General features: G+C 64.8%; 66 protein-coding genes and 1 pseudogene (2 of these 67 cut by a window edge). 53 read left to right on the top strand and 14 right to left on the bottom strand.

Annotation, left to right across the window (positions count from 1 at the left end; all coding sequences use genetic code 11):
• A protein-coding gene (locus LZ016_RS08815; RefSeq protein ID WP_241447008.1) for a protein-disulfide reductase DsbD family protein crosses the window boundary here: on the top strand, positions 1-1,544 show its 3' portion. 433 nt of this gene lie to the left of the window's left edge; 1,544 of the gene's 1,977 nt are visible here — the last part of the coding sequence; its start codon lies beyond the left edge, outside the window; it ends in the stop codon at positions 1,542-1,544.
• Here LZ016_RS08815 and LZ016_RS08810 read toward each other — a convergent pair.
• Positions 1,516-3,186, bottom strand: a complete 1,671-nt coding sequence (locus LZ016_RS08810) for an amidohydrolase (RefSeq protein ID WP_241447007.1) — start codon at positions 3,184-3,186, stop codon at positions 1,516-1,518. The genes LZ016_RS08815 and LZ016_RS08810 overlap by 29 nt on opposite strands.
• A gap of 50 nt (positions 3,187-3,236) precedes the next feature.
• Here LZ016_RS08810 and LZ016_RS08805 point away from each other — a divergent pair, with 50 nt between their 5' ends.
• Entirely contained in the window at positions 3,237-4,469 is a 1,233-nt protein-coding gene (locus LZ016_RS08805) for a threonine ammonia-lyase (RefSeq protein WP_241447006.1), read from the top strand.
• Between the two features lie 132 nt (positions 4,470-4,601).
• Positions 4,602-5,417: an arginyltransferase gene (locus LZ016_RS08800; protein WP_241447005.1), complete on the top strand. Its 816-nt coding sequence runs from the start codon at positions 4,602-4,604 to the stop codon at positions 5,415-5,417.
• Positions 5,418-5,429: 12 nt separating this feature from the next.
• Here LZ016_RS08800 and LZ016_RS08795 read toward each other — a convergent pair whose 3' ends face one another.
• On the bottom strand, positions 5,430-6,272 hold the full coding sequence (locus LZ016_RS08795) for a porin family protein (protein WP_241447004.1): 843 nt from the start codon (positions 6,270-6,272) through the stop codon (positions 5,430-5,432).
• 196 nt (positions 6,273-6,468) lie between these two features.
• A complete protein-coding gene (ctrA, locus tag LZ016_RS08790; RefSeq protein WP_241447003.1) occupies positions 6,469-7,182 on the bottom strand; it encodes a response regulator transcription factor CtrA in 714 nt (237 codons plus the stop codon).
• Positions 7,183-7,278: 96 nt separating this feature from the next.
• On the opposite strand from ctrA, the gene LZ016_RS08785 reads away from it, so the two are divergent.
• Genes LZ016_RS08785 through LZ016_RS08775 form a run of 3 tightly spaced genes read left to right on the top strand, consistent with a single transcriptional unit; the run spans position 7,279 to position 8,871 of the window.
• Positions 7,279-7,992, top strand: coding sequence for an RluA family pseudouridine synthase (locus LZ016_RS08785; RefSeq protein ID WP_241447002.1), 714 nt, complete (start codon positions 7,279-7,281; stop codon positions 7,990-7,992).
• Positions 7,982-8,392 carry an alternative ribosome rescue aminoacyl-tRNA hydrolase ArfB gene (arfB, locus tag LZ016_RS08780; RefSeq protein ID WP_241447001.1) on the top strand — a complete coding sequence of 137 codons (411 nt, stop codon included), beginning with the start codon at positions 7,982-7,984 and terminating at the stop codon, positions 8,390-8,392. Before LZ016_RS08785 ends, arfB begins: the two co-directional genes overlap by 11 nt.
• Positions 8,392-8,871 carry a GAF domain-containing protein gene (locus tag LZ016_RS08775; protein WP_241447000.1) on the top strand — a complete coding sequence of 160 codons (480 nt, stop codon included), beginning with the start codon at positions 8,392-8,394 and terminating at the stop codon, positions 8,869-8,871. The genes arfB and LZ016_RS08775 overlap by 1 nt, the downstream gene beginning before the upstream one ends.
• 3 nt (positions 8,872-8,874) lie before the next feature.
• Here the strand turns inward: LZ016_RS08775 and LZ016_RS08770 are convergent, their stop codons facing one another.
• Together LZ016_RS08770 and LZ016_RS08765 are read right to left on the bottom strand one after the other, a co-directional pair.
• Positions 8,875-9,474 carry a hypothetical protein gene (locus LZ016_RS08770; protein WP_241446999.1) on the bottom strand — a complete coding sequence of 200 codons (600 nt, stop codon included), beginning with the start codon at positions 9,472-9,474 and terminating at the stop codon, positions 8,875-8,877.
• Positions 9,475-9,590: 116 nt separating this feature from the next.
• On the bottom strand, positions 9,591-10,064 hold the full coding sequence (locus tag LZ016_RS08765; protein WP_241447498.1) for a universal stress protein: 474 nt from the start codon (positions 10,062-10,064) through the stop codon (positions 9,591-9,593).
• 125 nt (positions 10,065-10,189) lie between these two features.
• Here LZ016_RS08765 and LZ016_RS08760 point away from each other — a divergent pair, with 125 nt between their 5' ends.
• The 10 genes from LZ016_RS08760 to LZ016_RS08715 all read left to right on the top strand — a co-directional run bounded on the left by LZ016_RS08760 (position 10,190) and on the right by LZ016_RS08715 (position 18,354).
• Positions 10,190-11,506, top strand: coding sequence for a pyruvate dehydrogenase complex dihydrolipoamide acetyltransferase (locus tag LZ016_RS08760; RefSeq protein WP_241447497.1), 1,317 nt, complete (start codon positions 10,190-10,192; stop codon positions 11,504-11,506).
• Positions 11,507-11,719 carry a hypothetical protein gene (locus LZ016_RS08755; RefSeq protein ID WP_241446998.1) on the top strand — a complete coding sequence of 71 codons (213 nt, stop codon included), beginning with the start codon at positions 11,507-11,509 and terminating at the stop codon, positions 11,717-11,719.
• Positions 11,720-12,078: 359 nt separating this feature from the next.
• Positions 12,079-12,462 carry an acyl-CoA thioesterase gene (locus tag LZ016_RS08750; RefSeq protein WP_241446997.1) on the top strand — a complete coding sequence of 128 codons (384 nt, stop codon included), beginning with the start codon at positions 12,079-12,081 and terminating at the stop codon, positions 12,460-12,462.
• Positions 12,455-13,870 carry a dihydrolipoyl dehydrogenase gene (gene lpdA, locus LZ016_RS08745; RefSeq protein WP_241446996.1) on the top strand — a complete coding sequence of 472 codons (1,416 nt, stop codon included), beginning with the start codon at positions 12,455-12,457 and terminating at the stop codon, positions 13,868-13,870. Before LZ016_RS08750 ends, lpdA begins: the two co-directional genes overlap by 8 nt.
• A gap of 24 nt (positions 13,871-13,894) precedes the next feature.
• The gene (locus tag LZ016_RS08740) at positions 13,895-15,175 is read left to right on the top strand and encodes a Xaa-Pro dipeptidase (RefSeq protein WP_241446995.1); all 1,281 of its coding nucleotides are present in this window, start codon (positions 13,895-13,897) and stop codon (positions 15,173-15,175) included.
• Between the two features lie 67 nt (positions 15,176-15,242).
• Complete coding sequence (locus tag LZ016_RS08735; RefSeq protein ID WP_241446994.1) at positions 15,243-15,440, top strand: hypothetical protein; 198 nt, start codon at positions 15,243-15,245, stop codon at positions 15,438-15,440.
• Positions 15,441-15,493: 53 nt separating this feature from the next.
• On the top strand, positions 15,494-15,832 hold the full coding sequence (locus LZ016_RS08730) for a DUF3140 domain-containing protein (RefSeq protein WP_366512895.1): 339 nt from the start codon (positions 15,494-15,496) through the stop codon (positions 15,830-15,832).
• A gap of 71 nt (positions 15,833-15,903) precedes the next feature.
• Entirely contained in the window at positions 15,904-16,308 is a 405-nt protein-coding gene (locus LZ016_RS08725; protein ID WP_241446992.1) for a cupin domain-containing protein, read from the top strand.
• A gap of 171 nt (positions 16,309-16,479) precedes the next feature.
• On the top strand, positions 16,480-17,091 hold the full coding sequence (locus tag LZ016_RS08720) for a PEPxxWA-CTERM sorting domain-containing protein (RefSeq protein ID WP_241446991.1): 612 nt from the start codon (positions 16,480-16,482) through the stop codon (positions 17,089-17,091).
• Positions 17,092-17,175: 84 nt separating this feature from the next.
• On the top strand, positions 17,176-18,354 hold the full coding sequence (locus tag LZ016_RS08715; RefSeq protein WP_241446990.1) for a PDZ domain-containing protein: 1,179 nt from the start codon (positions 17,176-17,178) through the stop codon (positions 18,352-18,354).
• A 5-nt stretch (positions 18,355-18,359) separates the two neighbouring features.
• Here LZ016_RS08715 and LZ016_RS08710 read toward each other — a convergent pair whose 3' ends face one another.
• Both LZ016_RS08710 and LZ016_RS08705 read right to left on the bottom strand, forming a co-directional pair.
• Positions 18,360-18,881 carry a YbhB/YbcL family Raf kinase inhibitor-like protein gene (locus LZ016_RS08710; RefSeq protein WP_241446989.1) on the bottom strand — a complete coding sequence of 174 codons (522 nt, stop codon included), beginning with the start codon at positions 18,879-18,881 and terminating at the stop codon, positions 18,360-18,362.
• A gap of 78 nt (positions 18,882-18,959) precedes the next feature.
• Positions 18,960-19,196: a hypothetical protein gene (locus LZ016_RS08705; protein ID WP_241446988.1), complete on the bottom strand. Its 237-nt coding sequence runs from the start codon at positions 19,194-19,196 to the stop codon at positions 18,960-18,962.
• A gap of 239 nt (positions 19,197-19,435) precedes the next feature.
• On the opposite strand from LZ016_RS08705, the gene LZ016_RS08700 reads away from it, so the two are divergent.
• From LZ016_RS08700 to LZ016_RS08555, 30 genes and pseudogenes are all read left to right on the top strand, one after another.
• Positions 19,436-19,750: a hypothetical protein gene (locus LZ016_RS08700; protein WP_241446987.1), complete on the top strand. Its 315-nt coding sequence runs from the start codon at positions 19,436-19,438 to the stop codon at positions 19,748-19,750.
• Between the two features lie 205 nt (positions 19,751-19,955).
• Positions 19,956-20,327 (top strand): 30S ribosomal protein S12, encoded by a 372-nt coding sequence (gene rpsL / locus LZ016_RS08695; protein ID WP_147044308.1) that lies wholly within the window; start codon positions 19,956-19,958, stop codon positions 20,325-20,327.
• Between the two features lie 59 nt (positions 20,328-20,386).
• Entirely contained in the window at positions 20,387-20,857 is a 471-nt protein-coding gene (gene rpsG, locus LZ016_RS08690; RefSeq protein WP_241446986.1) for a 30S ribosomal protein S7, read from the top strand.
• Between the two features lie 100 nt (positions 20,858-20,957).
• The gene (gene fusA / locus LZ016_RS08685; RefSeq protein ID WP_241446985.1) at positions 20,958-23,051 is read left to right on the top strand and encodes an elongation factor G; all 2,094 of its coding nucleotides are present in this window, start codon (positions 20,958-20,960) and stop codon (positions 23,049-23,051) included.
• 74 nt (positions 23,052-23,125) lie between these two features.
• Complete coding sequence (tuf, locus tag LZ016_RS08680; RefSeq protein WP_241446984.1) at positions 23,126-24,316, top strand: elongation factor Tu; 1,191 nt, start codon at positions 23,126-23,128, stop codon at positions 24,314-24,316.
• Positions 24,317-24,483: 167 nt separating this feature from the next.
• On the top strand, positions 24,484-24,795 hold the full coding sequence (gene rpsJ, locus LZ016_RS08675; protein ID WP_044450118.1) for a 30S ribosomal protein S10: 312 nt from the start codon (positions 24,484-24,486) through the stop codon (positions 24,793-24,795).
• A gap of 201 nt (positions 24,796-24,996) precedes the next feature.
• Entirely contained in the window at positions 24,997-25,893 is an 897-nt protein-coding gene (gene rplC / locus LZ016_RS08670; RefSeq protein ID WP_241446983.1) for a 50S ribosomal protein L3, read from the top strand.
• Positions 25,894-25,896: 3 nt separating this feature from the next.
• Complete coding sequence (gene rplD / locus LZ016_RS08665) at positions 25,897-26,523, top strand: 50S ribosomal protein L4 (protein WP_241446982.1); 627 nt, start codon at positions 25,897-25,899, stop codon at positions 26,521-26,523.
• Positions 26,516-26,842: a 50S ribosomal protein L23 gene (locus tag LZ016_RS08660; RefSeq protein WP_241446981.1), complete on the top strand. Its 327-nt coding sequence runs from the start codon at positions 26,516-26,518 to the stop codon at positions 26,840-26,842. Before rplD ends, LZ016_RS08660 begins: the two co-directional genes overlap by 8 nt.
• Positions 26,842-27,678, top strand: a complete 837-nt coding sequence (gene rplB, locus LZ016_RS08655) for a 50S ribosomal protein L2 (RefSeq protein ID WP_241446980.1) — start codon at positions 26,842-26,844, stop codon at positions 27,676-27,678. The genes LZ016_RS08660 and rplB overlap by 1 nt, the downstream gene beginning before the upstream one ends.
• Before the next feature lie 3 nt (positions 27,679-27,681).
• On the top strand, positions 27,682-27,957 hold the full coding sequence (rpsS, locus tag LZ016_RS08650) for a 30S ribosomal protein S19 (RefSeq protein WP_187707966.1): 276 nt from the start codon (positions 27,682-27,684) through the stop codon (positions 27,955-27,957).
• Positions 27,957-28,334, top strand: a complete 378-nt coding sequence (gene rplV, locus LZ016_RS08645) for a 50S ribosomal protein L22 (protein WP_241446979.1) — start codon at positions 27,957-27,959, stop codon at positions 28,332-28,334. Before rpsS ends, rplV begins: the two co-directional genes overlap by 1 nt.
• Before the next feature lie 2 nt (positions 28,335-28,336).
• Complete coding sequence (rpsC, locus tag LZ016_RS08640; protein WP_241446978.1) at positions 28,337-29,047, top strand: 30S ribosomal protein S3; 711 nt, start codon at positions 28,337-28,339, stop codon at positions 29,045-29,047.
• A gap of 22 nt (positions 29,048-29,069) precedes the next feature.
• Positions 29,070-29,504 carry a 50S ribosomal protein L16 gene (gene rplP, locus LZ016_RS08635; RefSeq protein ID WP_241446977.1) on the top strand — a complete coding sequence of 145 codons (435 nt, stop codon included), beginning with the start codon at positions 29,070-29,072 and terminating at the stop codon, positions 29,502-29,504.
• 1 nt (position 29,505) lies between these two features.
• Positions 29,506-29,724 (top strand): 50S ribosomal protein L29, encoded by a 219-nt coding sequence (rpmC, locus tag LZ016_RS08630; RefSeq protein ID WP_241446976.1) that lies wholly within the window; start codon positions 29,506-29,508, stop codon positions 29,722-29,724.
• A gap of 12 nt (positions 29,725-29,736) precedes the next feature.
• Positions 29,737-29,982: pseudogene (gene rpsQ / locus LZ016_RS08625) on the top strand (30S ribosomal protein S17); the annotation flags it as partial.
• A 167-nt stretch (positions 29,983-30,149) separates the two neighbouring features.
• Entirely contained in the window at positions 30,150-30,518 is a 369-nt protein-coding gene (gene rplN / locus LZ016_RS08620; RefSeq protein ID WP_166093301.1) for a 50S ribosomal protein L14, read from the top strand.
• Positions 30,519-30,520: 2 nt separating this feature from the next.
• Positions 30,521-30,841: a 50S ribosomal protein L24 gene (rplX, locus tag LZ016_RS08615; protein ID WP_241446975.1), complete on the top strand. Its 321-nt coding sequence runs from the start codon at positions 30,521-30,523 to the stop codon at positions 30,839-30,841.
• Complete coding sequence (rplE, locus tag LZ016_RS08610; RefSeq protein WP_277622531.1) at positions 30,834-31,505, top strand: 50S ribosomal protein L5; 672 nt, start codon at positions 30,834-30,836, stop codon at positions 31,503-31,505. Before rplX ends, rplE begins: the two co-directional genes overlap by 8 nt.
• A 39-nt stretch (positions 31,506-31,544) precedes the next feature.
• The gene (rpsN, locus tag LZ016_RS08605; protein WP_241446974.1) at positions 31,545-31,850 is read left to right on the top strand and encodes a 30S ribosomal protein S14; all 306 of its coding nucleotides are present in this window, start codon (positions 31,545-31,547) and stop codon (positions 31,848-31,850) included.
• A gap of 10 nt (positions 31,851-31,860) precedes the next feature.
• On the top strand, positions 31,861-32,256 hold the full coding sequence (rpsH, locus tag LZ016_RS08600) for a 30S ribosomal protein S8 (RefSeq protein ID WP_241446973.1): 396 nt from the start codon (positions 31,861-31,863) through the stop codon (positions 32,254-32,256).
• A gap of 1 nt (position 32,257) precedes the next feature.
• Positions 32,258-32,794 carry a 50S ribosomal protein L6 gene (rplF, locus tag LZ016_RS08595; protein ID WP_241446972.1) on the top strand — a complete coding sequence of 179 codons (537 nt, stop codon included), beginning with the start codon at positions 32,258-32,260 and terminating at the stop codon, positions 32,792-32,794.
• A 3-nt stretch (positions 32,795-32,797) separates the two neighbouring features.
• Entirely contained in the window at positions 32,798-33,151 is a 354-nt protein-coding gene (rplR, locus tag LZ016_RS08590) for a 50S ribosomal protein L18 (RefSeq protein WP_241446971.1), read from the top strand.
• On the top strand, positions 33,152-33,892 hold the full coding sequence (gene rpsE, locus LZ016_RS08585) for a 30S ribosomal protein S5 (RefSeq protein ID WP_241446970.1): 741 nt from the start codon (positions 33,152-33,154) through the stop codon (positions 33,890-33,892).
• A gap of 5 nt (positions 33,893-33,897) precedes the next feature.
• A complete protein-coding gene (gene rpmD, locus LZ016_RS08580; RefSeq protein WP_241446969.1) occupies positions 33,898-34,077 on the top strand; it encodes a 50S ribosomal protein L30 in 180 nt (59 codons plus the stop codon).
• A gap of 67 nt (positions 34,078-34,144) precedes the next feature.
• Positions 34,145-34,672, top strand: coding sequence for a 50S ribosomal protein L15 (gene rplO, locus LZ016_RS08575; protein ID WP_241446968.1), 528 nt, complete (start codon positions 34,145-34,147; stop codon positions 34,670-34,672).
• A gap of 106 nt (positions 34,673-34,778) precedes the next feature.
• Entirely contained in the window at positions 34,779-36,140 is a 1,362-nt protein-coding gene (gene secY, locus LZ016_RS08570; RefSeq protein ID WP_241446967.1) for a preprotein translocase subunit SecY, read from the top strand.
• Between the two features lie 34 nt (positions 36,141-36,174).
• A complete protein-coding gene (locus LZ016_RS08565) occupies positions 36,175-36,819 on the top strand; it encodes an adenylate kinase (RefSeq protein WP_241446966.1) in 645 nt (214 codons plus the stop codon).
• Positions 36,820-36,857: 38 nt separating this feature from the next.
• Positions 36,858-37,397 (top strand): SRPBCC family protein, encoded by a 540-nt coding sequence (locus LZ016_RS08560; protein ID WP_241446965.1) that lies wholly within the window; start codon positions 36,858-36,860, stop codon positions 37,395-37,397.
• Positions 37,398-37,473: 76 nt separating this feature from the next.
• Positions 37,474-37,758, top strand: coding sequence for a hypothetical protein (locus LZ016_RS08555; protein ID WP_241446964.1), 285 nt, complete (start codon positions 37,474-37,476; stop codon positions 37,756-37,758).
• Here the strand turns inward: LZ016_RS08555 and LZ016_RS08550 are convergent, their stop codons facing one another.
• Positions 37,759-38,259, bottom strand: a complete 501-nt coding sequence (locus tag LZ016_RS08550) for a dihydrofolate reductase (RefSeq protein WP_241446963.1) — start codon at positions 38,257-38,259, stop codon at positions 37,759-37,761.
• 42 nt (positions 38,260-38,301) lie between these two features.
• Here LZ016_RS08550 and LZ016_RS08545 point away from each other — a divergent pair, with 42 nt between their 5' ends.
• Entirely contained in the window at positions 38,302-39,717 is a 1,416-nt protein-coding gene (locus LZ016_RS08545) for an FAD-binding oxidoreductase (protein WP_241446962.1), read from the top strand.
• On the opposite strand, the gene LZ016_RS08540 is transcribed toward LZ016_RS08545, so the two are convergent.
• Entirely contained in the window at positions 39,714-40,235 is a 522-nt protein-coding gene (locus LZ016_RS08540; RefSeq protein ID WP_241446961.1) for a hypothetical protein, read from the bottom strand. The two genes, LZ016_RS08545 and LZ016_RS08540, sit on opposite strands and share 4 nt — an antisense overlap.
• A gap of 87 nt (positions 40,236-40,322) precedes the next feature.
• Positions 40,323-41,819 (bottom strand): CoA-acylating methylmalonate-semialdehyde dehydrogenase, encoded by a 1,497-nt coding sequence (locus tag LZ016_RS08535; protein WP_241447495.1) that lies wholly within the window; start codon positions 41,817-41,819, stop codon positions 40,323-40,325.
• Positions 41,820-41,918: 99 nt separating this feature from the next.
• Between LZ016_RS08535 and LZ016_RS08530 the strand changes: the two genes are divergently transcribed.
• The 5 genes from LZ016_RS08530 (at position 41,919) to LZ016_RS08510 (ending at position 47,498) form a co-directional block, all read left to right on the top strand.
• Positions 41,919-43,313 carry a M20/M25/M40 family metallo-hydrolase gene (locus LZ016_RS08530; RefSeq protein WP_241446960.1) on the top strand — a complete coding sequence of 465 codons (1,395 nt, stop codon included), beginning with the start codon at positions 41,919-41,921 and terminating at the stop codon, positions 43,311-43,313.
• Positions 43,314-43,353: 40 nt separating this feature from the next.
• Entirely contained in the window at positions 43,354-43,617 is a 264-nt protein-coding gene (locus LZ016_RS08525) for a DksA/TraR family C4-type zinc finger protein (RefSeq protein ID WP_241446959.1), read from the top strand.
• Positions 43,618-43,636: 19 nt separating this feature from the next.
• Positions 43,637-45,919 carry a ribonuclease R family protein gene (locus tag LZ016_RS08520; protein ID WP_241446958.1) on the top strand — a complete coding sequence of 761 codons (2,283 nt, stop codon included), beginning with the start codon at positions 43,637-43,639 and terminating at the stop codon, positions 45,917-45,919.
• A gap of 39 nt (positions 45,920-45,958) precedes the next feature.
• Positions 45,959-46,816, top strand: a complete 858-nt coding sequence (locus tag LZ016_RS08515; protein WP_241446957.1) for a c-type cytochrome — start codon at positions 45,959-45,961, stop codon at positions 46,814-46,816.
• Positions 46,817-46,880: 64 nt separating this feature from the next.
• Positions 46,881-47,498 carry an NADPH-dependent FMN reductase gene (locus LZ016_RS08510; protein ID WP_277622530.1) on the top strand — a complete coding sequence of 206 codons (618 nt, stop codon included), beginning with the start codon at positions 46,881-46,883 and terminating at the stop codon, positions 47,496-47,498.
• Here the strand turns inward: LZ016_RS08510 and kynU are convergent.
• The 3 genes from kynU to LZ016_RS08495 are packed head-to-tail and all read right to left on the bottom strand — an operon-like array spanning position 47,495 to position 49,966.
• Complete coding sequence (gene kynU, locus LZ016_RS08505) at positions 47,495-48,721, bottom strand: kynureninase (protein WP_241446956.1); 1,227 nt, start codon at positions 48,719-48,721, stop codon at positions 47,495-47,497. The genes LZ016_RS08510 and kynU overlap by 4 nt on opposite strands.
• Position 48,722: 1 nt before the next feature.
• A complete protein-coding gene (gene dcd / locus LZ016_RS08500; protein ID WP_241446955.1) occupies positions 48,723-49,277 on the bottom strand; it encodes a dCTP deaminase in 555 nt (184 codons plus the stop codon).
• 11 nt (positions 49,278-49,288) lie between these two features.
• Positions 49,289-49,966: a GH25 family lysozyme gene (locus LZ016_RS08495; protein ID WP_241446954.1), complete on the bottom strand. Its 678-nt coding sequence runs from the start codon at positions 49,964-49,966 to the stop codon at positions 49,289-49,291.
• Positions 49,967-50,177: 211 nt separating this feature from the next.
• On the opposite strand from LZ016_RS08495, the gene LZ016_RS08490 reads away from it, so the two are divergent.
• Positions 50,178-51,674 carry a replicative DNA helicase gene (locus LZ016_RS08490; protein WP_241446953.1) on the top strand — a complete coding sequence of 499 codons (1,497 nt, stop codon included), beginning with the start codon at positions 50,178-50,180 and terminating at the stop codon, positions 51,672-51,674.
• 3 nt (positions 51,675-51,677) lie between these two features.
• Here the strand turns inward: LZ016_RS08490 and LZ016_RS08485 are convergent, their stop codons facing one another.
• A protein-coding gene (locus LZ016_RS08485; protein WP_241446952.1) for a L,D-transpeptidase family protein crosses the window boundary here: on the bottom strand, positions 51,678-52,577 show its 3' portion. 618 nt of this gene lie beyond the right edge of the window; the window shows 900 of its 1,518 coding nt (coding positions 619-1,518); the start codon falls outside the window, past its right edge; the stop codon is at positions 51,678-51,680.

Raw genomic sequence — 52,577 nt, 5'->3', positions numbered from 1 at the left:
TGCCAGTCGGTACCGACGAGTCCGAGAACCGCGCGCAGTTCGATCAGTGGCGGCAGGCCCTTCCGCGGCCGCTGGCGACGCAGGCGAGGTTCGCGATTGCCGGCGACAAGCTCGAAGTGGCGATACCGCTTCCGAGCGAGGTGGAAGTCGACAAGCCCTATTTCTTTCCGGCGACCGACGGGCCGGTCGACTATGCGGGCAAGCAGCATTTCCGCCGCCTCGGCGACCAGCTGATCGCGGAGCTTCCCCGCCGGTCGGGCGAGCCGAAGGATTTCACAGGTGTGCTGGCCTATGGGGATGGCCGTGGGTTGGAAGTGCACGCGCTTCCCGGCACAGTTCCGCACGGCGGTCGAACGATCGGCGAGGTCGCTCCCAACGCGATCGTCTGGGCGGTACTGGGCGCGATCGCGGGTGGCATCCTCCTGAACCTGATGCCCTGTGTGTTTCCGATCCTGGCGCTCAAGGCGCTCCATCTCGCGCGGGGTGGGGGCGAGGAGAAGGCGGCGAGGCGCGACGCGCTTGGCTACGTCGCCGGGGCGATTGTGGGCACGGGAGCGTTGGGGGCCGCGTTGCTCGCGCTGCGGGCGAGCGGAAGCGCGGCCGGCTGGGCGTTCCAGCTTCAGGACCCTCGCACTCTCGTCCTCCTGTTTTTACTGATCCTTGCGATCACGCTGAACCTGCTGCGCGTCTTCGAAGTGCCCGCCGTTGCGACGGAGGCGCTGCCGAGCACGAGCTTTGGCACAGGCGCGCTTGCGGCCTTCGTGGCGACGCCCTGTGCTGGTCCGTTTCTAGGTGCCGCTCTCGGGACCGCCTTGCTCCTCCCGCCTGCCGGTTCGGTTGCGGTGTTTGCGGCGCTGGGTTTGGGCCTGGGTCTTCCGTTCGTGGCTATAGCCTTCATTCCGGCAATTCGAACGCGGCTGCCCAAGCCCGGAGCGTGGATGGTCACGCTTCAGCGGCTGCTGGCGATCCCGATGGCGCTCACCGCCATGGGCTGCCTGTGGCTGATCTATCGCCTCGGCGGGACGACCGCGCTGGAGCTTTCGATTGCCGCGGGCATCCTGGTCGCGCTCAACCTAATTGGTGCGGGCCTACTGCAGCGGAAGGGGAAGCAGACCGGCTACATTGCCACGCTGGGAGCGGTCGCGATCGCCGGCCTCGTGGTCTGGGCGTTGCCGCCGCCTGCGGCCAAAGCACCGAGCGTCGAGGATGCCGCTTCATGGACCGAACGCGACGTCCGGGAAAGCCTCGGCAGGGGACAGCCGGCCTTCGTCTATTTCACGGCCGACTGGTGCCTGACCTGCAAGGCCAACGAGGCGACGAGCATCAATCGCAATGAGGTGCAGCAGGCATTCGACGATGCCGACGTCGCGGTTTTCGTTGGTGACTGGACCAACGGCGATCCGGCCATCACGCGCTTCCTCGAAAGCCGCGGGCGCGCAGGCGTGCCGCTCTATCTGTGGTACGAACCCGGCAAGGAGGCGGAGGAGCTGCCGCAAATCCTCACGCCGGCGATGCTTATCGAGCGGGCTCAGCGGAAGCGGTAGTCGTTCGCTCCCAGACCTTCTTGCCCGCAACCCACGTCTGCAGCACCTGCGTCTTCGCGACCGACCGTGCGTCCACCTTGCCGATGTTGCGGTCGACCAGGATGAAGTCCGCCCATTTGCCGGGTTCGAGAGCGCCGATCTTGTCCTCCGAGAAGCCGGCGTAGGCCGCGTCGCGCGTGAAGGCGTTGAGCGCTTGCTCGAACGTCAGCCGCTCCGACGGAATCCAGCCGCCGGCTGGTTGTCCGTCGACGTCCTGTCGGCTGATCGCTGCGGACAGACCGGGGAAGGGGTTCGGCGATTCCACCGGATAGTCGGACCCAAACGCGAGCCTCGCTCCCGACTTTAGGACCGTTTGCCAGGCGTAGGCGCCTTTGAGGCGATCCGGGCCGAGACGCTTTTCCGCCATCAGCCGGTCGCTGGTCTGATGGGTCGGCTGCATCGAGGCGATGATGCCTGCAGGCGAAAGGCGCGGAATGTCGGCGGGATCGACGATCTGGAAATGCTCGATGCGCCAGCGACGGTCCTTGCCGTACTTCTTTGATAGTTGTTCGTAGGTTGAGATGACCTGCGCGTTGGCCGCGTCTCCGATGGCGTGGACGGCTACCTGCAGTCCGTGGCTCGCCGCTTCGTCCGCCTTTGCAAGCAGTTCGGAGTCCTTGAGGAACTGGAGGCCGCGCGTGTCGGGCTTGTCCGCGTACGGCCGCTTCAGCCAGGCGCCGCGCGATCCGAGCGCGCCGTCCGCGTACAGCTTGATGCCGCCCATCCGAAGCCGGTCAGCGAACAGCCAGGGCGTCGGTCCGTTCGGGACCACGGCCCGCATGTTCTGCACGTCGAACGCATAGCTGATGATGCGGACGTTCAGCTTGCCACCTTGGCCGGCGGCCTGCATCGCGGCCCAATGCGAAGCGGACGTTCCCATGTCGCCGGTCGCCGTAATGCCGACCGCCAGCAGCTGCTCCTGTGCCTTATCCAGCGCCTGTGCGAGCTGCGCCGGCGACGGAGGCGGGACCTTCGAGTTCACCAGGTCCATCGCCGCGTCGACCAGCAGTCCCGTCGGACTCCCGTTGGCGTCGCGCTCGACCTTTCCGCCGACCGGGTCCTTGGTTGCTCCCGTGATCCCTGCGGCTTTCAGCGCGGCGCTGTTTGCGACGACGGCGTGACCGTCGACCCGTTCCAAGACCACCGGGCGGTCTGAAACGGCTACATCCAGATCCGCTGCCGTTGGAAAGCGCGATTCCTTCCAAAGCTCCTGGTTCCACCCGCGCCCGATCAGCCATGAATCGCTCGTCCGAGCTGCCGCATAAACCTTGAGCCGCTGCTGCACGTCGCCAACTGACGTCGTGCCAACGAGGTCGAGCTGAAGGGCGGCCATGCCCAGTCCCATCACGTGACCGTGCGCGTCGATCAGGCCGGGCAAAAGCGTGCGCCCCTGCGCGTCGACACGCGTGTCGGCCTGCGCGCTTTCGCCAGCGTGCAGGACCCGAACGACCTTCCCGTCATTTCCGACCAGCAGCCCAGCGAAGCGCTGCAACTTCCCGTCCGGCCCGACCTGAATGCCGTTGGCATTGTCGATCAAAGTATTGGCGAGGGCGGGAGAGGAAAGCAGCATGGCGATAGCGGCTGCGAACAGGCGTCTCTTCATCGGCGCGGCATAGCATTGTTGAATGACTGCGGAAGGTCTAGCGGATGGCCATGCTTCAGCCGTCCAGCGTGCAACCTCCCACGATCGATGACATCCGCGCCGCCGCCGAGCGCATTCGCGGCTCCGTGAACCGAACGCCCATGCTCCAGAGCAGGACGCTGTCAGAGATTATCGGGGCGGAAGTCTGGCTGAAGTTCGAGAACCTGCAGTTCACCGCGGCGTACAAGGAGCGCGGCGCCCTCAACAAATTGCTGCAGCTGACACCGGAAGAGCGCGCTCGCGGCGTGATCGCGGCGTCCGCCGGAAACCATGCGCAGGCCGTTGCATTTCACGGGAAGCGGCTGGGCATTCCCGTCATCATCGTGATGCCGACGGCAACGCCGACCATCAAGGTGACGCAGACCGAAGGCCACGGCGCAAAGGTCGTCCTTTACGGCGCCATGTTCGACGACGCCGACGCGAAGGCGCGCGAGTTGGAGCGCGAGGAAGGTTACGTGTTCGTCCATCCGTTCGACGATCCCGCCATCATCGCGGGCGCTGGCACGCTCGGCGTCGAGATGCTGGAGGATGCGCCCGAACTCGACACGATCGTCGTCCCGATTGGTGGCGGCGGACTGATGTCCGGCGTGGCTACGGCCGCGCGAGCACTCAAGCCGGAGATCGAGCTGATCGGCGTGGAGGCCGAACTCTATCCAGGCATGAAGTGCGCGGTCGACGGGCACGAGCGCCCCGTTGGGGGCGACACGCTGGCGGAGGGCATTGCGGTCAAGGAGCCGGGCCAGCTCACTTCGCGCATCCTCAAGGAATTGGCGGACGACATCGTCCTTGTGCCCGAGCGCGAGATCGAACGCGCCGTCGCAATGCTTGTCGGGATCGAGAAGACGGTCGTCGAAGGCGCGGGCGCGGCGGGATTGGCGGCGCTACTGGCGGATCCTGAACGCTATCGCGGCAAGAAGGTCGGGACGATCCTCTGCGGCGGAAACATCGACACCCACCTTCTGGCAACCGTGCTCGTTCGCGACCTCGCCCGGCAGGGCCGCATGGCGCGGCTTCGCATCGCAGCGCAAGACCGCCCCGGCGCGCTGGCCTCGATTGCCACCTGCTGCCAGGAAGCGGGCGTCAACATCATCGAAATCTACCACAGCCGGATCTTCAACCGCCTGCCGGCGAAGGACACGATCATTGAGGTCGAGTGCGAGGCCCGCGACGCGGAAGCTATCGACGACGTGATCGACCGGCTCGAGAAGGCGAAATTCCGCGTCGAGCGCGCGTCACTCGACTAACCTGTGTAAGCAACATCCATCCCAGTTCGGAACAGCAGTTCGCGTTAACCCTCTTTTCGCGCGGCGAACTCTTTTCTTCGGCGTTTACCAGTCGCATAAATGAGTCCGTAACGAACTGGGAGGCGAGTCCGCTTGAGCGCACCGTTTCGGTTTCCGAAATTCTTCGTGACCAATCCGTCGCCGTGCCCGTACTTGCCCGGCAAGGTCGAGCGGAAGGTTTTCACGGAGCTGTCGGGCCGTCATGCCGGTGAGCTCAACGAAGCGCTTGGCCGCATCGGATTCCGCCGCAGCCAGTCCGTCGCCTACCGTCCAAGCTGCATCGATTGCTCCGCCTGCGTGTCGGTCCGCGTCCTCGCCGCCGAGTTCACGCCGAGCGCGACTCAGCGCAAGCTGCTGAGGAAGCACGCGGACCTCGAGGTCACGGCCTGCAAGCCATGGACCACGCAGGAGCAGTATGAGCTACTTCAGCGCTACCTGGCCGTGCGGCACCCCGGCGGCGGCATGGCGGAAATGGACGAGAGCGACTTTGCCGACATGGTCGAGCAGACGCCGGTCCGCACCTATGTCGTCGAATATCGCGAGAAGTCGAAGGACGGGAAGCCCGGCAAGCTGGTCGGCGCCTGCCTGTCGGATCAGCAGGGCGACGGCCTGTCGATGATCTACAGCTTTTTCGACACCGGCCCGAAGTCGCGCAAGGGCCTTGGCACCTTCATCATCCTCGATCACATCGTTCGCGCGGCGCGGGCAGGGCTGCCCTACGTCTACCTCGGCTATTGGGTCGAGGGCTCGCCGCGCATGGCTTACAAGACCCGGTTCCGCCCGCTCGAGCGCCTCGGCCGCGATGGCTGGAGGCGGATGGACGACGCGGAGTGCGATGCTGCGGGCGCGGTCGACGAGATCGTGCTGCCGGGACGTCCGGCGCGCAATCGGATCCTAATCGACGCCTGATCAGGCGCTTCGTCAGAACGTGTACCGCAGTCCCAGGATGGGGCCGCTCTGGGCGATATTGTACCGGAAATCGTGGGTGTCGTAGTTGACCTTGAAGTAGCGCCAACCCGCGGCCAGCATCATTTTGTGGCTCAGCCGGTAGTCGACGGTCGCGACACCCTGCCAGCTGAAGTCTGAACCCCACAAGACGCCGCCGATGTCGCCGTAGAGCGTCACGCCGAATTTGCCGCCGGCCGGGAAAAAGAGACGCGTGGCAACGACGGGGTCGACCCACGTCTCCGACACTTTCGCACGTGCCTCTCGATTGGGACCGGTGAGCTTCAATTCGGTCGTGCTATTGTTGACCCGGCCGCCCGCGAAAAGGTCGACGACCACCGGACCCTCGTTGGCAACGCGGTAACCAGCGAGGCCCGTCACGGCCAACGTCTTCAGGTCCAGCTTGGCCTTCAGGAAATCGGGGTCGCGGACGCCCACTCCGTCGCTGGCACCCAAATGGGTCCACATTAGGTCGCCGAGGAAGATGAGCCGATCGTGCCGAGCCTCTGCCGCGCCCATGAAGGCGAACTTCAGGTTCTTGAGGACCTTGCTGAACTTCAGATCGACGTCAGCGGTCGGAAGGGGCGAGATGTCGCTGTCTCCATGGACGCTGGCGGCCCAGAGATAGGTGACCGTGGAAAACTCCCACTCCTTCGATGCGTCAGTCGCTTCGGTGGTCGTGGTTGCCGGCGCGGACGGCGGATCGGCCGCAGCAACTTCCGACACCGTCTCGGCGCTCGTCTGGGCGACCTGGGCATTCCCCGGTGATGGCAAGGCGGCCAACAGCGGCAGGGCCGCAAAGGCGCGATAGAACCTCATGCTGCGACCCCCCAAACCTTGTCCAGCTTCGAACGAAGCGAACTCGATAGGGTGGGAAATCCTGGAGTCACATAGGTTATTGTACGTAGGTGGCGGATTGAAACGACGGGCTCGATCACGATCGCGTCGGACAAAATGAAAAAGGCGGAGCGCTTGTTCAGCGCCCCGCCTCTTCATCCACCCTCCGTGGAATTCGTTACGCTACCGCCGCAGCGGGCTCATCCTCCGAAATTTCGTCGGGATCGCGCAACACGTAGCCGCGGCCCCACACGGTCTCGATGTAGTTCGCGCCGCCGCAAGCCAACGAAAGCTTCTTGCGCAGCTTGCAGATGAACACGTCGATGATCTTCAGTTCGGGCTCGTCCATGCCGCCGTAGAGATGATTGAGGAACATCTCCTTCGTCAGCGTCGTGCCCTTGCGGAGCGAAAGCAGCTCCAGCATCGCATATTCCTTACCGGTCAGGTGCACGCGGGCGCCGTCGACCTCGACCGTCTTGGCGTCGAGGTTCACGGCGAGCTTGCCGGTGCGGATGACCGATTGCGAATGACCCTTCGAGCGGCGCACGATCGCATGAATGCGGGCGACCAGCTCGTCGCGGTGGAATGGCTTGGTAACATAATCGTCGGCGCCGAAGCCGAGAGCGCGGACCTTGCTGTCCATCTCTCCGATGCCGGACAGGATCAGGACCGGGGTCGAGACCTTGGCCGTGCGGACCTTCTTGAGCACGTCGTAGCCGTGCATGTCCGGAAGGTTCAGGTCGAGAAGGATTATGTCGTAATCATAGAGCTTTGCGAGATCGAGGCCCTCTTCGCCCAGATCCGTCGTATAGACGTTGAAGCCTTCCGTACCGAGCATCAGCTCGATGCTCTTTGCGGTGGTCGGCTCGTCCTCGATCAGCAGTACGCGCATTAGAATTTCCCCCCGTTTCGACCGAGAGCGTTACGCCCTCTTAACGGCCTTGAAGCGGTCATTAACCATTCGATGTCTGAAGGGAAAAGGTTAATAATGTGTAACGCGCTGGAATCCGGCGGAATCGTTGCGGAAGAGTCACAGACCGCTAGAACGCCGGACATGCTCGACCAGCGGATCCTCTTCGTAGATGCCGAAGCGATCGTCATCGACAAGCCTAACGGCTTGCCGGTCGATACGCCGCGCCGAGGGGGCGACAGCATCGTGTCCAGACTGGATGAATTGAAGCTTGGCTTCCAGCGGCCGCCCGTCCCCATGCACCGCTTGGACCAGGACACCTCGGGCTGCCTGCTTCTCGCGCGTAGTCCGAAGGCGCGATCATCGCTGCAACAGGCGTTCGAGCAGCGGAGGGTCGACAAATATTACCTGGCGGTCATCGACGGCGAGATCGCCGACGAGGAAGGCGTCATCGACTTGGCGCTGGCAAAGCGATCGAGCGAGAAAGCGGGATGGCGGATGGTCGTTGATGCGAAGGGCGACTCCGCGATCACGCATTGGCGGCGCGTCGAAATCCGCGATGGCAAGACGCTTGTGGAGTTCAAGCCGCTAACGGGGCGGACGCATCAGCTCCGCGTGCACGCCCGCGAGGCGTTCGGCCGCGGCATCGTGGGCGACCGCGTGTACGGAGTGCCGGGGGGTCCGATGCTGCTTCACGCGTCGCGGCTCGTCGTGCCTCGCGACAAGAAAGCGACGATCGATGTGACCGCGCCGCTGCCGGAGCATTTCGGGGAATGGCGCGATGAAGCCTGAGGACGTCGTCATCCCGGAGGAGGCGCTCAGCGAAGCGTTCCTCGCTGCCACCGGACCCGGCGGGCAGAACGTCAACAAGGTTGCGACAGCGGTGCAGCTTCGCGTCGACTTGTTCCGGCTCGGTCTGCATCCGCACGCCTATGAGCGGTTGAAGCAGATCGCGGGCAGCCGCGTGACCGGCGCGGGCGAGTTGCTCATCACCGCTCGACGCTTCCGAACGCAGGAAGCGAACCGACAGGACGCGCGGCGGCGGCTGGCAGAAATGATCGCCGCTGCCCATATCGTCCAAGCCAAGCGCAAGCCGACGCGGCCAAGCCGGGCCGCGAAGGCTCAGCGCGTCGACAAGAAGAAGCAGCGCAGCGCGGTGAAACAGGCGCGCGGAAAGGTACAGTTCGACTGATGTACGACTTCAAGATCGCCGCCGCCGACAAGGCGACGCTCTACCGCGACCTGCAAAGCGCGGTCGAAGGCCTGACGGCGGGAGAGCCGGATGCGATTGCGAACATGGCGAACGTCGCGGCCGTGATCTGGGAGACGCTGCCGGACCTGAATTGGGCCGGTTTCTATCGCAACGTGGGTGGCGAGTTGGTTCTCGGCCCGTTCCAGGGCCGTCCCGCGTGCATCCGCATCCCCTTCGGGCAGGGCGTCTGCGGCGCAGCTGCCGAGACTTTGCAGGTCCAACGCGTCGAAGACGTCCACGCATTTCCCGGCCACATTGCCTGTGACGCCGCGTCGGCGAGCGAGCTGGTCGTTCCGATCGTCCGTGACGGCAAGCTGCTCGCGGTGCTCGACCTCGACAGTCCGGAAAAAGCCCGCTTCACCGCGGAGGATGAAGCGGGCTGCATCAAGATCGCGGAGCTTCTCGCCCGCGTTCTGTGATCCTTACTGAGCCGCGCCGACCGAGATCGGCAGCGGCTCCTTCGTTGCGACCTTCCACTCGGAGCCCTCAGCGGCAACCGCGCTGCGACCCTTCACGAAAAGACCACCGATGACGCCGGCCGCAGCAACTGCGCCGATCGTCGCGCCGGTGTTCCCGTCACCGGCCAGGCGAAAGTGCCCGCTCACCGGGATCGCGTGTCCCGAAAGCGTGATCGTCTCGATGTCGAATTCCAGCTTTGCCGATTTGCCGAAGGCGCCACGGCCGGAGCGCATGGAGATGCGGCCCGCTGCCGGAGTGCCGCGCGGAATCACGATGTAATTGCCGAGCATGACGTCCCGCGCGACCTTGAACGTCAGCGGATCGCCGACCTTCACGTCATGCGAGTCCAGCTTCTTGTCGAGCGTGACCCAGATGTCGGTGTTGCTGGGCAATGCCGAGCCGGGACCGACTTGCGGCAGCGCCTGGGCGACGATGGGCGAGCCTGGCGTCGCGGCGACTGCGGCGACGGGAGCGGCTTCCACTGCCGGCGTGGTTTCGGCGAACGCAGGTACAGACAGGCAGCTCGCGGCAATGCCGCAAGCCACAACAACTTTGAGATTCATGTAATCCCCCCTTGAACAGCCCAGAACTCGGGCGGGCGGATCATTCACGATCCGTGAGTGGGGTCAATGCTCATTCGTAGTAAACAGAATTAGGCAAAAACTGTGCAGAGAATGCTTTAGCTCAGCTGCTCCAGCCGTTCGTCGCTCAACGATCCCGGGATGATCATCACCGGGCAGGGAAGCTTGCCTGAATCGGGTCCCGTGAAGTGCGCTACCAGCGGGCCCGGGCTCCCCGAGGGCGCCGCTCCGAGCACCAACGCGGCAATTTCCTGCCGCTCGCCGAAATATTCGCGGACGACCTTGCTCGGCTCGCCGGACCGAATGACGATCTGCGGCTTCACGCCCGTCTCATCCATGATCTCGCCGATGGAGCCACTGACCACGCCTTCGATGCGCAGGCGCTGCTCTTCCTCGAACGCCGCCTGCACACCGCCCCACTGGACGAAATCTTGGGGCTCGACGACCGCGAGGACTTCGACGTCGCCATTGGTCTTGATCGCGCGGCGGGCAGCGAAGCGAAGCGCGACGCGCGCCTCCTGGCTGTCGTCGATGACGACGAGATAGGTACGTTTCGGTTCGTCCCCTGGCATCCGCAGCAATTGCTGCGTGAAACCGGCGTTCAGCGCAAGCAGCATCGTTCGTGCGTTGGCTGGGCCTTGACCCGGACCGCCGCATTGGCTTTGTGCCCGCGAGCCTGCCAAGCGGAAAGACGCTCATGCCGACCGAACTCAAAATGCCCGCCCTTTCCCCGACGATGGAGGAGGGCACGCTCGCCAAATGGCTCGTCAAGGAAGGCGACGAGGTGAAGTCGGGCGACATTCTCGCGGAGATCGAGACCGACAAGGCGACGATGGAATTCGAAGCGGTCGACGAGGGCAAGATCGCCAAGATCCTGGTCCCGGAAGGCACGGACGGTGTGAAGGTCGGCGCGCCGATCGCGATTCTGGCCGGTGAAGGCGAGGACGCGAGTGCTGCAGCCACTGCGGCGCCGAAGGCCGATACGCCTCCGGCCGCCGCCCCGGCGCCTGCGGCTCCAGAACCGAAGGCAGACGCAACGCCGAAGTCTCCGCCTCCTGCGCCGCAGCCGGCGGCGTTGGCACAAAAGTCCGCGGGCGACCGCGTGAAGGCATCGCCGCTGGCGCGCCGCATCGCGCAGTCCCAGAATATTGATCTCGCTGGACTGCAGGGCAGCGGCCCCGGCGGCCGGATCGTCCGCGCCGACGTCGATGCGGCGGTGGGCAAGGGCCCGGCTGCAGCGCCGGCAGCCGCTCCGGCGGCCGCGCCTCAGGCCGCTCCCGGGCTCTCGACGCACCTTGTCATGCCGGGACCGATCGAGCAGGCGATCCCGCACGAGGCGATCAAGCTTTCGAATATTCGCAAGACGATCGCTCGTCGGCTGACGGAATCGAAGCAGCAGATCCCGCACATCTACCTGACGGTCGACATCCAGCTCGACGCGCTCCTGAAGCTGCGCGGCGAGCTCAACGCGGGGCTTCAAAGCCGCGGCGTGAAGCTGTCGGTCAACGATCTGCTGATCAAGGCGCTCGCGCAGGCGCTTATCGAAGTGCCGGAGTGCAACGTAAGCTTCGCTGGCGACCAGCTGTTCAAGTACAGCCGTGCGGACGTTTCGGTCGCCGTGTCGATCCCGGCCGGCCTGATCACGCCGATCATCGTCGGGGCTGACACGAAGAGCGTGTCGGCGATCTCGACGGAGATGAAGGACCTTGCCGCCCGCGCGAAGGAAGGCAAGCTTCAGCCGACCGAATATCAGGGCGGCACCGCCAGCCTGTCGAACATGGGCATGTACGGCATCAAGCAGTTCGAAGCCGTGATCAATCCGCCGCAAGGCATGATCATGGCCATCGGCGCGGGCGAGAAGCGCCCCTATGTGATCAACGACAGCCTGCAGATTGCCACGGTGATGTCTGCGACGGGAAGCTTCGATCACCGCGCGATCGACGGGGCGGACGGAGCGAAGCTGATGCAGGCGTTCAAGCGCTTGGTCGAGAACCCGCTGGGGATGCTGGCCTAAATGAAGTGGCTGACGGCCCTGGCCATCGGCGCGATCCTCGGCTTCGCACTGCCGCTTGCGCTGGGCGGCCAGGGTGGCGCCTGGATGAGTTCGTTTGCGAAGTGGGGAACCATCCGCCCGCTCGAAGGCTCGCCGGGACTATTGTTCTCGATACCGCTGTTCCTGGCCTCGGCGATCGGCCTGCGCGTATTCTTCAACTGGCACAGTCGCTGAGCGCGTGCGCTACATCGCTCTGATAGCTTTGATTGATTTCTTCCTCGTGGCGGCATTCGTCCTGGTCTCGTCGGACAATTGGCACGTCGCCACGTTCTACTCGTTTTTCGTATGCCTGATCGGAATCCCAACGGGGATCGTTCTGGGGGTTCCGCTGCTTTGGGTGTCGAGGCGATTGGCTCCTGGTAATCCTGTTTTGCTCGCACTCGTCGGTGCAGCTGGAGGCGCGCTGATACCTATCGTGGCTAATTGGGGATTTTGGCAGTTCCCCTTTGTTGCATTGGGAGCCTCGCTCGGCTGTGTGTCCGCGTTACTTTGGTGGGCATTCGTAGAGCGACATCCTGACAGGCGTTCTTACTATGACTGACCGCGTTCCCGTCATTCGCGCAACGGCGATGCCGACGCATCTCAATCCGTACGGTGGCGTCTTCGGCGGCTGGCTGATCAGCCAGATGGCGCTGGGCGCGGGAAGCGAGGCTTCGCGTGTGGTGCGCGGCAAGGCGGTGCTGGTCGCGGCGGACGAGCTTCGCTTCAAGGGTGCTCCGAGCGTCGGCGACGAAGTCTCCGTCTACGTGGAGCTGCTTGAAAGCGGACGGACATCGCTCACCTATCGGGCGGAGGCGGTTTCCCGCGAACGCCACGGCGATACCGAGACGCAAGTTGCATGGGGCCGCTTCAAGTTCGTCGCGCTCGACGAAAACGACAGGCCCCGTGAGATCGAAGGACCGAATACCAATGGCTGAATCCTACGACGTACTCGTGCTCGGCTCGGGTCCGGGCGGTTATGTGGCTGCGATCCGCGCCGCGCAGCTCGGTCTCAAGACCGCGATCGTCGAACGCGAGAACCTCGGCGGCATCTGCCTCAACTGGGGCTGCATTCCGACCAAGGCGCTGTTGCGCACGGCCGAGGTCTTCCACCAGATTCAGCACGCCGACGCCTACGGCCTCGAATCCATCAAGGCTGGCTTCAAGATCGACAAGGTCGTCGCTCGCAGCCGCGCGGTGGCGAAGCAGCTCAATCAGGGCGTCACGCACCTGATGAAGAAGAACAAGATCGCCGTGCACATGGGCGAGGGGAAAATCACGGCGAAGGGCAAGCTGTCAGTCACGAGTGCGGACGGCAAAGCCACCGAACTCCAGGCCAAGCACATCATCGTGGCGACGGGCGCACGGGCGCGCGACCTGCCGTTTGCCAAGGCCGATGGTGAGCGCATCTGGACCTACCGCCACGCGATGACGCCGAAGGAAATGCCGACCGAGCTCCTGGTGATCGGATCCGGCGCGATCGGCATCGAGTTCGCGAGCTTCTATGCTGATCTCGGCGCCAAGGTGACGGTGGTCGAAATGCTCGACCGCATCGTCCCAGTCGAGGATGCGGAGGTCAGCGCATTTCTCGAGAAGCAAGTGACGAAGCAGGGCATGCAGGTGCTGACGTCCGCGGGCGTCGAAAGCCTGAAGGCGGATGCCAAGGGCGTCGCGGCGGTCATCAAGACCAAGGACGGCAAGTCCGCCGAGCACCGCTTCAGCCACGCCATCGTGGCCGTGGGCATCGTCCCGAATACGGAAAACATCGGGCTCGAAGCACTCGGCGTGAAGACGACCAAGGGGCATATCGACACCGACACCATGTGCCGCACCAACGTGCCGGGCATCTGGGCCATCGGCGACGTCACTGCGCCGCCCTGGCTCGCGCACAAGGCCAGCCACGAGGGCGTGACGGCGGCCGAGGCCATCGCGAAGGAGCTTGGCAACAAGGACGCGCACCCGCACGCAACCGACCCGGAAAACATCCCGGGCTGCACTTATTGCCGCCCGCAGGTCGCGTCGGTCGGATTGACCGAAGCGAAGGCGAAGGAAGCGGGTTATGAGGTGAAGGTCGGCAAGTTCCCCTTCATCGGCAACGGCAAGGCCATCGCGCTTGGCGAGGTCGACGGCTTCGTGAAGACGGTTTTCGACGCGAAGACCGGCGAGCTGCTCGGCGCGCACATGATCGGCGCCGAGGTCACCGAGCTGATCCAGGGCTACACGATCGGCAAGACTGCCGAGCTGGTGGAGGACGACTTCATCCAAAGCGTCTTCCCGCACCCGACGCTCAGCGAGATGATGCACGAGAGCGTCCTCGCGGCGTTCGGCCGGGTCATCCACATCTGACGAATTTAAACGGGGGGGATTTTGATGAAGCGCATGTTGCTCGCCGCTGCTGCGGCCTTTTCCTTTGCCGCGCCTGCGAGTGCAGCGACGGTGATCACGGCGGAACGCTACCTTGACGTGCAGACCGGCCGGTACGTGCCGAGCCCCGCGATCTTCGTTGACGACGGGGGGCATATCACTTCGATTGCCGACGCGCGGACGGTTCGGTGGGGGTCGGACGTCAAGCACATCGAACTCGGCAATCGGACGATCCTTCCCGGCCTGATCGACATGCACACGCACCTCGGGCCGGCGGATATCGGCGGCTATCGCTTCCTCGAATATACCGGCAGCTTCTGGCCGATCGTCGCGACGTCGACCGCTCGCGACATGCTCGACGGCGGCTTCACGACGATGCGCGTCGTCGGCTCGGGCGAGTGGGCGGACGTGGGGCTGAAGCAGGCGATCGAGGCGGGCTATGTCATCGGTCCACGCATCGTTCCGGCGGGCCATGCGCTCGGCGCGACCGGCGGTCATTGCGACGACACCTATCTTCCGCCCGAACTCCAGAAGCCGACCAAGGAAGAGGGCATCGGCGACAGCGAGGAGGAGCTGAAGTACCAGGTCCGCCGCCAGCGCAAGTTCGGTGCCGAGGTCATAAAGGTCTGTGCGACGGGCGGCGTCTTCTCGCGGGGGGATACGCCGGGCCAGCAGCAGCTGACGGAAGACGAGCTTCGCGCGATCGCGGATGAGGCGCACATGCAGGGCCTGCGCGTCGCTGCACACGCTCATGGCGCGAGCGGCATCAACGCCGCCATCCGTGCCGGCATCGACACGATCGAACATGCCAGCCTTCTCGACGATGAAAGCATCAAGCTCGCCAAGGCACGCAAGCGGCCGGTCTGGTTCTCGATGGACATCAAGAACACCGACTACACGCAGGCCGAGGGCAAGAAGAATGGCACGCTCGAAGAGAACATCCGCAAGGATCGCGAAATCGGGCAGATCCAGCGTGACAACTTCCGCAAGGCGCATGCGGCGGGCGTTCGCATGATCTTCGGCTCGGATGCGGGCGTGATGCCGCACTCGATGGTCGGGCAGCAGTTCGCGGTGATGGTCCAGTACGGAATGAGCCCACTCGAGGCGATTCAGGCGGCGACGCTAAATGCCTCGGAGGCCCTCGGCCGCAACGACGTCGGGGTCATCCAGGTCGGACGCTTTGGCGACCTGGTCGCGGTGGACGGCGATCCGTTGAGCGACGTCCGCGTGCTGGAGCATCCGGCAGCGGTCATCAAGGGTGGCCAGCTCATTCCGCACGAGCGTTGATGCTGGAACGGCGGCCGGACCCCGATTGTTCTGCCGTAAACGTCCTTTCGCAGATCAGGTACTTTCGATGAAACTCCCGACGTTCGTCCTCGCGGCCTCGCTCGCGCTCACCTTGTCCGCCTGCGGCGGGGGCGACGCACCGGAAGGAAACGGCGTGTCCGCCGATTCCAACCTCGACGCCGAGAACTTCAGCACCACGATCAACAGCGACGATGCCGTGATGAACGAGGCGGATCTGCGCCAGCTCAATCAGACAGGCGGCTAGCACCGCCTTTCGGCCAGCTTGAGCAGGGGCGGCGCTTCAGCTGTTAGGGCAAGGTGCCCGGGTTTGATCGCGCCAAGGTGCGTAAGGATTTCTCCGAGGCGGTGAACATGACCGCCTCGGAGCTCCGCACTTGGCTGCAAACGGAAGAGAGCAAGTCCGTCGGCTGGAAGGGCCAAGACGGCGCGGCTCGCGAGAGTGTCGGACATGCGAGCGGACGGCGCATCGTCACGCTCTTGGGCAGGCGCAAGGCGGAGCTTACCGACGACGACTATGCGCATATGCGGAAGGTCGTCGGGTACGTCCGCCGCCACTCGGCGCAGGAGCCGTCCAACAAGGTCACGTCGCGCTGGCGCTACTCGCTCATGAACTGGGGTCACGATCCGCTGAAATAGCGGCGCTCGTGAACAACATCCGTGTCAGGCTGTTGTGTGTCTGATCGACTTTCAAACGAGAAGGCACACCCATGAAGCGCGGCTTTTGCGACGACATCGACCGGCTGACGATCGACAACGAAGACTTCCGCCGCGTTCTTTATACGGGTGAGCACCTGCAGCTCGTGCTCATGACCCTCCAGCCGGGCGACGAGATCGGCGAGGAAGTGCACGAGGACCGCGATCAGTTCTTCCGGATCGAGGAAGGGCAGGGGACTATCGACATCGATGGGCGCGAGAACCCGGTCATGGACGATTTCGCGGTAATCGTGCCGGCTGGCGCTCGCCACAACGTGCGCAATACTGGCTTGGAGCCGCTCCGCCTCTACACGGTCTACGGCCCGCCCGAGCACAAGGACAAGGTCGTCCAACGCACCAAGGCAGAAGCCGATAAACGGCACCACGCGGAGGAATGGGACGGCGCTACCACCGAGTAGTCGCGTGTCGTCGCTAATCAGCCTCGGCTTGGCGAAGCATGCCCGCAACGCCCGGGTTTTATTGTGGGACAGCCGGAACCTTCGTCACACTCAAGATTAGTTAACGCGGCTTTAACCAATAAGGCCGCTCGCTCCCAATGGGGGGATCGAGCCTGTCAAAAGGGTAGGACAATGCGTCGCTCGCTCTCGAAGGTCCTTGGGCCTGTATTACTGGCTGCCGCCGCGATTGGCGTGTCGGCCCCTGCTTCCGCCGCGAATGGCGACTTTCTCGGCGGCTGCGACATCACACTGACGACGCCGGACGCGACCGCGTGCCAAGGCTATTACAGCGGCAATGTTCTCAGCGGGAACTCGACCGACATCGGGCTGCAGCAAAGCGCCATCGCCGCACTTCCCGGAACGTTCACCTGGGACGGTAACTGGACCGGCCTGGTCAATGACGGAAACGTCATAGGTTCTCTGACGAACGGCAACGAGCTGAACTTCGGCGAGACCCTGTTCGGGCAGACGATCATCGGCGCGCACTTCGGCAACATCCAGGACAACCTGGGCAACAGCGGCAACGTGTCGGTGTTCTGGCTCTTCGACTTCGGTACTGAAGGCGCCAGCTCGGTCGTGCTGGACAACATCCGCGGCTTCTCGAATGCAGCGCTTTATACCACCGGTTCCGGTGGCGGCGTTCCCGAGCCGACGACTTGGGCGATGATGTTGGTCGGCTTCGGCGCGGCTGGCTTCGCGCTCCGCAAGTCTCGCCGCACGGCGCGTCTTCCTCAGATGGCGTAACTTCCAGTCTGAGTGCAGTGGAGTGGAGGCGGTCCTTCGGGGCCGCCTCTTCTTTTTTGGCCGCGCCGTGCGTAGCGTCGGGCGGTGGGTGTCTTCCTGCCATTGCACGTCGCGCTCGTCCCCGCTGCCCTGCTCCTGGTCGCTGCCGACGATCTGAAGCCGGCGGACTATGCGGCCGACGCGCGGTCCATCGAAGCGCTGGTCAACAAGAATTACGCCTACCTGGAGCGCTTCCCCGGCGAGCGAATGCCGCTGACCGCCAAGCTCCGCGCGGAAGCGGAGAAGGTCACGACGGCCAGAGAGTTGACGCGCTATTCCGAACGAGCCCTGAGCCTGCTCGCGGATCATCACGCGATCACGGGAAGTTCGCTCAAGGACAGCTGGGCCGTGGTGCCGAGCTACTCCGACCTGTGGGTGGAACGGCGCGGTGCCGATTTCGTGATCGAGCAGGTCAGGCAAGGGAGTCCGGCCGAGAAGGCGGGAATCCAGGCGGGCGATCGTCTGAGCGGCGTCGGCGGCGTGCCGATCGGGCAAGCGGTCGCGGACTTCTGGGCGGACCTCGGAACGACAGGCGGTGGCGACCGTGATGGATATGCGGCGCGGGTTCTTGCGGCGAGCCGGAGAGACCGCGAACGTCAATTGACGATCCGGCACGGAGCGTCTGAGCGATCCTTCACGCTGCCCAATCTCTATGCTGCTAGAAGCGGAGACCGCCCGGCGCTGTCCGTCGTTCGAGGCCCGCACGGCCTGACGATCCGGTTCAACGATTCCCTGGGCGGCAATTCGACGATCGCCGCATTCGATCAGGCCATGGCGAGCGCCAAGCCAGGCGAGCGCCTAGTCCTCGACCTGAGGGACACGGCCAGTGGCGGAAACACGACCGTGGCGCGTGCGATCATGGGCTGGTTCGTCACCAAGCCGAGCTCGTACCAGGTGCACCGCCTGCCGACCGAAGAGCGCGAGACCGGCATTCCGCGCCAGTGGCTCGAGCAGGTGCTCCCGCGCGCCGGGAAGCATCATGCGGGTCGTCCGACCGTGCTGGTCGGCCGCTGGACGGGGAGCATGGGCGAAGGCCTTGCGATCGGCTTCGATGCGCTCGGCGCGCGCGTCGAGGGAACGGCCATGTCCGGCCTTCTGGGCGCGGTTTACGACTACAAACTGGAGCGCAGCGGGCAGACGGTGAAACTGCCCACCGAACGCCTCTATTCGGTCAGCGGAGTTCCGCGCGAGCGCTTCGTGCCGAGGTACAAGATCAGCCGCTAGGCTGATCAGTTGCGTTCGTAAACGCCGGTGAGCCGAGCCTCGCCAATCGCATGCTTCGCCGCCTCGGCTTCGAGTTGCCTAACCTTCGGATTGGAGAGGCCCAGGCGGTCGACGCTGAGCGCGAGCAGCCTGAAGCGGTAGTGGTGCACGCCATTGCCTTTGGGCGGGCAGGGGGGCCCATAGCCCGGCTGTCCGAAGTCGTTCACCGCCTGGGCAAATGAGCCGTTGAGGGACCGCGTATCCGCTGGGATGTTGAAGGCTCCCCAATGGCCGAAGGTGGCGCCGGGCGCGTCGGGATCGTCGACGATCAGGGCGAGGCTCTTCGTACCCTGCGGGGGATCGGTCCATCGCAGTGACGGTGCCTGGCCCGCGCCATCGCAGGTGAATTGTGCGGGGATTGCGGCACCGTCGGCAAAGGCGGTGCTCGAAATCGTGAAGTTCGGTGCGGACTTCGCCGGCTGCTCGTTCGTAGCTCCGCAACTGGTGAGAGCCGAACAGAGCAGCAGTGGAATGAGCGCTCGAAGCATCGCAACCGTCCCGCGTGTGGGCGACCGCGGGTCAACAACCCGCAGCCGCCCCCTGTTCCGCCGGTCCGTCGCGGAACTCTATTTCTTGAGGTAGTCGCTAAGGTCGACGCCTCGGTCGGACCACTCCTTGCGGGTGTGGCATTCCTGCTTGGCGATCCGGCTGCCGACCGTGTCGTCATACTCCAGGCAATATTTCTTCTGGTCGGCCGGCTGGGCCTTCTCGGCCTTTTGCTGCTGAGCCGCCCCGATCTGCGCGGTCGTCGGCGTGGAGCCAAGAGCCAAAGCCATCGCGGCGATGAAGGCGAGTTGTGTCATCCCGTTTCTCCCTTTTGGGCAGGATGGTGGATGCGCTTGTTGCTCCTCGTTTGCCCGCCGAGTTCGACTGGAAGCGGGCCGAGTTCGACTGAGGCCGTTTGTCGGTCCGCGGGGCGTTTTCGTCGGGAAACGCCGTTGGTCGAAACGCTCTAGTGTGTTATGGCACTGATACAGTAGAGCGGCCATGGGCGAGGCCCGCTCCGGGATCGAAAGAAGCCCGCCGCGAGATCGAGGAAGAGATGCGCCAGGCGCATCAGGAGATGGAGGAGGCCCGCCGTGAAATCGAGGAGGACATGCGACGCGCCCATGAGGAGATGGAGGAAGCACGCCGCGAGGTCGAAGAAGAATTGAGGCGCGCCCAGGAAGAGATGGACTCCGCTCATTCGGGCAAGCAGGCCGGCTGGGACCAACGCGCAGAGGAAGCGGGCAAGAAGCGCAAGAAGGACAAGAAGAAGCGCAAGAAGGGCGGTGGCGGCGCCGCTGCCGCGGCGCTATCGCCCAAGGGACCCAAGCCGAAGCCGCGGCAGGGCGGAGCCGAAGCTCCCATCGAATAAGCCGTCCAAGGCGTTGACGCTTCGGGGCACCCTCGCTATGTGGCCGCTCGTCCGCGGGGCTGCGACTTCGTTCCCCTGACGGGCAGAGCTGAACATTGCTCATAGACGTGAAGGCCGGGTGGCCATGCTGCCGCCAGGACTTCGCGCTTTTGCTTTGGGCAAAGTAACCGCCGGGCTTTCCGGCAACATAAAGGTGAAGGGCTTCATGCCAACGATCAACCAGCTGATCCGCAAGGGTCGCGAACCGCAGAAGGCCAAGTCGAAGGTCCCTGCAATGGAGCAGAACCCGCAGAAGCGCGGCGTCTGCACTCGTGTTTACACCACGACCCCGAAGAAGCCGAACTCGGCGCTTCGCAAGGTCGCCAAGGTTCGCCTGACGAACCAGCGCGAAGTCATCAGCTACATTCCGGGCGAAGGCCACAACCTCCAGGAGCACAGCGTCGTGCTGATCCGCGGCGGCCGTGTGCGCGACCTTCCGGGTGTCCGCTATCACGTGCTCCGCGGCGTTCTCGACACCCAGGGTGTCAAGGACCGCAAGCAGAGCCGTTCCAAGTACGGCGCCAAGCGTCCCAAGTAATCGCAGCGAGTAAGCCCCGGCCGAGTGCCGGACACGGCTGAAGAGAAAGGAACAATCCAATGTCCCGTCGTCGCCGCCCAGAAAAGCGCGAAATCCTCCCCGATCCGAAGTTCGGGGACGTCGTGCTGTCGAAGTTCATGAATTCGGTCATGCTCGACGGCAAGAAGTCGGTCGCCGAGAGCATCGTCTACGGCGCTCTCGACAATGTTGAGACCCGCCTCAAAAAGGACCCGATCGGGGTCTTCCACGACGCGCTCAACAACGTGAAGCCCGGCATCGAGGTCCGCAGCCGCCGCGTCGGCGGTGCGACTTACCAGGTTCCCGTCGAGGTCCGCACCGAGCGCGCTCAGGCCCTCGCCATCCGTTGGCTGATCTCGGCCGCTCGCGCCCGTTCTGAAAAGACGATGTCGGCGCGCCTCTCGGGCGAGCTGATGGATGCGTCGCAGAACCGCGGTAACGCCGTGAAGAAGCGCGAAGACACCCATCGCATGGCCGAAGCGAACCGCGCCTTCAGCCACTATCGCTGGTAGTTCCCACCGGCTCCGCCGAGGGGTGGCGCTGGTAACTTTCGTACCTATATCTGGGGAAGCCGGATCCGCCGGCTCCCCACATCGCTAAGGAAAATTCGAAATGGCCCGCAGCCATCCGCTCGAACGCTATCGTAACATCGGCATCATGGCGCACATTGACGCCGGCAAGACGACGACGACCGAGCGCATCCTCTATTACACCGGCAAGTCCTACAAGATCGGCGAAGTGCACGAAGGCACTGCGACGATGGACTGGATGGAGCAGGAGCAGGAGCGCGGCATCACGATCACGTCGGCTGCGACCACGTGCTTCTGGAGCGCCGAAGAGGGCAAGGGCCCCGAACACCGCATCAACATCATCGACACGCCGGGCCACGTCGACTTCACCATCGAAGTCGAGCGTTCGCTGCGCGTGCTCGACGGCGCGGTCGCCTGCTTCGACGGCGTTGCCGGCGTTGAGCCGCAGTCAGAGACCGTGTGGCGGCAGGCCGAGAAGTACAGCGTTCCGCGCATGTGCTTCGTCAACAAGCTCGACCGTACCGGCGCGAGCTTCGAGCGCTGCGTCAGCATGATCAAGGATCGCCTGGGAGCTCGCCCGGCCGTTCTGTATCTTCCGATCGGCATCGAGGGCGGCTTCAAGGGCCTCGTCGACCTGGTCGAGAACCGTGCGATCATCTGGCTCGACGAAAGCCTGGGCGCGAAGTTCGTCTACGAAGAGATTCCGGCCGACCTCAAGGCCGAGACCGAAGCCGCTCGCCAGGAGCTGATCGAGATCGCCGTCGAGCAGGACGATGCGGTCATGGAGCAGTACCTCGAGGGTAACGAGCCGGACGTCGCGACGCTGAAGAAGCTGATCCGCAAGGGCACGCTGAACTTCTCGTTCGTGCCGGTGCTGTGCGGCTCCGCGTTCAAGAACAAGGGCGTTCAGCCCCTGCTCGACGCGGTCGTCGACTACCTGCCGAGCCCGCTGGACATTCCGCCGGTCGAAGGCATCAACCCGGACAACGAGCAAACCGACACCCGCGAGGCGTCGGACGCGGCTCCTTTCTCGGCGCTGGCGTTCAAGATCATGAACGACCCGTTCGTCGGCACTCTGACCTTCACGCGCATCTACTCGGGCAAGCTCGAGAAGGGCACGGTCCTGAACTCGGTGAAGGACAAGAAGGAGAAGATCGGCCGCATGCTGCTCATGCACGCGAACAACCGTGAAGACGTCGATACGGCCTATGCCGGCGACATCGTCGCGATCGCGGGCCTCAAGGAGACGACCACGGGCGACACTCTGTGCGACCCGAACAAGCCGATCATCCTCGAGCGCATGGAATTCCCGGACCCGGTCATCGAGGTCGCCGTGGAGCCGAAGACCAAGGCCGACCAGGAGAAGATGGGCGTCGCCCTTAATCGCCTGGCCGCCGAGGACCCGAGCTTCCGCGTCACCACGGACCACGAATCCGGTCAGACGATCATCAAGGGGATGGGCGAGCTCCACCTCGAGATTCTCGTCGACCGCATGAAGCGTGAGTTCAAGGTCGAGGCGAACGTCGGCGCTCCGCAGGTTGCGTACCGTGAATCGCTCGCCCGTCCGGTCGAGCTGACCTACACCCACAAGAAGCAGTCGGGCGGTTCCGGCCAGTTCGGTGAGGTGAAGGTTGCGCTGGAGCCCGGTGAGCGCGGCAGCGGCATCGAGTTCCTCGACGAGATCAAGGGCGGCAACATCCCGCGCGAGTACATCCCGTCGGTCGAGAAGGGCATGCGCGAGACGGCTGAGACGGGCTCGCTGATCGGCTTCCCGATCATCGACTTCAAGATCCGCCTGCTCGATGGCAAGTACCACGACGTCGACTCCTCGGCGCTTGCGTTCGAAATCACCGGTCGCGGTGCAATGCGCGAAGCCGCTCAGAAGTCGGGCATCAAGCTTCTCGAGCCGATCATGAAGGTCGAGGTCGTGACCCCCGAGGATTACCTCGGCGACGTCATCGGCGATCTCAACTCCCGCCGTGGCCAGATCCAGGGCACCGACACCCGCGGCAATGCGCAGGCGGTCGAGGCCATGGTCCCGCTGGCCAACATGTTCGGCTACGTGAACCAGCTGCGTTCGTTCACTCAGGGTCGCGCGCAGTACACGATGCAGTTCTCGCACTACGAAGAAGTGCCGCAGAACGTCGCCGACGAGGTGAAGGCGAAGCTGGCGTAACCGTTTTTTGTTAGCTATGGGCGCGTCCGCGATACGGGCGGGCCGCCCGGATTTCAGAGAAGAAGAGGCGTAAAATGGCGAAGGCTAAATTCGAGCGGAATAAGCCGCACTGCAACATCGGCACCATCGGTCACGTCGACCATGGCAAGACGTCGCTGACGGCTGCAATCACCAAGGTGCTGTCGAAGCACGGCGGCGGTGAAGCCGTCGACTTCGCCAACATCGACAAGGCGCCGGAAGAGCGCGAGCGCGGCATCACGATCTCGACGGCTCACGTCGAGTACGAGACCGAGAAGCGCCACTATGCGCACGTCGATTGCCCGGGCCACGCCGACTACGTGAAGAACATGATCACCGGTGCCGCCCAGATGGACGGCGCGATCCTCGTCGTGTCGGCTGCCGACGGCCCGATGCCGCAAACCAAGGAGCACATCCTTCTCGCGGCGCAGGTCGGCGTTCCGACCATGGTCGTCTTCCTGAACAAGGTCGACCAGGTTGACGATCCCGAGCTGCTCGAGCTCGTCGAGCTGGAAATTCGTGAAGAGCTCTCGAAGCGCGGTTTCGACGGCGACAACATTCCGATCGTGGCCGGCTCGGCTCTCGCGGTTCTCGAAGACCGCGACGCCAACATCGGCGACGAGAAGATCATGGAGCTCATGAAGGCCGTCGACGACTGGATCCCGCAGCCGGAGCGTCCGCTGGACAAGCCGTTCCTGATGCCGATCGAAGACGTGTTCTCGATCTCGGGCCGCGGCACGGTCGTCACCGGCCGCGTCGAGACCGGCATCGTCAAGGTTGGCGAGGAAGTCGAGATCGTCGGCATCCGCGACACCCAGAAGACCGTCGTCACCGGCGTCGAGATGTTCCGCAAGCTGCTCGACCAGGGCCAGGCCGGCGACAACATCGGCGCGCTGCTTCGCGGCATCGGCCGTGAGGACGTCGAGCGCGGCCAGGTTCTCTGTAAGCCGGGCTCGATCACTCCGCACACCGACTTCCAGGCGGAAGTTTACGTCCTGTCGAAGGACGAGGGCGGCCGTCACACGCCGTTCTTCGCGAACTACCGTCCGCAGTTCTACTTCCGCACGACCGACGTGACGGGCGAAGTTCAGCTGCCGGAAGGCACGGAGATGGTGATGCCGGGCGACAACGTCAGCCTGGGCGTCAAGCTGATCGCTCCGATCGCCATGGATCCGGGTCTCCGCTTCGCAATTCGCGAAGGTGGCCGGACCGTCGGCGCAGGGGTTGTCGGAACGATCACCAAGTAATATAGGGCGGTTGCCGCGCGATTCTGTCCAACAGGGTCGCGCGGCTCGCTTTAGAAGTAAGACGTTCGGGAGGCGCGGCGGTAAGCTGTCGGGCTGGCCCGCTTTTGGTTTGAAAGCTTCGATCCGCCTCGGCGGTGAAAAGCAGGCTCTTTCGCATCGGTAGGGACATGGAAACGCAGAATATCCGTATTCGCCTGAAGGCTTTCGATCATCGAGTGCTGGATCAGGCCACTGGCGACATCGCCGACACGGCGCGCCGTACGGGTGCACTCATTCGCGGTCCGATCCCCCTGCCGACGCGTATCGAGAAGTTCACCGTCAACCGTTCGCCGCACATCGACAAGAAGTCGCGCGAGCAGTTCGAGGTTCGGACTTACAAGCGGCTGCTGGACATCGTGCAGCCGACGCCGCAGACGGTCGACGCGCTGATGAAGCTCGATCTGGCCGCCGGCGTAGACGTCGAGATCAAGCTGGCCTAACAGCCAGCGTCGTCCCCACCCGGGGCGACACCGGAGAGGCCCAGGCCTCTCGGACATAGGGTGATACCGCGGAGCGCTAGCTCCGGCTGCGTCCCCGCCGTTCCGCATCGCGGAGCACTAGCCCAGGCGGGGCACGCATCATTTTTCGGGGCTACAAGCCCGCGGGATTGTCTCGCGGGCCTCTGTGAGGAGCAATAGATCATGCGCACTGGCGTGATCGCGAAGAAGGTCGGAATGACCCGCCTGTTCCAGGCAGACGGTCGGCATGTGCCGGTTACCGTTCTGCAGCTGGACGAGGTGCAGGTCGTCGGCCGCCGCGAATTGGATCGGGACGGTTACACCGCCGTCCAGCTTGGAGCAGGCACTGCGAAGGCGAAGAACCTCGCCAAGCCGCAGCGCGTTGCTTTCGGCAAAGCCGAAGTCGAGCCCAAGGCTCGCGTCGTCGAGTTCCGCGTTGCCGAAGACGCGCTTCTGGACGTCGGCTCCCGCATCAGCGCGGAGCATTTCGTTGCTGGCCAGCTGGTCGACATTTCCGGCGTGACGCAGGGCAAGGGCTTCGCCGGCGCCATGAAGCGCTGGGGCTTCGGCGGTCTGCGCGCCACCCACGGCGTCTCCGTGTCGCACCGTTCGCACGGTTCGACGGGTAACCGCCAGGACCCGGGCCGCGTCTTCAAGAACAAGAAGATGGCCGGTCACATGGGCGCCCGCAACCGCACTCAGCAGAACCTCGAGGTCGTCCGCACGGACCCGATCCGCGGCCTGCTGTTCATCAAGGGCTCGGTCCCCGGGCACAAGGGTGCATGGGTGACCGTCGCCGACGCCATCAAGCTTCCGCTTCACGAGAGCGCGCCTTACCCGGCGGGCATCCTCGAGAGCACACAGCCGGTTGCCGAGCAGGATCACGCTCCGGCGGGCCTGGTCGACGAGGGCGCAGTCCACGAGATCCCGGCGCTCCCGAGCGACGAGGAAGTGGCTGCGATCGCGGCCGAGCAGGAAGCTGGCGCTGCTGCAGAGACAAGCGAGGGCACGGATGCCGAGGCCGGTCAGACGACCGCTGAGGGCGATGCCGGCACCTCCGACGAAGGTAAGGAAGGCTAAGCGATGAAGGTCAAGGTACAGACCCTCGACGCGAAGAGCGGGGGCGACCTCGAGCTCAACGACGAGATCTTCGGTGTCGAGCCGCGCGCCGACATCCTGCATCGCGTCGTCACATGGCAGCTCGTCAACCGCCGTGCTCCGGCACGCGCCGCGCGTGAGCGCAGCGACGTTGCCCGCACGGGCAAGAAGTTCGGCCGGCAGAAGGGCGGCGGCACGGCTCGTCACGGCGATCGCCGCGCTCCGATCTTCATCGGCGGCGGTAAGGCCCACGGCCCGCGTGCCCGCGTGTTCAGCGCCTCGCTGAACAAGAAGGTTCGCGCGCTCGGCCTGAAGATGGCGCTTTCGTCGAAGGCTCTCGGCGGTCAGCTGATCGTGGTCGACAATCTCGATCTGAAGGACGGCAAGACCAAGGAGCTGAAGTCGAAGCTCAGCGGCCTGAACCTCGGCAAGACCGCGCTGGTCATCGACGGTGACGCGCTGAACGTCGGTTTCGCCCGCGCTTCGTCGAACCTCGGCAATGTCGACCTGCTCCCGGCGGTCGGCGCCAACGTCTACGACATCATGCGCTGCGAGACCCTGGTCCTGACCAAGGCGGCGGTCGAGCGCCTGGAGGCACGTTTCAATGGCTAAGAAGCAGCAGCAGGCAGCGGTCGATACGCGTCACTACGACGTGATCGTCGCCCCGCACATCACCGAGAAGTCGTCCCTGCTCGCGGAGCAGAATGCAGTCGTCTTCAAGGTCGCGAAGGACGCGTCGAAGCCCGAGATCAAGGCTGCGGTGGAAGCGCTGTTTGGCCGCAAGGTCGCGAGCGTCAACACCATCGTCTCCAAGGGCAAGAGCAAGCGCTGGAAGGGCCAGCCCTATCAGCGCTCCGACAGCAAGAAGGCGATCGTGACGCTGGCCGAAGGTCAGGATCCGATCGACATTACCGAAGGGGTTCGGGGCTAATGGCACTCAAGCAATACAAGCCGACGTCTCCGGCGCGCCGCGGCCTCATCCTCGTCGACAAGTCGGCGCTGTGGAAGGGCAAGCCCGTCAAGGCGCTGACCGAAGGCAAGCGCAAGACCGGCGGCCGCAACAACAAGGGTCACGTGACCTCGCGCGGCATCGCGGGCGGCCACAAGCAAAAGTACCGCTACATCGACTTCAAGCGTCGCACGTGGGACGTCGCGGCGACCGTCGAGCGGCTCGAGTACGACCCGAACCGGTCGGCCTTCATCGCGCTCGTGACTTACGAGGGCGGCGAGCAGGCCTACATCATCGCTCCGCAGCGTCTCGCTCCGGGCGACAAGGTGATCGCCGGCAAGAAGGTCGACGTGAAGCCGGGCAACGCCATGGAAATTGGCCAGATGCCGGTCGGCACGATCGTTCACAACGTCGAGCTGAAGCCGGGCAAGGGCGGTCAGATCGCTCGTGCGGCAGGCACCTATGTGCAGGTCGTCGGCCGTGACCGCGGAATGGTCATCGTCAGGCTCAATTCAGGCGAGCAGCGCTATGTGCGCTCCGACTGCATGGCGACGGTGGGCGCGGTGTCCAACCCGGACAACGCCAACCAGACCTTTGCCAAGGCGGGCCGCACCCGGTGGATGGGCAAGCGCCCGCTGACCCGCGGCGTCGCCAAGAACCCGGTCGACCACCCGCACGGCGGTGGTGAGGGCCGGACCTCGGGCGGCCGTCATCCGGTCACCCCGTGGGGCAAGCCGACCAAGGGTGCTCGCACCCGTCACAACAAGGCGACGGACAAGTTCATCATCCGTAGCCGTCACGCGAAGAAGAAGGGTTAAGCAATGGCCCGTTCCATCTGGAAAGGCCCGTTCGTCGAGCTTTCGCTGCTGAAGAAGGCGGAAGCTGCGCAGGAAAAGGGTGGCCGCGCGCCGATCAAGACCTGGTCGCGCCGCTCCACGATCCTGCCGCAGTTCGTCGGCCTCACCTTCAACGTCTACAACGGCCGCAAGTTCGTGCCGGTGTCGGTCAACGAAGACATGGTCGGCATGAAGCTCGGTGAGTTCGCGCCGACCCGCTTCTTCCCGGGCCACGCCTCGGACAAGAAGGGCAAGCGCTAATGGGCAAGCAAGCAGCTCCCCGTAAGGTCGGCGACAAGGAAGCGCTGGCCGTCGGCACCATGATCCGCGGTTCGGCTCGCAAGCTGAACCTCGTCGCGGGCCTCATCCGCGGCCGCAAGGTCGAGGAAGCGCTCAGCATCCTGCAGTTCTCGCCCAAGGCGATGGCTGACGATGTGCGCAAGGTCCTCGCGTCGGCGGTGGCCAATGCCGAGAACAACCATAACCTCGACGTCGACGCGCTGGTCGTGTCGGAGGCGAGCGTCGGCAAGTCGATCTCGATGAAGCGGTTCGCGACCCGTGCGCGTGGCCGTTCCAGCCGGATCGTCAAGCCGTTCAGCCGCATCCGGGTCGTCGTCCGCGAGCAGGAAGAAGCATAAGTATGGGTCAGAAATCCTCTCCCGTCGGGCTCCGCCTGCAGATCAACCGGACTTGGGATAGCCGCTGGTTCGCGGAAGGCCAGGATTACGGCCGTCTGCTGCTGGAAGACCTGAAGATCCGGAAGCACATTCTCGCGACGCTGCCGCAGGCCGCGATCTCGAAGGTGGTGATCGAGCGTCCGGCCAAGATCTGCCGCGTGAGCATCTATGCTGCTCGCCCGGGCGTGATCATCGGCAAGAAGGGCGCGGACATCGAGAAGCTTCGCAAGAAGCTCGGTGCGATGACCAGCTCGGACGTCAGCCTGAACATCGTCGAGATCCGCAAGCCGGAGATCGACGCCAAGCTCGTCGCCCAGGGCGTCGCCGACCAGCTCGAGCGCCGTATCGCGTTCCGTCGCGCCATGAAGCGCGCGGTGCAGTCGGCTCTCCGTCTGGGCGCCGAAGGCATTCGTATCACCTGCTCGGGCCGTCTTGGTGGTGCCGAGATCGCCCGCACCGAATGGTACCGTGAGGGTCGCGTTCCGCTGCACACGCTGCGCGGCAACGTCGATTACGCGGAAGCCGAAGCCCACACCGCCTACGGCGTGTGCGGCGTGAAGGTGTGGATCTTCAAGGGCGAGATTCTCGGCCACGACCCGACTGCGCAGGACCGGTTGATGATGGAGGCTCAGACCTCCGGCGTCCGTCCGGCCCGCGAAGACCGCGGTCGCTAAGGCTCTGTGAGGACTAAGTAAGATGCTGCAACCAAAGCGCACCAAGTTCCGCAAGGCCTTCAAGGGCCGCATCCATGGCAAGGCCAAGGGTGGCACCGAGCTCAACTTCGGCGCCTTCGGCCTGAAGGCGATGGAGCCGGAGCGGATCACCGCGCGTCAGATCGAGGCGGCCCGCCGCGCGATCACGCGTCACATCAAGCGTTCCGGCCGTCTCTGGATCCGAATTTTCCCGGACGTTCCGGTTTCGTCGAAGCCGGCCGAAGTCCGCATGGGCTCGGGCAAGGGCGCTCCGGAGTTCTGGGTCGCTCGCGTGAAGCCCGGCCGCATCCTGTTCGAACTGGACGGCGTTCCGGGCTCGCTCGCCAAGACCGCTTTCGAGCGTGCGGCCGAGAAGCTGCCGATCAAGACCAAGGTCGTTGCTCGCCTGGGCGAGACCATGGTCGAGGAGGAAAAGTAACATGGCCAAGGCCAAGAAGGACGACCTGAAGGTCGCGACCGACGACCAGCTGCAGACCCAGCTGGCGGACCTGAAGCGTGAGCAGTTCAACCTGCGCTTCCAGGCGGCGACCAATCAGCTCGAGAAGCCGTCGCGGGTCCGCGAGGTGCGCCGCACCATCGCGCGCATCAAGACGCTTCAGAACGCACGCACCCGTGCCGCCGAACCGGCGCAGGGCTGAGGAGACTAAGGAATGCCCAAGCGCGTCCTGACCGGCACCGTAGTGTCCGACAAAGGTGACAAGACCGTGGTGGTCCGCGTCGAGCGGCGGGTGAAGCACCCGCTGTACGGCAAGATCATCCGGCTGTCGAAGAAGTACCATGCTCATGACGAGGCGAACGCCTTCCGTCAGGGCGAGCAGGTGCGCATCGAAGAATGCGCTCCGATTTCGAAGCTGAAGACCTGGACCGTCGTCGATCGCATCGGCGCCGCCAAGGCCGAAGCCGTCGAGATCGTCGAGGGTGCTTCGAACCCGGTCGAAGAAAAGAAGGCTCCGGCCAAGGCGAAAGCCGAGAAGCCGGCCGCGAAGACGACGAAGAAGGCCAAGGCCGAAGACGTCGCCGAAGCGGACGCCTGAGCAGTTATTGAGAAGGTAAGGGTCGAACCATGATCCAGATGCAGTCCAACCTCGAGGTTGCGGACAACAGCGGTGCCAAGCGCGTTCAGTGCATCAAGGTGCTGGGCGGCTCCAAGCGCCGCGTTGCCGGCGTCGGCGACATCATCGTCGTTTCCGTCAAGGAAGCGGCTCCGCGCGGCCGCGTGAAGAAGGGCGACGTTCACCGTGCGGTGATCGTGCGTACCGCCAAGGACATCCGCCGTCCCGACGGTTCGGTGATCCGCTTCGACAGCAACGCCGCCGTCCTGGTCAACAAGAACGAGGAGCCGATCGGCACCCGTATCTTTGGCCCGGTCGTCCGTGAGCTTCGTGCCAAGAAGCACATGAAGATCATCAGCCTTGCGCCGGAGGTCCTGTAACCATGGCTGCTGCCAAGATCCGCAAGGGTGACACGGTCGTCGTCCTGTCCGGCAAGGACAAGGGCAAGACCGGTGAGGTCATCCGCTCGATGCCGAAGGAGAGCAAGGTCGTCGTGTCCGGCGTGAATGTCGCCGCGCGTCACCGCAAGCCGACCCAAGTGAACCCGCAGGGCGGGATCGAGCGCAAGGAAGCGCCGCTGCACGTGTCGAAGGTCGCTGTTGCCGACCCCAAGACCGGCAAGGCGACCCGCGTCCGCTTCGAGGAGCGTGACGGCAAGAAGGTCCGCGTCGCGGCCAAGTCTGGAGAACTGATCCATGGCTGACGAAAAGAACGAGCCGCAGGTCGAGTCCGCCGAGGTCGAGAAGACCGAGGCCGCTCCGAAGGCCGAGAAGGCGAAGAAGGCCCCGAAGACGGAGAGCTACACGCCGCGTCTGAAGGCCGACTACGAAGAGCGCATCGTCAAGGCGATGACCGAGAAGTTTGGCTACAAGAACCGTCTCGAGGTTCCCAAGCTCGACAAGATCGTCATCAACATGGGCGTCGGCGAGGCGACCCAGGACAAGAAGAAGGTCGAGGCGGCTGCCGCCGAGATGCAGGCGATTTCCGGCCAGAAGCCGGTGATCACCAAGGCCAAGAAGTCGATTGCACAGTTCAAGCTGCGTGAAGGCATGCCGATCGGCGCGAAGGTTACGCTGCGCCGCGACCGCATGTTCGAGTTCCTGGACCGCCTGGTCACCATCGCGCTTCCGCGTGTCCGCGACTTCCGGGGCCTCAACCCCAAGTCGTTCGACGGCCGTGGCAATTATGCGATGGGCCTCAAGGAGCAGATCATCTTCCCCGAGATCAATTACGATCAGATCGACAAGGTCCGGGGGATGGACATCATCGTAACCACCACCGCGAAGACGGACGAAGAGGCGCGCGAGCTGCTGCGCCTGTTCAACTTCCCGTTCCCGCGTGACGAGGAGCAGAAGCAGGCTGCCTAAGGGCAGGACCTGCTTCTCCTAAGGAGAAGAACTTAAGTCATGGCGAAACTGAGTTCGATCAACAAGAACGAGCGTCGCAAGAAGCTCGTCCAGAAGTATGCGTCGAAGTACGAGAAGCTGAAAGCTATCGCGGACGACGAATCCAAGGACGAGACCGAGCGGCTGATCGCACGGCTCAAGATGGCGGAGCTTCCGCGCAACGGTAACCCGACGCGCATTCGCAACCGCTGCGAGCTGACTGGGCGTTCGCGCGCCTACTACCGCAAGTTCCGCCTGTCGCGGATCATGCTTCGGGAACTGGCCAACAAGGGCCTGATCCCGGGCGTCACGAAGTCGAGCTGGTAAGGGCCAACGCATGGCGATGACCGATCCTTTGGGTGATATGCTCACCCGCATTCGCAACGGCCAGCAGGCACGCAAGGACTCCATTGTGACTCCGGCGTCGAAGCTCCGTGCCCGTGTGCTCGATGTGCTCCAGCGCGAGGGTTACATCCGCGGCTATTCGGAAGAAGCCGTGGGACCCGCGAAGGGCCTGCGCATCGACCTGAAGTATTTCGAGGGCCAGCCCGCGATCCAGCATCTGGCCCGCGTGTCCAAGCCCGGCCGCCGCGTCTATTCGGCCGCCCGCGAGCTTCCACGCATCCGCAACGGCCTCGGCACGATCATCGTGTCGACCCCGCGCGGCGTGCTGTCGGACGCTGAAGCGCGCGACCAGAATGTCGGCGGCGAAGTGCTGGCGGAGGTGTTCTAAGATGTCCCGCATTGGCAAGAAACCGATCGCAATCCCCGCTGGCGTCACCGCCACCGTGGAAAGCGGAACGCTGACCGTGAAGGGTCCGAAGGGCACGCTCGCGATGCAGCTGCTCGACGATCTCGTGAAGTACGAGGTTGCCGAGGGCGAGATCCGCGTGACCCCGCTGACCAGCGCTCAGCGCAACCGCGCCGCCTGGGGCATGCAGCGCACCAACGTGCAGAACCTCGTCACGGGCGTGACGGAGGGCTTCCAGAAGGTGCTCGAGATCACCGGCGTCGGCTACCGCGCAGCGGCCCAGGGCAAGAACCTGCGCCTGCAGCTCGGCTACAGCCACGACGTGAACTTCCCCGTGCCCGAGGGTGTCGACGTGAAGACGCCGGACCCGAACACGGTGGAGATCAGCGGCATCGACAAGCAGAAGGTCGGCCAGGTCGCGGCCGAAATCCGCCGCTGGCGCAAGCCGGAGCCCTACAAGGGCAAGGGTATCAAGTATCGCGGCGAGTACATCTTCCGCAAAGAAGGCAAGAAGAAGTAAGCCATGGCGAAACTCTCTCTCTTCGACCGTCGCCGGCGCCGCGTGCGCACGTCGCTTCGTGCACGTGCTGCGGGCAAGCCGCGTCTTTCGGTCCACCGCTCCGGCCGTCACATCTACGCGCAGGTCATCGACGACGCTGCCGGCAAGACGCTCGCATCGGCTTCGACCCTCGACAAGGACGTCAAGGGCAAGACCGGCGCGACCCGCGATGCCGCTGCTGCCGTCGGCAAGACCCTTGCCGAGCGTGCCAAGAAGGCTGGCGTTTCGACGGTCGTCTTCGACCGTGGCGGCTTCCTGTTCCATGGCCGGGTGAAGGCCCTGGCCGATGCCGCCCGCGAAGGCGGATTGGAGTTCTAAATGGCTGACGAGAACCAGACCAACGAAGCCCCGGCCGAGGTCGTGACGGAAGTCGCGGCTGCGCCTGGGGGCGAGCGTCCGCAGGGCCGGGGCCCGCGCGGTCCGCGCGGCGGCCGTGGTGGCGGCCGTGGCGGCAACGATCGCGGTGGCGGCCGTGGCCGTCGGGACGACCGTCGTGGCGGTCGTGGCGGCGACGATGAAGGTGGCGAGGAGCTCATTGAGAAGCTCGTCCACATCAATCGCGTTTCCAAGACGGTGAAGGGCGGCAAGCGCTTCGGTTTCGCGGCCCTCGTGGTCGTCGGCGACGGCAAGGGCCGCGCCGGCTTCGGTCACGGCAAGGCCCGCGAAGTGCCGGAAGCGATCAGCAAGGCGACTGCCGCTGCGAAGAAGGCGATGATCCGCGTTCCGCTGCGTGACGGCCGCACGCTGCATCATGACGGCCTTGGCCACTTCGGTGCAGGCCGCGTGACGGTCCGCACCGCCCCGGCGGGAACCGGCATCATCGCCGGCGGTCCGATGCGCGCCATCTTCGAAAGCCTCGGCGTTGCCGACGTCGTCACCAAGTCGGTGGGCACGTCCAACCCGTACAACATGATCCGCGCGACCTTCGAGGCGCTAAAGGACCAGACGAGCCCGCGTTCTGTGGCCCAGCGTCGCGGCAAGAAGGTTGCGGACCTCCTGGGCCGTGGCGGCGCGAGCACCGCGGAAGCCGAGGCTCAGGCCGAAGCGATCACGGAGTAAGCGTCATGGCGAAGATCAAGATCACCCAGACCGGTTCGCCCATCCGCCGCGACAAGACGCAGCGGGCGACCCTCGTCGGCCTCGGCCTGAACAAGATGCACCGCACTGTGGAAGTGGAAGGGACCCCTGAGGTTCTCGGCCAGGTCCGCAAGGTAGCGCACCTCGTGAGCGTCGAAGCCGCCTAAATAACAACGAATTGGCCCCGCTTCGGCGGGGTCATGCGCGACAAAAGCGAAAGCGAGTGCAGATAAAATGAAACTCAACGAACTCCGCGACAATGCTGGTGCACGCAAGGGACGCATCCGCGTCGGCCGCGGCATCGGTTCCGGCAAGGGCAAGACCTCGGGCCGCGGCCAGAAGGGTCAGACCAGCCGCTCGGGCGTGTCGATCTTCGGCTTCGAAGGCGGTCAGATGCCGCTGCACATGCGGCTGCCGAAGCGCGGCTTCAACAACATCTTCGCCAAGGACTATGCCGAGGTGAACATCGGTGCGGTCCAGAAAGCGATCGACGCCGGCAAGCTCGACGTCAAGGGCACGCTCGACCACGACGCGCTGAAGGCCGCTGGCCTCGCTCGCGGGGGCAAGGACGGCGTCCGCCTCCTCGGCAAGGGTGAGCTGAAGGCAAAGCTGTCCCTGAAGATCGCCGGCGCGTCGAAGGGCGCCCGCGAGGCGGTCGAGAAGGCCGGCGGTTCGATCGAGATCATCGAGCGCAAGAACCCGGCCGAGCTCGCCGCTGCCAAGAAGGGCAGCGCGAAGAATCGCGCGAAGGCCGAAGCCTAAAGGGCATTAATCGTCCGGGGGGCTTAGACTGGCCACCCGGACGCCCTATATGCGGCGGCGGGGAGAAACTGCAGCACCGCCGCTGCGCAGTCCGGGAACAGATTGAATGGCATCTCTAGCCGAGCAAATGGCGTCCAACATCAGCCTTGCGAACTTCTCCAAGGCTACCGAGCTTCAAAAGAGGCTCTGGTTCACCCTGGGCGCGCTGATCCTGTTCCGGCTGCTATCCTACGTCCCGATGCCGGGCATCGATCCCACGGCAATGGCGCACCTCTTCGACACGCAGAAGGGCGGCGTACTCGACTTCTTCAACACCTTCTCCGGCGGCTCGCTGTCGCGCATGAGCATCATCGCGCTTGGCGTGATGCCGTACATCACGGCGTCCATCGTCGTTCAGCTCGGCGCCACCCTCTACCAGCCGTGGCTCGCACTGAAGAAAGAGGGTGAGACCGGGCGCAAGAAGCTCAACCAGTACACCCGTTACCTGACGGTCCTCCTGACCTCGGTGCAGGGCTATTTCATCGCCGTGGGCCTTGAGAGCCTTGGCGCCACCCAAGGCATCGGGGCGGTCGTCGAGCCGGGCCTGATGTTCCGCGTTGCAGCAACGATTAGCCTGGTCGGCGGCACTCTGTTCCTGATGTGGATCGGCGAGCAGATCACCAGTCGCGGCATCGGCAACGGCGTCTCGCTAATAATCATGGCCGGCATCGTCGCGTCGCTTCCGCTGCACATCGCGCAGCTGTTCGAAGGCGGCCGCACCGGCACGATGAATCCGATCGTCGTCGTCGGCATCATCGCCCTGGCAGTCGGCCTCGTGCTCTTCATCTGCTTCATCGAGCGGGCCCAGCGGCGCGTCCCGATCCAGTATCCGAAGCGCCAGACGGCGCGCGGAATGATGCAGGCCGAGCGCAGCCACCTGCCGATCAAGATCAACATCGCCGGCGTCATCCCGCCGATCTTCGCCTCGTCGCTGCTGCTGATGCCGTTGACCGTCATTCAAATGGCCGGTGCCAACAGCAACTCCGATTCGAGCGATTGGCTGATCACGATCAGCACCTACCTGCAGCACGGCTCGCCGCTGTACCTGCTGCTCTACGGCCTCGGCATCGCCTTCTTCTGCTTCTTCTACGCTGCGGTTCAGTTCAACAGCGAGGAGACGGCGGAGAACCTGAAGCGCCACGGCGGCTTCATCCCCGGCATCCGTCCGGGCAAGGCGACCGAACATTACTTCGACTACCTGATCAGCCGGATCACGGTGATCGGCGCCGCTTACCTGGTGCTGATCTGCCTGATCCCGGAGATCCTGTTCAGCCAGGCCGGCCTGCCCTTCTACCTCGGCGGCACCAGCCTCCTCATCGTCGTCAACGTGACGATGGACACGGTCGCGCAGATCCAGAGCCACTTGATCGCGCATCAATATGGCGATCTGATCAAGAAGGCGAAGCTGAAGACCAGCCGTCGCCGCTGACCACCACCGGCGAACAGGGGAGAGCGCCGACACGATGGACATCATCCTTCTCGGTCCGCCGGGGGCGGGCAAGGGCACCCAGGCGCAAAGGCTTCAGGCCGAGCGCGGCATGATCCAGCTATCGACCGGCGACATGCTGAGGGCAGCGGTTGCGACCGGCTCGCCGGTTGGCCTGAAGGCCAAAGCGGTGATGGAAGCCGGTGAGCTCGTCAGCGACGCTATCGTCAGCGCCCTGATCGGCGAGCGGCTCGACGACATGGGCGAAGCCGGCGCGATCTTCGACGGCTATCCCCGTACGCGCGCGCAGGCTGAAGCGCTCGACCTGCTCCTGGCAGAGCGCGGGCGCACCCTCGATTGCGTCATCGAGCTTTGCGTCGACGAGGATGCGCTTGTCGAGCGGATTACTGGACGTTTCACCTGTGCCGTCTGCGGCGCGGGCTATCACGACAAGTTCAAGTTGCCGAAGGTCGAGAACACCTGCGACGTCTGCGGCAGCCACGAGTTCAAGCGCCGTCCCGACGACAATGAGGAAACGGTGCGCACTCGCCTCGCCGAGTATCGCGCCAAGACGGCGCCGATCCTCCCCTACTACGAGGAGCGCGAGCTGGTCCGCCGGGTCGATGGAATGGGCAGCGTCGAGGACGTCGCCGCGGAGATCGACGCCATCCTCGACAGCTAACACTGTTGCGGGCATCCTCGCCTGCAAGGGGGGTGCCCATGAAGTGGATCCTTGCAGCGGGCCTGTTCGCCGTTTCGACCGCGGCCAATGCCGATGTCGTCAGCGCCAATCCGAACGGCCTGCACGTTAGAGAAACCGTACAGCTCGTCGTCCCGCCCGCGGTGGCTTTCGACGCCTTCACCCGCATCGGCGACTGGTGGAACAAGGACCATACCTACAGCGGGGATTCCGCGAACCTGAGCCTGGCGCTCAGTCCTGGCGGATGCTTTTGCGAGCGCTTCCCATCGGGCGGCGGTATCGAGCACATGCGCGTGACCTTCCTCGATCCTGGCAAGCGCCTCCTCATGACCGGGCCGCTGGGACCGTTGCTGTATCAGGCCACGACCGGCGTGATGGACGTCACGGTCGAACGGATCGCGGGCGGTTCGAAGGTGACGCTCGATTATCGGGCAGCGGGCTTTGCCGAAGGCGGCGCCGACAAGCTCGCGGCGGTGGTCGACGGCGTCCTCGCCGATCAGATGCGCCGCTACCGCACTTACGCGCGCTCGAGGCCGCAGGCGCAGGAGCTAAAGCCTTGATCCGGTTTACTTGTTATTGACAGCAACAGGGTTGGCGAGCAATTTGCCGGCTTCCAATCCAACCGGAGTGCTTCCCATGCGCATCCTGTTTGCCCTCTCGGCTGTTGCATTGTTCTCAACCGCCGCCATCGCGCAGGACACCGCTGCTCCGGCTGCTCCGGCGCCCGCCAAGAAGAAGGTCGACGACGGCGACAAGGTCGTCTGCAAGCGGGAGCAGTTCGTTGGATCCGTCATCCCTCGCAAGATCTGCCACACCAAGGCGGAGTGGCAGGCAGCGGAGGAAGCCTCCCAGGACTTCCTCGATGAGAAGCGGCGGATGGGCGTCGATCAGCAGTCGATCCGCGGCCGCAGCGGCGGCTAATCAGGCCGATCGCTCCAGCGTTACGAAGCTGAAAGCCGGGGTCTCACCCTCGGCGGAATGATCTTCGCGTCCAATCTCGCGCCAGCTTTCGTCTGAGCGTGGATCCGCCATGACCGTGTCCCCGGCGATGGGGGCCAGCACGTCGGTCAGCTCAAGCCGGTCCGCATGGGGCAGGAACAAGTCGAAGATCTCCGCCCCGCCGATGACGGAGATCGGTTCGCTGCCGGCCAGGGCAATCGCTTCCTCCACCGAATGAACGATCTCCGCGCCCGGGGCGGACCAGCTCCGGTCTCGCGTCAGCACGACGTGCCGTCGTCCGGGCAGGAGGCCGGGCAGGCTGTCGAACGTCTTGCGGCCCATCACCATAACCGTGCCCATCGTCAGGCGCTTGAACCGCTTCAGGTCCGCCGAGATTCGCCAGGGCAGCGTGCCGTCGCGCCCGATCACGCCATTGGTGGCGCGCGCAACGACAAGGGTGATCTTGGGCCGGTCGGTCACCATTGCGATTTGCCCGCGTGCCGCGCAGATGCCAACACATCTCTGATGAGTGACGCGCAGCGATTGATCGAGGACGTGCGGTCCCGCTTCGGCCCGAAGGCGGCGATCACCGATCCTTCGGACGTCGAGCCCTGGCTGAACGACTGGCGCGGGCGCTTTCACGGGAATGCCGCGGGAATCTTGAGTCCGTCGTCGACCGAAGAAGCCGCGGAGATCGTGCGACTGGCGGGCGAGTCCCGCGTCGCGCTGGTTCCCCAGGGCGGCAATACGGGCATGGTCGGGGGGGCGACCCCGCCCGCCGATGGCTCGGCCGTAATTCTTTCCATGCGCCGGATGAATCGCATCCGCTCCATCAGCGCGGAGAACCGGCTGGCGGTCGCGGAAGCGGGCGTGATCCTCGAAGAACTGCACCATCGCGCTAACGGTGTTGGGATGCGCTTTCCGCTGACACTTGGCTCGCGGGGGAGCTGCACTATCGGAGGCCTGACCTCGACCAACGCCGGCGGGACGCAGGTGTTGAAGTTCGGGACCATGCGATCGCTGGTGGCAGGCGTTGAAGCGGTTCTGCCGGATGGGTCGGTCCACGACGGCCTGTCGGGCCTGAAGAAGGACAATCGCGGCTACAGCCTCGACCAGTTGCTGATCGGCGCGGAAGGCACGCTCGGCGTTATCACGGCCGTCGCCTTGCGGCTGGTTCCGGCCGTCGCCTCGCGCGCGGTTGCTTGGGTCGGGACGGAGAGTCCGATGAAGGCGCTCGACCTGTTGCGGTTCCTGGAAGGCCGTACGAGCAGCATCGAGGGTTTCGAGCTCGTCCCGGACGACTGCCTGCAGCTGGTCCTGAAGCATATTCCCGGCACCCGGGCCCCGCTGGAGAGCAACCAGGCCTGGCACTTGCTGATCGAGGCGACGACCTCCGATCCCGCAACGGATATTGCCGCCGACATAGAACGAATGCTCGGCGAAGCGCTGGAGCACGGCATAATCGGCGACGCCGTGCTGGCGTCGAACGAAGGCCAGGCCGACGCCTTCTGGCGCATCCGCGATTCCATCTCGGAGGCGGAGCGCGCCGAAGGTCCAACGCTGGCCCACGACATCTCCGTCCCGGTTGCCGCCATGCCTCGCTTCATCGTCGACGCCTCAGCTGAAGTGGAGCGCGCTTTCCCCGGAGTAATCGCCAGCGCGTTCGGCCATCTCGGCGACGGAAACGTGCACTTCCACGTCCGCGCCGGAACTCACGCCGCACCCGACTGGTACGCGAGCGAAGGCGGGCGGATCACACACGTCGTCGACGACCTCGTGGTCGCTGCGGGCGGATCGATCTCGGCCGAGCATGGCATCGGGCAGATGAAGATCGACGAGCTGGAGCGGCTGGGCCCTCCGGCCAAGCTCCATGCATTGCGCGCGATCAAGCACGCGCTCGACCCGCTTGGCATCATGAATCCGGGTAAGCTGGTCCGCTAGCTAGTGCAGCGCGCGTAGGTGTAGCTGGCCATCGGGCCGCTTTCGGTCCGCACGAGCTTATTCTTCTGAAGCTCAAGCGCCTCATACTTCTTCCAGCTCATGCCCTCGCCCGTGAAGGCGAAATCGCCGCTTACGGACTTCGGCGTCAGCTTCAGGTCGCCCTTGGGCTTCGCCTGCGCCTCGTAGAAACGCAACGAATCGGCCGAAATGATCAGCAGGCCCTTGGTGTCGCTGCGGGCACCGGAACAATCCGCCGGAGTGAGAGCCCAGCGCCCGTGGAAGGCGGCGGGGATCGTCTTCGTATCGCCGTCCGCGGCTCCGACGTTCACATCCTCGTCGTCCCCATTTTCGAGGTCGTTGGTCGGCGTTGCGACGCTCTCGTCCGGTGGGAGGACGTCCACGTCGGTCGGAACAGCGGCCGCATTGTTGGCCTCGTCGGCGACGGGATCGCGTCCGCCGCTACAGGCGACCAGCCCTGTGACGGAGGCAAGGATGGCAATCGGGACGTAGAAGCGCATCATACCCCCCTTCAACGCCGTACTACGGCAGCCGTTTCCCTATACGATCATCTGACCGAAGCGGGACTCCGTGAGGAGCCCCTTTTGTCAGGCGAACGTCGGGATGACGAAGGCACTCTCGCCGTGCGCTTCGCCGTCCGGCCAGCGCTGGGTGACGACCTTGTTCTTCGTCCAGAACTTCACGCCTTCCATGCCGTACTGGTTGATGTCGCCAAAGCCCGAGCGCTTCCACCCGCCGAAGCTGTGATAGCTGACCGGCACCGGGATCGGCACGTTCACGCCGACCATGCCGACGTTCACGCGCGCGGTGAATTCGCGGGCGGCGTGGCCGTTGCGGGTGAAGATGGCGACGCCGTTGCCATACTCATGCTCGGACGGAAGGCGGACCGCCTCTTCGAAGTCCTTGGCGCGGACCATTTGCAGGACCGGACCGAAGATCTCTTCCTTGTAGGTCTGCATCGTCGGCTTCACGTGATCGAAGAAGGTCGGGCCGATGAAGAAGCCTTCCTCATGCCCCTGCAGCGTGAAGCCGCGGCCGTCGACGACCAGCTCCGAGCCTTCGTCGATCGCCATCTGGATGTAGCGCTCGACCTTTTCCTTGTGCGCCTTGGTGACGACCGGGCCGTAGTGCGCCTCAGGGTCGGTGGAGACGCCGACGCGCAGCTTCTCGATCGCGGGGATCAGCTTTTCGCGCAGCGCGTTGGCGGTTTCCTCGCCGACGGGAACGACGACCGGAAGCGCCATGCAGCGCTCGCCCGCCGAGCCGAAGGCCGCACCGGTAAGGTCGGTGACGACCTGGTCGAGGTCGGCGTCGGGCATGACGATGCCGTGGTTCTTCGCGCCGCCGAAGGCCTGCACGCGCTTCCCGTTCGCGGTCCCGCGCGAGTAGATGTACTGCGCGATGTCGGACGATCCGACGAAGCTGACCGCCTTGATGTCCGGATGGTCGAGGATAGCGTCGACCATCTCCTTGTCGCCGTGGAGGACGTTGAGGATGCCGTCGGGCAGGCCTGCTTCCTTCATCAGCTCCGCGAGGCGTATCGGCACGGTCGGGTCGCGCTCGGACGGCTTCAGGATGAAGGCGTTGCCGCAGGCGATGGCCATTCCGAACATCCACATCGGGATCATCGCCGGGAAGTTGAACGGCGTGATGCCAGCGCCGATGCCGAGCGGCTGGCGCATCGAATAGACGTCGATGCCGGGGCCGGCCCCCATCGAATATTCGCCCTTCAGCGCCTGCGGGATGCCGGTCGCGAATTCGATGACCTCGAGGCCGCGCTGAACGTCGCCCTTGGCGTCGGCAATGACCTTGCCGTGCTCGGACGAGAGTGCGTGGGCGAGCTCGTCCATGTGCGCTTCGACCAGCTCCTTGAACTTGAACATGACGCGGGCTCGGCGCTGCGGGTTCGTCGCGGCCCAGGCGGGCTGGGCGGCCTTGGCTGCATCGACCGCGCGCTCGAGATCGGCGGCGGTGCCGAGCCGGACTTTCGCCTGCACCTGGCCCTGGTTGGGGTCGAAAACGTCGCCGCTGCGTTCACCCGAGGAGTAGCTCTCGCCGCCGATGAAATGGTCGATCTCGCGCAACATGAAAATGTCCTTGAATCAGCTGTTCTGAGGTTGCCGCTCCCCTAGACCCGCGGTCCCGCAAATGCCAGTTGCGCTTGCCGGAGAAGGAGACGTTGCGTGCGTAAAGTTGGACTGCTTCCCTGCCTGTTGTTGATTGCTGCGGCGCCGCCTTCACCCGATGCAAGGCTGAAGGAGATCATCGCGCCGGTCAGCGGTGCCGAGATGAAACGGACGGTCGAGAAGCTGGTGAGCTTCGGCACCCGCCACACGCTATCCTCTCAGACCGATCCGAAGCGCGGCATCGGCGCGGCGCTCGATTGGACGCAGGGGCGGTTCAAGAGCTTCGGCCTCGCAACGCAGCGCCCGTGCGACAATTTCACCGGTAAGCGCGTTCCGACACCGACGCGGATTTGCGACCAGATTGCCATCCAGCGCGGAACCGACCGGTCGAACGACGTGGTCATCATCACCGGTCACATCGACAGCAGGGTTACCGACGTGATGAACTTCACGTCGGATGCGCCGGGCGCAAACGACGACGGCTCCGGCACCGCTGCCGTAATCGAGGCCGCGAGAGTGCTGTCGAAACACAAGTTCCCTGGCACGATCGTCTACGCCGCGCTCTCGGGTGAGGAGCAGGGCCTCTACGGCGGCAAGGTGCTCGCCGATTACGCGAAGAAGCAGGGGTGGAACGTCGTTGCGAACCTCAACAACGACATCATCGGCAACAGCTGCGGATCCGACGGGGTCTGCAACGACAGGCTCGTGCGCGTCTTTTCCGAGGGCCCGCGGTGGCAGGGGCATGAGCAGCTGGCGAAGGACCTCCGCAGCCTCGGCGGCGAGAATGACGCGCCGTCGCGCAACATCTCGCGCTTCCTCGATACGCTGGCGGATCGGCTGAACATCGGTCTCGACGTCATGCAGGTCTGGCGCAACGACCGCTTCGGCCGCGGCGGCGACCACACCGAGTTCCTGAATGCGGGCTATCCGGCCGTGCGCTTCTCTGTCGCGGTCGAGAATTACAACTGGCAGCACCAGGACCTGCGCACCGAGAAGGGCATCAAGTACGGCGATACGATCGAGAACATGGACTTCCCCTATCTGGAGAAGGTCACGAAGCTGAATGTCGCGGCGCTAGCCGCAATCGCCAGCGCTCCGCCGCCGCCCGAAGCTCGGGCGGAGGGTGCAGTAAGTACCGACACCACCCTATGGTGGTATCCGATCGAAGGTGCAGACCGCTTCGTCGTCTACATGCGCCGCACGGATGAATCTCGCTGGCAGCCTGTTCCGGGCGGCATCTCGTGGAAGCCTGCTTTGCACATCGGCGAGGAGCCGGACGAAACGGGGCACCGAAGTTCTTGGAGCAGTACTCTGAAAGGCGTTCGCGTGGACGACTGGGTCTTCGGCGTGTCGTCCGTGAGCAAGGATGGCTTCGAAAGCCCCGTCGCCTCCGCCGTGCCCGGCGGCGCCTTCAAGCCATACCTCGCTCCTCCTCCGGAACCCGTGAAATAGACCGGCTTTCTCCCTATATAACAGGGAGAAAGGAACGCTCATGGCCGGTGGATGGACGCGCGATGGCGCGGTTCAGGACCAGATCGACGACACGGTGAAGGATGCGATCCTTCGCGCCCGCGCACTCACGCCGCAGGGCGAGAGCGCGGAGGAATGCGACGATTGCGGCGAGATCATCCCGAAGAAGCGGCGCGAGGCGCTTCCGGGCGTACGCACCTGCATCGCCTGCCAGTCGGAACGCGACAAGGCCGTGGTGCACTCCACGATCAATCGTCGGGGCAGCAAGGATAGCCAGCTGCGCTAGGCGCGTTTAGGGCCTCGACATGGTTCGCAAACGTTCGGCCGGGCTCCCCAACCGCAAGCAGATTCTCGACTTCATCGCGACGTCCGACCAGCCGGCGGGCAAGCGCGAGATCGCGCGCGCCTTCGGCCTGTCGGGCCAGGACAAGATCCTGCTCAAGTCGCTGCTGAAGGACATGGCCGACGAGGGGCTGATCGACAGCGCCCCCGGCCGCGCTTTCCACAAGGCGGGGGGAGTTCCGAAGGTCACCGTGCTGCGGATCGTCGAGGCCGACGACAGCGGCAACATCTTCGCGGTGCCGGAGCAGTGGCACGCCGACGGGCCGCCTCCACGCCTTCGCGTGATCGAGCGCGGCCGGCGCGGGGCGCTCGGCATCGGAGATCGCATCCTCGCCCGGACCGAGGAGCGCGGGCAGGGCTACGTCGCCCACCCGATGAAAAAGCTCATGCGCTCGGCCGAGCTGGTGCTGGGCGTCGTGAAGAAGGAGGGCGAACGTTTCTGGCTGACCCCGGTGGAGAAGAAGGAGCGGCGCGAGCTTGCGATCAGCGACCTGAAAGACGCCGAGCCCGGCGACCTCGTGCTGTGCGAAGTCTCGGGACGCCCGCCGCGAGTACAGGCGCGCGTCGACGCGGTGCTTGGAGATCCGTTCGCGCCGCGCAGCTTCAGCCTGATCGCCATTCACAAGCATGGCCTCCGCCACGAATTCCGGCAGGAAGCGATCGACGGAGCGCATCGGGTCGCGAAGCTGCCGCTCGGCGAGCGCGAAGACCTGACGCATCTGCCGATCGTCGCAATCGACCCCGCCGACGCGCGCGACCATGACGACGCCATCTGGGCGGCCCCGGACGATGACGAGGACAACAAGGGTGGCTGGAAGGCGATCGTCGCGATTGCCGACGTCAGCTACTACGTCCGCCCCGGCTCCGAGCTCGACCGCGAGGCGAGGGCGCGCGGCAACAGCGTCTACTTCCCCGACCGCGTCGTCCCGATGCTGTCGGAGGAACTGTCCGCCGACATCTGCTCGCTGAAGGAAGGGCAGGTTCGGGCCGCAATGGCCTGTCACCTGAAGATCGCCAAGGACGGATCGCTCAAGAGCTGGCGATTTACGCGCGCCAAGATTTGCGTCGCTGCAAACATTGCGTACGAGGATGCACAGGCCGCAATCGATGCAGCGGGCGAAGAGAAGGTCGAGGTCAGCTCGCCTACGTGCTCCATGCCGGAGGTCGAGGGCGCCGTTCCCCAGGAGTTGGTCCGAACCGCCCTGCAACCGTTGTGGGGAGCCTGGCGCGCCATGCTCGCCGCCCGCAACAAGCGTGAGCCGCTCGAGCTCGACATTCCCGAGCGCCGAGTGATGCTCGACGAAAAGGGCCGCATCACTTCGATCGCTCCGCGCGATCGGCTCGATGCGCACCGCCTCGTCGAGGACTTCATGATTGCCGCCAACGTTGCCGCCGCCCGCGCGCTGGAGGCGAAGAAGGCGCCGGTCATGTATCGCGTCCACGAGGGCCCCAGCCGCGAGAAGCTGGTCGCGCTGAAAGACTATCTCGCGACCTTCGACCTCGAATTTGCGCTGGGGCAGGTGGTCAAGCCGAGCACCTTCAACCGCATCATTGAGCGGATCGGTGACTCGAACGGCCGCGCCGAGATCATGGAGCAGTTGCTCCGCACGCAGATGCAGGCGCGCTACGGACCGGAGCGGCTGGGGCACTTCGGCCTCGCGCTTGCGACCTATGCGCACTTCACTTCGCCCATCCGCCGCTACGCCGACCTGTTGGTCCATCGCGCGCTCGTCACCGCTTACAAGCTCGGGGACGGCGGCCTGCCTCCGGGCGAAGAAGAGCGGTTCGAAGAGATCGGCGAGAAGATCTCCATGCTCGAACGCCGCGCGATGGAGGCGGAGCGGGAGACGATCGACAGGTATGTCGCTGCCTTCCTCGCCGACCAGGTCGGCCAACTCGTCGAGTGCCGCATCACCGGCGTGCAGCCGTTCGGCTTCTTCGCGACCGTGGAGGACCTCGGCGGCGACGGACTCGTCCTCGCTTCGACGCTTGGTCAGGAATATTTCCGCTACGATGAGGCGGCGCGCCAGCTCGTCGGCGAGGAGAGCGGGGAGACCTATCGCGTCGGCCAGCGGCTTACCCTGAGGCTCGCGGAGGCTAATCCCGTCAGCGGCTCGCTGCGCTTCGAATTGCCCGAAGGCAGCTACGGCGGACCGCGTTCGGCACCTCAGCGCCGCGACCGTGTTCGCAGCACCGGAAGGCGCGGCCGTCCCGCCAATATCCGGCACGATTCCCGTCGCCGCTGAACTTCGCTATGGCGCCCTCACAATTGGGGGCAATTGGAAATGGCGAAGGTATTGCGTTGGACGGGGTACGTCCTGGGTCTCGTGCTGCTGCTGATCGTCGCGGCGCCTGGTTACGTCTGGTTCGCGTCGAACAATGCGCTGAACGCCAGGGTCGAGCCGCACGCTGAAAAGCTCATCCCGATGCAGCGGGCGAGCGTCGAGGAGGGCAATCACCTCCTCCTGACGCGCGCCTGTGCAGAGTGCCATGGGTCCGACCTGCATGGCGCCAAGTTTCTCGACGATGCGAAGATCGCAACCCTCTACGCGCCCAACCTGACGCTCGTCGCGAAGCAGGCTACGGACCAGCAGCTCGCCCAGGCCATCCGCCAGGGCGTCGGCTATCGAGGCGAGCCGCTGCTCGTCATGCCGTCCGAAAGTTATCAGGACCTCACGGACGCGGAGGTCAGTTCGCTGATCAAGGCGATCCGCGCGGCCCCAGCGGGCGGTCGGGAAACGCCAGCGCGGCGTGTCGGTCCGCTCGGCCGGATCGGGCTCGTCGCAGGCAAATTCAAGACGGCTCCGGTCGTGGTCCAGGATTATGCGAATGCGCGCGCGGCGGACCTCGGACCACAGTTCGCCGCCGGCCGGCACATTGCGGTGACCGTCTGCAGCGGCTGCCATGGCTCGACGCTTTCGGGGAAGGAGGCCGAGCCCGGCACGATGGCTCCGGACTTGACGATCACCGGCAGCTACGACCTTGCGGCCTTTACAAAGCTGATGCGCACCGGCTTGCCGCCGTCGGGCAAGGAGCTGAAGATGATGACCGGCGTCTCGCGCAAGGCTTTCACCCACTTCACGGACCACGAGATCGCGTCGCTGCACGGATATCTGGTGGAGCGTACCCGGCGCGCTCCGTAACAACGGCAATCGCAACCTTTGCTCCGGAGGAGTATTGGGCTTGCAGCGGAAAGGGAGCTCGCACATGGCCTACAAGATCGCGATCATCGTCGGCAGCCTGCGCAAGGATAGCCTGAACCGGAAGGTCGCGCGGTCCATCTGCGCGATCCGCAACGACAATCTCGACTGTTCGATGATCGAGATCGGCGACCTGCCGCTCTACAACCAGGACCTGGACGGCAGCCCGCCGGAGCAGTGGGTGCGCTTCCGCGAGCAGATCGCTGCGGCAGACGGCGTGCTCTTCGTCTCTCCCGAATATAATCGCGGCATTCCGGGCGTCCTGAAGAACGCCATCGACGTCGGCTCACGCCCTTACGGACAGAGCGTGTTCGACAAGAAGCCGGGCGCGATCGTCACGGCTTCCCCCGGCTCCATCGGCGGCTTCGGCGCCAATCACCAGATCCGTCAGGCGGCGGTCTTCCTCAACATGCCGATCATGCAGCAGCCCGAAGCCTATCTGGGCCATGTGACGGACGACAGCTTCGATCAGGATGGCTGCCTGAAGGACGGACCGCTGAAGGATCTCGTGTCCGTCCTCGCGCACGCTTTCGCCAACTGGGTCGATATGATCCATCGCTCGCGGCAGCTCCTTGCGGAGGACTCGGCCCACGCTGCGCAGCAGAAGGTGAAAGAGCCGGCCTAGGTTACCTTCTGCCACTCGAGGAAGCGGGGCCGGTCCCACTCGCGGGTCGACAGGATGGCGGCAAGCGCGTCGGCCGCGTGCCAGGCGTCCTCATAGCCGTTGTACAGCGGCGCGAAGCCGAACCGAATGAGATCGGGCGGCCGGAAGTCGCCGACGATGCCGCGGGCGATCAGCGCCTGCATCACGGCATACCCTTGCGGATGGGCGAAGCAGACGTGACTGCCGCGCGCCTTCGGGTCACGAGGGCTGGCGAGCTGCGTTTCCGAGCCGCACCGGTCCTCGACGGCTTCTATGAAGAAGCGGGTCAGCTCTTGGGACTTTGCTTCGAGATCCGCGACTGCGACCCCCCCGAACGTGTCGAGGCCCGCATCGAGCGCTGCCAGCGCCAGGATCGAAGGCGTCCCCGTGAGGAAGCGGCGAATGTCGGGCGCGGGCTCGTACTTGCCGGCAAACGCGAACGGTGCGGCGTGTCCCATCCAGCCGCTCAGCGGGGACTGCAGCCGGCCCTGCAGCCGCTCGGAGACGTAGAGGAAGGCCGGCGCTCCCGGGCCGCCGTTCAGATATTTGTAGCCGCAGCCGACGGCGAGGTCGCAGCCGCTGCGGTTGAGTTCGAGCTCGACCGCGCCGGCGCTGTGCGACAGGTCCCACAGAGTGAGCGCGCCCATGGCATGGGCCGTCTCGTTGAGGGCGGCCATGTCGTGACGAAGGCCGCTGCGATAGTCGACGTGAGTCAGGAACAGGACCGCCGTGTCCTGGTCGATGGCTGAGGGGATGTCTTCGCGAGGAACTGTCCGGGGCCTCACGTCAGGACGAAGGGTCGCCAATCCCTGCGCTGCGTAAAGGTCCGTCGGGAAATTGGCCTCCTCCGTCAGAATCGACGAGCGGCCCGGCTGGGCAGCCACTGCGGCGGCCAATAGCTTGAACAGGCAAACCGTCGTCGAGTCCGCGATCAGCAACTCGTTCGGCTTGGCTCCGACGATGGGCGCGAGCTTCGCCGCGATCCGCTGCGGCCAGTCGATCCAGCCATGCTTGTTCCAGCTGGTGATCAGGTCCTCGCCCCACTGGCGCTCGACTACTTCCGCAAGGTGCGGCGCCGTCGCTTTCGGCAAGGCGCCGAGCGAATTTCCGTCGAGGTAGATCACACCATCCCGCAGGACGAACCGATCCCGCACTGGCCGCAGTCGGTCTGCCGCGTCCAGCGTTCGCACTTGTTCAAGGTTCATCTTACAGCTTCGGCAGCGTGACCCCGCGCTGGCCCATATATTTGCCGGCGCGGTCGGCGTAGCTCACCTCGCACGGCTCGTTGCCCTGCAGGAACAGGAACTGGCACGCGCCTTCGTTGGCGTAGACCTTCGCCGGCAACGGAGTCGTGTTCGAGAATTCCAGCGTCACATGACCCTCCCAGCCGGGCTCCAGCGGAGTGACGTTCACGATGATCCCGCAGCGCGCGTAGGTGGATTTGCCCAGGCAGATGACCAGCACGTCCCGTGGGACGCGGAAATATTCGACCGTGCGCGCCAGCGCGAAGCTGTTCGGCGGGATGATGCAGCAGTCGGTCTTGCGATCGACGAAGCTGTTGGACGCAAAATCCTTCGGGTCGACGACTGCATTGTCAACGTTGGTGAAGATCTTGAACTCGTCCGCGACGCGCGCGTCGTAGCCGTAGGAGCTAAGCCCGTAGCTGATGCAGCCCTCACGGCGCTGGGCCTCCACGAACGGCTCGATCATGCCGTTTGTCTGCGCTTGCTCACGAATCCAGCGGTCGGAAAGAATAGCCATGCGCGAGAGAGCTAGCGGGCTGCCACGTTCCAGTCCACGTGACCGTTCACTCCATCCAGCGTGCGGACATTCGACACCTGCCAGATGGCCCATGGGCGTGCGCCGAAGCTGGGTTCGGCATGGAGGCTGCGAAGCCAGAGTGGTCGGTCAAGGGTCGCGCTGACGCGATAGCGGCTGTCGAATACCCGGGTGACATAAAGAACGGCAGGCTTGCCGTAGCGCGCCTCGACGATGCGCAGGAAATCGCCCAACTCCTTGTGGAATTTGGCCCGTGAGGGCCGGCGGTCGCAGTTGCCGGGAAATTCGAGGTCCACGGCCGGCGGCAAGGCATTTACGTCGACGGGTACGTGGCGCACGAAGTGGGCGGCCTGGGCCCGTCCGCTCCGGCAGAGCGTGAAGAAGTGGTAGGCGCCGCGGCGGATGCCAGCTGCCCGCGCAGCATGCCAGTTGGTCGAGAACCGCCGGTCGACGTGGTCGCCGCCCTCGGTCGCCTTGATATAGGCGAAGTCCACGCCTTGGCGCGGCAGCTTTGCCCAGGCGATGTGGCCCTGGTGATGTGAGACATCGATGCCGTGATAGGGATACCGCCGATGCGATCGATCGGCGGAGTGCGACTTGGCTGCGAGGCTCGAAACCGGGATCGCCGCCAACGTGATGAGCACGATCCAGTTGCGGAGAGCGACGGCCATGACCTGAAGCCTAACGGCCGCAGGATAGCCCCCTCAATAGTCATTAGTGCGGATGGGCCGCACCGGTTTTTCTGTGGATGCACGCGCACCGGCAAAAGTCTTGTCGCGCAGAACCGGCTGCTCAAACGGCCCACATTCTATCCACAGATGATGATGTCCGTGCTACTTTCGTTCTCGTTGGAGGGTGGCCGGTCAGCGGCCAAGAAGGGTCATGGCCGAAGTAATCCGTATCTCCGAATCCGCCGAGCCGGCGGCAGCAACAGCGCTCCCCCAGAACGTCGAGGCGGAGGCTGCGCTTCTTGGCGCGCTGATGATCGACAATCGCCTCGTCGAGGACGTGCAGCTGAAGCTGAAGCCGCACCATTTCTTCGAGCCTCTGCACGGCCGGATCTACGAATCGATCCTGAAGCTGACCGACCGCAACATGATTGCGAATCCGGTCACGCTTCGCCCCACGTTCGAAGCCGACGAGGCGATGAAGGAGATCGGCGGGCCCGCCTATCTGGCGACGCTGACCGGCTCCGGCGCGGCAATCATCGGCGCGAAGGATTTCGCCCAGCAGGTCTACGATCTGGCTCTGCTTCGGGCGCTCATCGGTGTCGGGCGCGATCTGGTGGAGGGCGCGCTCGACACCAGTGAGGACGTGGCGCCGCTCGAGCAGATCGAGAAGGCCGAGACCGAGCTCTACAAGGTTGCCGAAGAGGGCGGGGCCGAGGGCAAGGCGAAGAGCTTCGGCGAAGCGACCAAGCTCGCGGTCGAGATGGCCGAGAAGGCGCTCAACAGCGGCGGCCACCTTTCCGGACTGACCACGGGCATCGAGGGAATCAACGCCAAGGTCGGCGGCCTCCACGGCTCCGACCTCGTGATTCTCGCCGGCCGCCCGGGCATGGGCAAGACCTCGCTCGCCACCAACATTGCGTTCGCGGCCGCGCAGCGGTTCGCGCGCGATGTCGAGGACGGCATCGAGCCCGCGAAGTCCGCCGGCGCGCCGACAGCCTTCTTCAGCCTGGAAATGTCGGCGGACCAGCTGGCGACGCGTATCCTTGCCGAGCAGTCGGGCATCAGCTCCGAGAATTTGCGCATGGGCAAGATCAGCCAGCAGGAGTTCCGCTCGCTGGCGCGCGCCGCCGCGGAGCTTCAGAGCCTTCCGCTCTATATCGACGACACCCCGGGCCTGACGATCGCGGCGCTCCGCACACGCGCGCGCCGCCTCAAGCGGCAGAAGGGCATCGGCTTCGTCGTGGTCGACTATCTGCAGCTCCTCCAGGGGACCGGGCGCGCAGGCTCGAGCGACAATCGCGTCCAGGAAATCTCGGAAATCAGCCGCGGTCTGAAGCAGCTAGCGAAGGAACTCGAACTGCCCGTGCTCGCGCTGTCTCAGCTGAGCCGAGCCGTTGAACAGCGGGAAGACAAGCGTCCGCAGCTGTCAGACCTTCGCGAATCGGGCTCGATCGAGCAGGACGCCGACATGGTGTGGTTCGTTTATCGCGGCGATTACTACCTGGCCGCGAAGAAGCCGGACGACGATCATCCCGACATCGCGGCATGGCGCGAGGAGATGGACCGCATCTACGGTCGCGCCGACCTCATCGTCGCGAAGCAGCGCCACGGCGCCACTGGCACGGTGCGCATGAAGTTCGACGCCCGTATCACCAAGTTCAGCGACGCGGCCGACGACCAGTACCTGCCGGAGATGCGGGGCGCCTAAGTCTTACGGGCCGACGTCGCCGCCCGCGTGGCCTTGCTTGGCGCGCGGCCGCTTGCGGACGTAGCCGAGGGCATAAGCGACATCGTCGTCCCAGCCGTAGGTATCGTTTACCAGCTTGACCCTGCCGTCCTCGACGAAGGCGGTGTGGTAGAGCAGGCGGACCGGCACCTCGGTCTTCAGCTTCACGAAGCCCTCGTCGTCCGGCTTCATCATCGCCTCCTGGAACTTCGGCAGGACGCCGTCGTCCGACGCGAGCAGCATCGCGAAGCCGGTCGCGTCCTGCACGCGGATGCAGCCGTGGCTGCGGTGGCGTTCGGGCATGGTGAACAACGCCTTCGCGGGCGTATCGTGCAGGTAGATCGCCTGGTCGTTGCGCATGTCGAATTTCACTTCGCCGAGCGAGTTCTTCGGCCCCGGCAGCTGGACCAGCCGACCGTCGCGATATTCCATGTTGTTTGCGGCGAGGTAAGCCGGGCTCTTGTCCTTCAGCTCGTCGTCGAGGATCGAATCCGGCACCCGCCAATAGGGGTGGGCCACAAGCTGGAAGATCGGCGACCCGAGCTGCGGCGTCTCCCAGTCAGGCTGTCCAACGACCACGTTACGATGGTCGCGGAGCGTGCCGTTGCGCCAATAGTCGAGGTAAGCCGCGCCGGTGTTCACGTCGATGCGCGTCTGCGGCGGATTGCGGTCGAGCCAGCGCAGCCGCTCCAGGTTCACCGCGAGCTGGCGCGCGCGGTCGCCGGGACCCTCGTTCAGCGACTTGACCGTGCCGGGCCCGATAACGCCGTCGGGCTTTTGGCCGTAGTCCGCCTGCATACGCTTGACCGCGGCGACCATCGCGGGCGTGTAGCGCTGTGGCGGCGCCTGCTGGGCCTTCAGATAGCCGACAGCCGCAAGGGCGTT

The sequence above is a fragment of the Sphingomonas telluris genome, from assembly GCF_022568775.1.
In the GTDB taxonomy this organism is placed as follows: domain Bacteria; phylum Pseudomonadota; class Alphaproteobacteria; order Sphingomonadales; family Sphingomonadaceae; genus Sphingomicrobium; species Sphingomicrobium telluris.
This window is presented reverse-complemented; position numbering and strand designations above follow the sequence as displayed.

What these genes read in the sequence shown, in the direction of transcription:
- LZ016_RS08490 (WP_241446953.1), top strand. Translation starts at nt 50,178, where the DNA reads ATGGCCGAAGTAATCCGTATCTCCGAATCCGCCGAGCCGGCGGCAGCA.
- LZ016_RS08795 (WP_241447004.1), bottom strand. Translation starts at nt 6,272, where the DNA reads ATGAGGTTCTATCGCGCCTTTGCGGCCCTGCCGCTGTTGGCCGCCTTG.
- rplP (WP_241446977.1), top strand. Translation starts at nt 29,070, where the DNA reads ATGCTGCAACCAAAGCGCACCAAGTTCCGCAAGGCCTTCAAGGGCCGC.
- rpsL (WP_147044308.1), top strand. Translation starts at nt 19,956, where the DNA reads ATGCCAACGATCAACCAGCTGATCCGCAAGGGTCGCGAACCGCAGAAG.
- rplN (WP_166093301.1), top strand. Translation starts at nt 30,150, where the DNA reads ATGATCCAGATGCAGTCCAACCTCGAGGTTGCGGACAACAGCGGTGCC.
- rplO (WP_241446968.1), top strand. Translation starts at nt 34,145, where the DNA reads ATGAAACTCAACGAACTCCGCGACAATGCTGGTGCACGCAAGGGACGC.
- rplF (WP_241446972.1), top strand. Translation starts at nt 32,258, where the DNA reads ATGTCCCGCATTGGCAAGAAACCGATCGCAATCCCCGCTGGCGTCACC.
- lpdA (WP_241446996.1), top strand. Translation starts at nt 12,455, where the DNA reads ATGGCTGAATCCTACGACGTACTCGTGCTCGGCTCGGGTCCGGGCGGT.
- tuf (WP_241446984.1), top strand. Translation starts at nt 23,126, where the DNA reads ATGGCGAAGGCTAAATTCGAGCGGAATAAGCCGCACTGCAACATCGGC.
- LZ016_RS08510 (WP_277622530.1), top strand. Translation starts at nt 46,881, where the DNA reads ATGGCCTACAAGATCGCGATCATCGTCGGCAGCCTGCGCAAGGATAGC.
- LZ016_RS08560 (WP_241446965.1), top strand. Translation starts at nt 36,858, where the DNA reads ATGAAGTGGATCCTTGCAGCGGGCCTGTTCGCCGTTTCGACCGCGGCC.
- LZ016_RS08705 (WP_241446988.1), bottom strand. Translation starts at nt 19,196, where the DNA reads ATGACACAACTCGCCTTCATCGCCGCGATGGCTTTGGCTCTTGGCTCC.
- LZ016_RS08720 (WP_241446991.1), top strand. Translation starts at nt 16,480, where the DNA reads ATGCGTCGCTCGCTCTCGAAGGTCCTTGGGCCTGTATTACTGGCTGCC.
- rpsC (WP_241446978.1), top strand. Translation starts at nt 28,337, where the DNA reads ATGGGTCAGAAATCCTCTCCCGTCGGGCTCCGCCTGCAGATCAACCGG.
- rpsN (WP_241446974.1), top strand. Translation starts at nt 31,545, where the DNA reads ATGGCGAAACTGAGTTCGATCAACAAGAACGAGCGTCGCAAGAAGCTC.
- LZ016_RS08700 (WP_241446987.1), top strand. Translation starts at nt 19,436, where the DNA reads ATGCGCCAGGCGCATCAGGAGATGGAGGAGGCCCGCCGTGAAATCGAG.
- rpmD (WP_241446969.1), top strand. Translation starts at nt 33,898, where the DNA reads ATGGCGAAGATCAAGATCACCCAGACCGGTTCGCCCATCCGCCGCGAC.
- LZ016_RS08565 (WP_241446966.1), top strand. Translation starts at nt 36,175, where the DNA reads ATGGACATCATCCTTCTCGGTCCGCCGGGGGCGGGCAAGGGCACCCAG.
- rplB (WP_241446980.1), top strand. Translation starts at nt 26,842, where the DNA reads ATGGCACTCAAGCAATACAAGCCGACGTCTCCGGCGCGCCGCGGCCTC.
- ctrA (WP_241447003.1), bottom strand. Translation starts at nt 7,182, where the DNA reads ATGCGCGTACTGCTGATCGAGGACGAGCCGACCACCGCAAAGAGCATC.
- LZ016_RS08725 (WP_241446992.1), top strand. Translation starts at nt 15,904, where the DNA reads ATGAAGCGCGGCTTTTGCGACGACATCGACCGGCTGACGATCGACAAC.
- dcd (WP_241446955.1), bottom strand. Translation starts at nt 49,277, where the DNA reads ATGGCTATTCTTTCCGACCGCTGGATTCGTGAGCAAGCGCAGACAAAC.
- rpsG (WP_241446986.1), top strand. Translation starts at nt 20,387, where the DNA reads ATGTCCCGTCGTCGCCGCCCAGAAAAGCGCGAAATCCTCCCCGATCCG.
- LZ016_RS08785 (WP_241447002.1), top strand. Translation starts at nt 7,279, where the DNA reads ATGTGTAACGCGCTGGAATCCGGCGGAATCGTTGCGGAAGAGTCACAG.
- secY (WP_241446967.1), top strand. Translation starts at nt 34,779, where the DNA reads ATGGCATCTCTAGCCGAGCAAATGGCGTCCAACATCAGCCTTGCGAAC.
- LZ016_RS08765 (WP_241447498.1), bottom strand. Translation starts at nt 10,064, where the DNA reads ATGCCAGGGGACGAACCGAAACGTACCTATCTCGTCGTCATCGACGAC.
- LZ016_RS08545 (WP_241446962.1), top strand. Translation starts at nt 38,302, where the DNA reads ATGAGTGACGCGCAGCGATTGATCGAGGACGTGCGGTCCCGCTTCGGC.
- rplD (WP_241446982.1), top strand. Translation starts at nt 25,897, where the DNA reads ATGAAGGTCAAGGTACAGACCCTCGACGCGAAGAGCGGGGGCGACCTC.
- rplE (WP_277622531.1), top strand. Translation starts at nt 30,834, where the DNA reads ATGGCTGACGAAAAGAACGAGCCGCAGGTCGAGTCCGCCGAGGTCGAG.
- rpmC (WP_241446976.1), top strand. Translation starts at nt 29,506, where the DNA reads ATGGCCAAGGCCAAGAAGGACGACCTGAAGGTCGCGACCGACGACCAG.
- LZ016_RS08755 (WP_241446998.1), top strand. Translation starts at nt 11,507, where the DNA reads ATGAAGTGGCTGACGGCCCTGGCCATCGGCGCGATCCTCGGCTTCGCA.
- LZ016_RS08810 (WP_241447007.1), bottom strand. Translation starts at nt 3,186, where the DNA reads ATGAAGAGACGCCTGTTCGCAGCCGCTATCGCCATGCTGCTTTCCTCT.
- rpsJ (WP_044450118.1), top strand. Translation starts at nt 24,484, where the DNA reads ATGGAAACGCAGAATATCCGTATTCGCCTGAAGGCTTTCGATCATCGA.
- rpsH (WP_241446973.1), top strand. Translation starts at nt 31,861, where the DNA reads ATGGCGATGACCGATCCTTTGGGTGATATGCTCACCCGCATTCGCAAC.
- LZ016_RS08735 (WP_241446994.1), top strand. Translation starts at nt 15,243, where the DNA reads ATGAAACTCCCGACGTTCGTCCTCGCGGCCTCGCTCGCGCTCACCTTG.
- LZ016_RS08805 (WP_241447006.1), top strand. Translation starts at nt 3,237, where the DNA reads ATGCTTCAGCCGTCCAGCGTGCAACCTCCCACGATCGATGACATCCGC.
- rplC (WP_241446983.1), top strand. Translation starts at nt 24,997, where the DNA reads ATGCGCACTGGCGTGATCGCGAAGAAGGTCGGAATGACCCGCCTGTTC.
- LZ016_RS08750 (WP_241446997.1), top strand. Translation starts at nt 12,079, where the DNA reads ATGACTGACCGCGTTCCCGTCATTCGCGCAACGGCGATGCCGACGCAT.
- LZ016_RS08525 (WP_241446959.1), top strand. Translation starts at nt 43,354, where the DNA reads ATGGCCGGTGGATGGACGCGCGATGGCGCGGTTCAGGACCAGATCGAC.
- rpsE (WP_241446970.1), top strand. Translation starts at nt 33,152, where the DNA reads ATGGCTGACGAGAACCAGACCAACGAAGCCCCGGCCGAGGTCGTGACG.
- arfB (WP_241447001.1), top strand. Translation starts at nt 7,982, where the DNA reads ATGAAGCCTGAGGACGTCGTCATCCCGGAGGAGGCGCTCAGCGAAGCG.
- LZ016_RS08660 (WP_241446981.1), top strand. Translation starts at nt 26,516, where the DNA reads ATGGCTAAGAAGCAGCAGCAGGCAGCGGTCGATACGCGTCACTACGAC.
- LZ016_RS08495 (WP_241446954.1), bottom strand. Translation starts at nt 49,966, where the DNA reads ATGGCCGTCGCTCTCCGCAACTGGATCGTGCTCATCACGTTGGCGGCG.
- rplX (WP_241446975.1), top strand. Translation starts at nt 30,521, where the DNA reads ATGGCTGCTGCCAAGATCCGCAAGGGTGACACGGTCGTCGTCCTGTCC.
- LZ016_RS08540 (WP_241446961.1), bottom strand. Translation starts at nt 40,235, where the DNA reads ATGCGCTTCTACGTCCCGATTGCCATCCTTGCCTCCGTCACAGGGCTG.
- rplR (WP_241446971.1), top strand. Translation starts at nt 32,798, where the DNA reads ATGGCGAAACTCTCTCTCTTCGACCGTCGCCGGCGCCGCGTGCGCACG.
- LZ016_RS08775 (WP_241447000.1), top strand. Translation starts at nt 8,392, where the DNA reads ATGTACGACTTCAAGATCGCCGCCGCCGACAAGGCGACGCTCTACCGC.
- kynU (WP_241446956.1), bottom strand. Translation starts at nt 48,721, where the DNA reads ATGAACCTTGAACAAGTGCGAACGCTGGACGCGGCAGACCGACTGCGG.
- rpsS (WP_187707966.1), top strand. Translation starts at nt 27,682, where the DNA reads ATGGCCCGTTCCATCTGGAAAGGCCCGTTCGTCGAGCTTTCGCTGCTG.
- LZ016_RS08760 (WP_241447497.1), top strand. Translation starts at nt 10,190, where the DNA reads ATGCCGACCGAACTCAAAATGCCCGCCCTTTCCCCGACGATGGAGGAG.
- rplV (WP_241446979.1), top strand. Translation starts at nt 27,957, where the DNA reads ATGGGCAAGCAAGCAGCTCCCCGTAAGGTCGGCGACAAGGAAGCGCTG.
- LZ016_RS08520 (WP_241446958.1), top strand. Translation starts at nt 43,637, where the DNA reads ATGGTTCGCAAACGTTCGGCCGGGCTCCCCAACCGCAAGCAGATTCTC.
- LZ016_RS08515 (WP_241446957.1), top strand. Translation starts at nt 45,959, where the DNA reads ATGGCGAAGGTATTGCGTTGGACGGGGTACGTCCTGGGTCTCGTGCTG.
- LZ016_RS08555 (WP_241446964.1), top strand. Translation starts at nt 37,474, where the DNA reads ATGCGCATCCTGTTTGCCCTCTCGGCTGTTGCATTGTTCTCAACCGCC.
- LZ016_RS08740 (WP_241446995.1), top strand. Translation starts at nt 13,895, where the DNA reads ATGAAGCGCATGTTGCTCGCCGCTGCTGCGGCCTTTTCCTTTGCCGCG.
- fusA (WP_241446985.1), top strand. Translation starts at nt 20,958, where the DNA reads ATGGCCCGCAGCCATCCGCTCGAACGCTATCGTAACATCGGCATCATG.
- LZ016_RS08550 (WP_241446963.1), bottom strand. Translation starts at nt 38,259, where the DNA reads ATGGTGACCGACCGGCCCAAGATCACCCTTGTCGTTGCGCGCGCCACC.
- LZ016_RS08770 (WP_241446999.1), bottom strand. Translation starts at nt 9,474, where the DNA reads ATGAATCTCAAAGTTGTTGTGGCTTGCGGCATTGCCGCGAGCTGCCTG.
- LZ016_RS08710 (WP_241446989.1), bottom strand. Translation starts at nt 18,881, where the DNA reads ATGCTTCGAGCGCTCATTCCACTGCTGCTCTGTTCGGCTCTCACCAGT.